Here is a 56494-nt window from a genome sequence, read left to right on the forward strand (position 1 = left end):
GCGCCCGGCCTCGACCGCCTTGACCGCCTCGCTCAGCCGCTCGACCGGGGCCATCTGGTCGCGGGCGAAGCGGACCGACAGGAACCCCCCGAGCCCGAGCACGAAGACCCCGATCAGCCCGCCGATCTTCAATTGGCGGCGCAGCATGATCCCCGGCTCGTCGCCGGGCAGGCGGACGACAGCGACGGCGGGCGCGCCGCTCCCCGCCGCCTTGATGGGAGCCAGCGCCAGCAGGCTGCCGCCATCGGCGGCAACCTGAACGGCGTCGCCCCCGGCCAGCGCCACCGTCCTGGCGGTCTCGGTGCCGAAATCGGACAGCGGGCCGCCGCCGGACTCGCCGATCACGGCGCCGCGCGCCACCACCCGGCCGTCGCGGTCGAGCAGCCATGCCGCCTCCACCGCGCGGGTCGCCAGCAGCGCGTCGATCAGCCCGTCGGCACCGGCCTTCTTCGCGATGTCGGCCAGCCGGCGGACGTCGGCGCCGACCTGGACGATGCGCGGCTTGTCCACCCCGGCGACGCCGGCGAACTTCATCAGCTTGCCGCCCTCCACCGCCGCGTCCGACACCAGCGTCGCCGGCGATCGGTTCAGCAGCCCGGTGTAGGCGCTGTGGCGCGGCCCGCCCTTGGCGTCCTGGCCGAACAGCGGGTCGGGGCCGGGCACGTTGTGCAGATAGGCGCGGCCACGGTTGTCGGTGATCCAGATCTCGTCCGGGCCGCCCTGTTCGGCGACCTGTTTCAGCCGGTCGGCGATGGCCTTGGCCGGCTGCTTGGCGGTGGTCTCGGCGAGCGCCACCAGATGGGCGGCCAGCACCGCCTCCGACAGCAGCCGCTCGCCCAGCATCGCCTCGACGTCCTGCGGGATGTCGCGCGCCTGCGACGCGGCACGGGCCAGCAAACCGGCGGCCATGCGGGCGTCGGTCTCGATGCGCGCGGAGAGGGCGCCCTGCGTGGTCCAGGCGAGCGCGGCGGTGATCGCAACCACGGCCAGAACCACCAGACCGGTGACCAGCAGGATCAAACGCTGTTGAAACGTCATGGGAAAGCGCCCGTCTTCGTGCCTGTTCCCTCCGCTTCTACCGGTGTGCCGCCCGCAAGTCCAGGCGCCGGGGCGCCGCAGCGGGGCGACGGCCGTCATGAGACCCCCTTCCCGGACACCCGCCCCAGCGTCCCGCAGGGGAGGCATACCGGAGTGACGGAACCAAAAGTTTACAGTGTAAACCATCTGTTTACGTTCGCGTGCCGCTATGCCCTCCCTCGCCCGCCCCTTTTTGGAAGGGGCGGGCCGGGACGGGGCGCCATCGGAAATGGTCCCCCGTTCCGCTCCATCCTGCCGCACACCATCGACGAAGGCCCCCCATGCCCCTCCACCGCTGGTTCTCCGACCGGAAGCTGGTCCACAAGCTCCTCATCCCGGCCCTGATTCTGCTCGCCGTCATGGGCAGCGTGGTGTGGACGGCGCGCTCGGCGATCCTCGACCTGACCGCCTCGACCAGCCGCGTCACCGAGGTGGTCGCCGACCGGCTGGCCGCGACCATCAGCATCCAGTCGGCCTTGGGCGACGCCATGGACGCCGAGGCCAACGCCATCGTCGCCGGCTCGCGCGCGGCGATCGACGTCGCCCAGGCGCTTTACAAGGCCAACATCGCCAAGGCCCTCGACGCCATCGACCAGCTCGCCGCCAAGCACGAGCAGGCCGCCGACCGCGAAAGCATCCTCGCCGTCAAGACCATCATCGGCGAGTATGAGCGGGTTTCGCAGAAGGCCATCGATCTGGCGCGCGGCTTCGACACCGACAGCGCCATGCGGGTGTCGGTCGATGTCGGCCGCCCGGTGCGCCAGAAGCTGACCGCCGCGCTGGCCGAGCGCGTCGACCAGAGCCTCGTCGAAACCAGCGAGGCCCAGGAGCACGCCGTCGCCCTGTCGGCGAGCGTGATGATGCGCCTGTCGCTCGTCGCCGGCATCGGGTTGCTGGTCGCCTTCGGCCTGTTCGGCTCGATCGTCGTGCTGTTCGTGGTGCGCCCGCTGAACCGCCTGACCGCCGAGATGACCAGCATCGCCGGCGGCGACCTCGGCGTCGCCATCCAGGGGACGGAGCGCAGGGACGAGGTCGGGCTGCTGGCCCGCGCCCTCCAGGTCTTCAAGAACAACAGCCTCGACATCCAGCGTCTCCAGGAGGAGCGCGAGGCGCAGAAGCGGCAGGCCGAGGCCGACCGGCAGGCCGCCATGCGCGCGCTGGCCGACCGCTTCGACGCCGACGTCCAGGGCATCGTCCAGGCCGTGGCCCAGGCCGCGCGCCAGCTCCAGACCAACGCCCGCGGCATGACCGGGGTCGCCGAGCGGACGACGGAGCAGGCCAGCTCGGTCGCCGCGGCGACGGAACAGGCCTCCGCCAACGTGGCGACGGTCGCCGCCGCCTCCGAGCAGCTCGGCGGCTCGATCGGCGAGATCGGCCGTCAGGTGAACGGCGCCGCCACCATCGCCCGCAACGCGGTGGCCGAGGGCGAGCGCACCAACGCGCTGGTGACGCGGCTGGTCCAGGCGGCGCAGCGGATCGGCGACGTGGTCAGCCTGATCCAGAACATCGCCAGCCAGACCAACCTGCTGGCGCTGAACGCCACCATCGAGGCGGCCCGCGCCGGCGAGGCCGGAAAAGGATTTGCCGTGGTCGCCAGCGAGGTGAAGGCGCTCGCCAACCAGACGGCCCAGGCCACCGAGGAGATCGCCAGCCAGATCGCCGAGATCCAGACGGTGACGGACGGCACGGTGACGGCGATCCACACCATCGGCCGGACCATCACCGACGTGGACGCCATCGCCGGCGCCATCGCCGCCGCGGTCGAGGAGCAGACGGCGGCCACCCACGAGATCGGCCGCAACATCCAGCAGGCGGCGCAAGGCACGCAGCATGTCTCCGGCAACATCGCCGGGGTCAGCGCCGCGGCCGGGGACGTCCGCCGGGCCGCCGCCGAGGTGCTCGACGCCGCCGACAGCCTGTCGCGCGATTCCGACCAGCTCCGCGACCAGATCCAGAGCTTCATCACCCAGGTCCGCGCCGCCTGAGGCGACGGCCGCGACGCCTGGCCTCCCCGCCCGTCCTTTCATCGGGAGCTGGTTTCGGTCCAGGCGATGAATCCGGGAGGGTCGCTTGACCGCGCTCATGCCGTCTGACGGACGAGCGCCGTCAAGCGCAAGGCATCCGCAAGCGCCGCGGGTCGGGGCGAGTGGCATTTCGCGGCGGACGCCCGCGCGCGACGCGTCGATGCCGCAGCGGAACGCGGGCGGAGTCCCTCTCGTATCGGAATAAAATACCAAACGGTAGGTTTTTCGTGCGAAGCTTCGCCGTCGCCCGTCAAGCGCCGTTTTCCGCACGGCCCTTGCCAAATTTATTCGGACCCGCGCAAGATAAATTTGTTTGTCGGCTTCATCCAACCTTCCAGGCGCGCAACGATGGCCCGTCGCCCCACCTTCTCCGATCAGGACATCATCACCGCCGGGCAGCGGCTGGTCGCCGCCGGCCGGCCGGTGAACAAGTTCGCCCTGCGCAACGAGGTGGGCGGGGGCAATCCCAACCGCCTGCTGGAGATCTGGCAGGCGCACCAGAGCGCGCGGTCAATGGAAAGCACGGCGAAAGGCGTGGCGGAGAGCATGGCGCCCCCGCACGCGGCCGCGAGGCCGCCGCGCGGAAAAGCCCCCGGAAAGGCGCCGCCGCGCAGGAACGATCCGGAGGGCACGCGGCGCGAGGTGCTGGAGGCGGCGATCTCGGAATTCACCGAGAAGGGCTACAGCGGCGCCAAGGTGGCGGCGATCGCCGCGCGCACGCGCACGACCAAGAGCATGATCTACTATTATTTCGGCGGCAAGGAGGGCCTCTACATCGCTGCGCTGGAGGCCAGCTACGCCCACAACCGCCAGTTCGAGCAGAGCCTGAGCCTGGAGGATCTGCCGCCGATGGAGGCGCTGCGCCGTCTCGTCGGCGTGACCTTCGACTACCACGACAGCCACCAGGAGCGCAGCCGGCTGGTCAGCGTCGAGAACATCCATCAGGCCCGGCACATGAAGAAGTCGGCCTCGATCGGCACCATCAACCTCAGCATCATCGACACCATCCGCACCATCCTGGAACGGGGCGAGCGCGACGGGGTGTTCCGCCCCGGCATCGAACCTGTCGACCTGCACATGCTGATCTCGTCCTTCTGCTTCTTCCGCTCCTCGAACCGCTACACCTTCTCGTTCATCTTCAAGATCGATCTGGCCGACGCCAGGATCCGCGAGCAGCACCGCCGGATGATCATCGAATCGACCCTCCGCTTCGTCCGGGCCGACGGCGCCGGCTCCCAGGCGGCCTGACCCTTCCATCGCGGACCGGCTCCGGCTGTTTATTTGTTTGTTTCTCCATCCGCCGACCATCCCTCCAAGCGGATTTATTTGTTTGTTGAGTGCCGCCAAAATCGGGCATCCTCTCACAGCCTCACCCAAATCACTGATTAATCGATATTTTCGTGCGTATGTTCGTGGCAAACCGATGGATTGGTTCGTTGGACGCACAAATTCCATTGACACTGACCGTCCGGTTGGTTTACCAATCGATCCACAGAACGGGACACCGCCGCGGCGCCGGCCCCGCCACGTTCCCCTCAGGCCGCCTCCGGGCGGCCGCGGCGAACAGGACGGGCCCAACGAACGGCCCGCCACAGGGAAACGGTGGACACAAGGGAGCGGAGGAGGCGCCTTGGACTACACACTCGACTTCAGCGTCGTGGCCGACGCGCTGCCGGAACTGCTCCAGGGGTGCCTCGCCACCATCGGGCTGGCGCTCGCCGGGATGACGCTGGCGCTGGTCATCGGCATCGGCGGGGTGGTGATGCGCGGCTCGAACCGCCGCTGGCTGCGGCTGCCGGTCATCGTCTTCGTCGAGGTGATCCGCAACACGCCCTTCCTGGTGCAGATCTTCTTCCTGTTCTTCGCCCTGCCCAACATCGGGCTGACGCTGAACCCGACCGTCACCGCGATCATCGCGCTGGGTCTGAACGGCGGCGCCTACGCCATCGAGATCATCCGCGGCGGCGTGCAGAGCATCGACAAGGGACAGATCGAGGCCGGCCTCGCGCTCGGCCTGCACAAGAGCCAGGTCTTCCGCATGATCGTGCTGAAGCCGGCGCTGCGCGCCATCTACCCGTCGCTGACCGGCCAGTTCATCATGCTGACGCTGACGTCGAGCATCTGCTCCGCCATCGCCGCCTACGAGCTGACCTCGGTCGCCCAGCGGATCGAGTCCGACAGCTTCCGCAGCTTCGAGGTCTATTTCACCATCACGCTGATGTACCTCGGCATCTCGTGGCTGATGATGACCGGCTTCTCGGTCTTCTCGCGCCGCTACTTCCACTACCCGACCCGATAGGAGCGCCGGTGATGGGCAACAGTTTCGGGTTCGGCGAGTTCACCTTCCTGATGCACGGGCTGAGCTGGACGGTCCTGCTCGCCGCCATCGCCTTCGTCGGCGGCGGGATCGGCGGGCTGGGGGTGGCGCTGGCGCGCACCTCGACCTCGCTGGTGGCGCGCCGGATCACCGCCGGCTACATCGCGGTCTTCCAGGGCACGCCGCTGCTGATGCAGCTCTTCGTCGTCTATTACGGGCTTGGGCTGCTCGGCCTCAACCTGCCGGCCTGGCTGGCGGTCGCCATCGGCTTCACGCTGCACGCCAGCGCCTTCCTCGGCGAGATCTGGCGCGGCGCCATCGAGGCGCTGCCCAAGGGGCAGACCGAGGCGGCCAAGGCGCTCGGCATGCACTACCTGCCGCGGATGCGCGACGTGATCCTGCCCCAGGCCTTCCGCATCGCGCTGCCGGCGACCGTCGGCTTCCTGGTCCAGCTCATCAAGGGCACCTCGCTGGCCGCCATCGTCGGCTTCATCGAGCTGGCGCGGGCCGGGCAGATCGTCTCCAACCAGACCTTCGCGCCGCTGCTGGTCTTCGGCGTCGTCGGGTTGGTCTACTTCGCGCTCTGCTGGCCGCTGTCGCTCTACGGCTCGCGCATCGAAAACCGGATGGCGCGGGCCACCGCCCGCTGACCGGCTCCCGAAGAAACAACCGCCGGCAGCAACCGCCGGCGGGGCTCCAAAGACACGCCATCAAAAACGGAGGAAACCCAGCATGACCGACACGCCCGTCTTCCGCCCGTCGCGCCGCAGCCTGCTCGCCACCGGACTGGCCGTGCTGGCCGCTCCGGCCGTCCTGACGATGAGCAGCCGCATGGCGGCCGCCCAGTCGCTGGCCGACATCAAGAGCAAGGGCAAGCTCGTCGTCGGCATCCAGGGCGACAACCCGCCCTGGGGCTTCCTCAACTCGCAGGGCGTGCAGGAGGGCTACGACGCCGACATCGCCAAGCTGCTCGGCAAGGAGCTGGGGCTGCCGGTGGAGTTCGTGCCGACGGCGGTCGCCAACCGCATCCCGGCGCTGGTGACCGGCCGGGTCGACGTGCTGTTCGCCACCATGGGCATGTACCCCGACCGCGCCAAGGCGATCCAGTTCTCCAAGCCCTACGCCGCCAACGACATCGTGCTGGTGGCGCCCAAGAGCACGGTCATCAAGACCAACGCCGACATGAAGAATTTCATCATCGGCGTGGCGCGGTCGAGCGCCCAGGACACCGCCGTGACCAAGGCGGCGCCGGAGGGCACCACCATCCGCCGCTTCGACGACGACGCCGCCACCATCCAGGCGATGCTGTCGGGGCAGGTGCAGGCGGTCGGCGCCAACCAGTTCTACCCGCTCCGCCTCAACAAGGCGCAGCCCGACACCTACGAGCGCAAGCTCGACTTCGTCCGCCAGTACAACGGCGCCGGCACCCGGCTGGGCCAGAAGGAATGGAACGCGACGATCAACGCCTTCATCGACAAGATCAAGGCCAACGGCGAACTGGCCAAGGTCTACCAGACCTGGATGGGCTTCGCGCCGCCGGAATTCCCGGAAACGCTGGAAGGCATCCCCTTCACCGTCGGCTGACGCGGCCCTTGCGGGCGCCCGCTCTCTTGGGCGCCCTTCCTCCCCGACATCGCAGGGACTTCCCCCGTGCAGGACATCAACGCCACGCGCCCAACCGCTCCCGGTCCGTCCCCCGCCTCCCTTCCGGCCGCCGGCGATCCGCTGATCCTGATGGAGGACGTCAACAAATGGTACGGCGCCTACCACGCGCTGCGGAACGTCAACCTCGCCGTCCGGCGCGGCGAGAAGATCGTGCTGTGCGGCCCGTCCGGCTCGGGCAAGAGCACGCTGATCCGCTGCATCAACCAGCTCGAGACCATCAAGGACGGCCGCATCACGGTGGACGGCACGCGGCTCGACGACAGCACCCGCAGCGTCGACGCGGTGCGCAGCGAGGTCGGCATGGTGTTCCAGAACTTCAACCTGTTCCCGCACATGACCGTGCTCCAGAACTGCACGCTGGCGCCGATGCGGGTGCGCGGCGTCACCGCCGCCCAGGCGGAGGCCACCGCCCGCCGCTTCCTGGAGCGGGTCCGCATCGCCGAGCACGCCCACAAATACCCGGCCCAGCTCTCCGGCGGCCAGCAGCAGCGCGTCGCCATCGCCCGCGCGCTGTGCATGGAGCCCAAGGTCATGCTGTTCGACGAGCCGACCTCGGCGCTCGACCCCGAGATGGTCAAGGAGGTGCTCGACACCATGGTCGGGCTCGCCCGCGACGGCATGACGATGGTCTGCGTCACCCACGAGATGGGCTTCGCCCGTCAGGTCGCCGACCGCGTGATCTTCATGGCCGACGGCGAGATCCTGGAGGAGGCCGAGCCGGAGACCTTCTTCCGCACCCCGCGGCACCCGCGCGCCCGCGCCTTCCTCGGCGAGATCCTGGCCCACCATTGAAACGCCGGACGACCCTGCGCCCCTCTCCTCCGGTCCCCGTCATGCCCGGCCATGACGGGAGAAGACGCAATCCCAGCACGTCCCAGTCAGAAGGATGACCTCATGAGCCGCCTCGTCTATGTCCTGAACGGTCCCAACCTGAACCTGCTCGGCAAGCGCCAGCCGCACATCTACGGCCACACGACGCTGGCCGACGTCGAGGCCGAGTGCCGCGCCCTGGCCAGCGAACTCGGGCTGGAGATCCGCTTCCACCAGAGCAACCGCGAATACGAACTCATCGACTGGATCCACGAGGCGCGCGAGACCGCCGGCGGCATCGTCATCAACCCGGCCGCCTTCACCCACACCTCGGTGGCGATCCTCGACGCGCTCAACACCTTCGACGGGCCGGTGATCGAGGTCCACATCTCCAACGTCCACAAGCGCGAGGAATTCCGCCACCACTCCTTCGTCTCGCTGCGCGCCGACGGCGTCATGGCGGGTTGCGGCACCCAGGGCTACAGCCTCGCGCTGCGCCGCGTCGGCTGGCTGATCGACGAGAAGGCACGCCAGGATGGCTGAGGCGGCGCAGGCCGGCATGGGCGGGCCGCCGGTCCGGCTGGCCGTGCTGGGGGCGGGGCTGATCGGCAAGCGCCACATCGAGCAGGTGCTGGCCCGGCCGGAATCGGAGCTGGCCGCCATCGTCGATCCTTCCCCGGCGGCCGAGGCGCTGGCCGCCGAGTTGGGCGTCCCCTGGCACCAGAGCTTCGCGGCGATGCTGCGCGCCGGGCGGCCGGACGGCGTCATCATCGCCACGCCCAACCAGATGCATGTCGGGAACGGGCTGGAGAGCGTCGCCGCCGGCATTCCGGCGCTGGTGGAGAAGCCGCTCGCCGACGACGTCGGCGGCGCCACCCGGCTGGTCGAGGCGGCGGAGGAGGCCGGCGTGCCGCTGCTGGTCGGCCACCACCGCCGCCACAACCCGCTGATCCGCGAGGCCAGGCGGGTCATCGAATCCGGCCGGCTCGGCCAGATCGTCTCGGTGCAGGGGACCTGCTGGTTCTGCAAGCCCGAGGAGTATTTCGAGGCGCCCTGGCGGCGCGAGAAGGGGGCCGGGCCGGTCTTCCTGAACCTGATCCACGACGTCGACCTGCTGCGCCACCTGTGCGGCGAGGTGGTGGAGGTCCAGGCGCTGGAATCCAACGCGCTGCGCGGCAACGCGGTGGAGGAGACCTCGGTCATCCTGCTGCGCTTCGCCAGCGGCACGCTCGGCACCGTCAACGTCTCCGACGCCATCGCCGCCCCCTGGAGCTGGGAGTTCACCAGCGGCGAGAACCCGGCCTACAGCCACACGCAGGAGACCTGCTACACCATCGGCGGCACGCGGGGCTCGTTGACGGTGCCCCAGCTCGACCTGTGGCACCATCCGACCCGGCCGAGCTGGTGGGAACCGATCGCCCGCGAACGGCTGCCGACCAGCGTCGAGGATCCGCTCGGTCTGCAAATCCGCAACCTGTGCAACGTCATCCGCGGCGTCGAGGCCCCCGTCGTGTCCGGCCGGGAGGGGCTGAACACGCTGAAGGTCGTCGCCGCCGTCAAGCAGGCCGCCGCCACCGGCCGCCGGGTCGAGCCGGCCTGCGCCTGACGCCCTTCCGTCCCTCCGCCCTTCCCCTGCCTGGGCCATGACGGGTCTGGCCAACGGATCGTTCCTCCATCCGGACCGTAACCTGCAGCCCCGCCGCCGTCGCGACGGCGCCGGCAGACCGAGGCAGGGGTTCTTTGCCCCGCATCCAGGAGCCCACCGCATGGGAGCCCACCGCATGCCCGCCGCCCCCTTCACCTTCGCCAAGTCGATCGCCACGGTCTCGCTCAGCGGCACCCTGCCGGAGAAGCTGGAGGCGGCGGCGGCCATCGGATTCGACGGGGTCGAGATCTTCGAGAACGACCTGCTGACCTTCGACGGCTCGCCGGCCGACGTGCGGCGCATCGCCGAGGGGCTGGGGCTGGAGATCACCATCTTCCAGCCCTTCCGCGACTTCGAGGCGATGCCCGACCCGATCCGCGCCCGCAACCTCGACCGCGCCGAGCGCAAGTTCGACGTCATGCAGGCTCTCGGCACCGACCTCGTGCTGGTCTGCTCCAACACGCAGGCCGCCGCCATCGACGACCCGGCGCGCGCCGCCGCCGACCTCGCCGAGATGGCCGAGCGCGCCCACAGGCGCGGCCTGCGCGTCGGCTACGAGGCGCTGGCCTGGGGCCGCCACGTCAACCGCTGGTCCCAGGCCTGGGACATCGTCCAACGCGCCGGCCACCCGGCGCTGGGTCTGATCGTCGACAGCTTCCACACCCTGTCGCTCGGCGACGACTACGCCGGCCTCGCCGATGTGCCGGGCGGGAAGATCTTCTTCGTGCAGCTCGCCGACGCGCCGAAGCTGTCGATGGACGTGCTGTCCTGGAGCCGCCATTTCCGCAACTTCCCCGGCCAGGGCCAGCTTCCCGTCACCGGCTTCCTCAAGGCGGTGCTGGACGCCGGCTACCGCGGCCCGCTGTCGCTGGAGATCTTCAACGACGAGTTCCGCGCCGCCCCCGCCCGCCTGACCGCGCTCGACGGACTGCGCTCCCTCATCCATGTCGAGGCGGAGGCCGGCCACGGCCCCGGCCTGCCGGCGCCGCCCGACTGCCAGGGCGTCGAGTTCCTCGAATTCGCCGTCGACGCCACGGCGCGCGAAAAGCTGGCGGCGCTGCTCGGCACGCTGGGCTTCCGCCACGCCGGGCGCCACCGCTCCAAGGACGTCGATCTCTACCGCCGGGGCGGCGTCAACCTCGTGCTCAACAGCGAGGAGGATTCGGCGGCGTCGGAGCATTTCCAGATGCACGGCCCCTCGGTCTGCGCCATGGCCTTCCGGGTCGACGACGCGCAGCGCGCCATCGCGCGGGCCGAGGCGCTGCGCTGCGTGCTGTGGCGCGAGCGGGTCGGCGACGGCGAGCGCCACATCCCGGCGCTGCGCGCCCCCGATGGCACGCTGATACATCTCGTGGAGGGCGACCCCGCCGGCCGCAGCATCTGGGAGGACGACTTCCATCTGCTGCCGGGCGCGGCGGTGGAGGACGATCCGGCGACGACCCTGACCGGCATCGACCATGTCGCCCAGGCCCTGCCCTTCGGGCGGATGGACAGCTTCGTGCTGTTCTACCGCGCGGTCTTCGGCTTCGTCCCGGAGACCCTGTGGGAGCTGCCCGACCCCTACGGGCTGATCCGCAGCCGGGCGCTGGTCAGCCCCGACGCCGGGGCCGGGCGCGGCGTGCGGCTGCCGCTGAACATCTCGGAGAGCCGGCGAACGGCGACCGGCCGCTTCGTCAGCGCGACCGCCGGGGCCGGCGTCCACCACGTCGCCTTCGGCACGCCCGACGCCGCCGCGCTGGTCGAGGCGCTGTCGGCGGCCGGCGCCCCCTTCCTGCCGATCCCGGCCAACTACTACGACGACCTCGCGGTCAAGCACCCGCTCGACGACGACGAGCTGGCGCTGCTGAAGCGGCGCGAGCTGCTTTACGACCGCGACGATCACGGAAGCGGGGGCGGGGGCGGCGAGTTCCGCCACGCCTACACCGACAGCTTCGCCGACCGCTTCTTCTTCGAGGTGGTCGAGCGGCGCGGCGGCTACCGCCAGTTCGGCGCGGTCAACGCCCCGGTCCGCATGGCCATCCAGGCCCAGCTCCGCGAGGGCGCCCGCCCGCAGGATTATCTCGACTAGGGGAGGCGGGCGGCCGAACCCGCAGCCCCCTCCCGGCCGGCGCCGCCCCCGACCGGACCCATGTCTTTCCCCAGTGAGGCCTCATGACCGCCGCGCCCGCCACCCCGCCCGCCAAGGCGCACCCCTCCACCCCGCCCGCCTCCGTCATCGTCGGCCTGATCGGCGCCGGCATCCAGGCGTCGCGCACCCCGGCGATGCACGAGCGGGAGGCCGACGCGCAAGGGCTGCGCTGCATCTACCGGCTGATCGACCTCGACCGGCTCGGGCTCGGCGCCGACGCCCTGCCGGAACTGCTGACCTCGGCCGAGCGCATGGGCTTCACCGGGCTGAACATCACCTTTCCCTGCAAGCAGGCGGTCATCCCGCTGCTCGACGACCTGTCGGACGACGCCCGCGCCATCGGCGCCGTCAACACGGTGGTCTTCCGGAACGGCAGGCGCATCGGCCACAACACCGACTGCTCCGGCTTCGCCGCCGGCTTCCGCGACGGGCTGCCCGACGTGCCGCGCGACCGGGTGCTGCTGCTGGGGGCCGGCGGGGCCGGTGCGGCGGTCGGCCACGCCGCACTCCAGCTCGGCGCCGGGCGCGTCACCGTCGTCGACGCCGACCCGCGCCGGGCCGAGGCCCTGGCCGGGCAGCTCGACGCCCGCTTCGGCGCCGGCCGGGCGGCGGCGGCCAGCGACCTCGCGGCGGCGATGGCGGCGGCCGACGGGCTGATCCACGCCACCCCGACCGGCATGGCGAAGTTCCCCGGCCTGCCGCTGCCGGCCGAGCAGCTCCACGGCGGGCTGTGGGTCGCCGAGATCGTCTATTTCCCGCTGGAGACCGCGCTGCTGCGCGAGGCCCGGGCACGCGGCTGCCGGACGCTGGACGGCGGCGGCATGGCGGTCTACCAGGCGGCCGACGCCTTCCGCCTCTTCACCGGCATCGAGCCCGACGCCGCGCGCATGCGCCGGCAATTCCTGTCGATGGACGCGCAGAACCAGGGCTGACGGCAGCCTCCCCTCGCCTCGCCGCCCGATCTTGTACGAAAGTCCAATTATTGCGCAGGCGGACGAAGTTTATCGTGGGCGCGCCGGGAGCCGGACCGGAAGCAGGGGGGAAGCGATGGGCGGGGCGTTCATGATCGCGGGCGGCGCACTGCGGGGGCTTGCCGCGCTGATGCTGGTCTCCATCGCCGGTCCTTCCGCCGCGGCGGCCGATCCGCCCGATCCGCCCGATCCGCTGGGATCGGTCATGTGGGAGGCGCTGCGCGACCAGTATTTCGGCGACGCGCCACTCCGCTTCGACGATCGCGTCAAGGTGAGCGCGCCGGCCGACGCCGAGGACACCCGCGCCGTCCCCATCGCCATCGACGCCAGCGCGCTGCCCGACGTGGTCGAGATCGTCGCCATCGCCGACCTCAACCCGTTTCCGCTGGTCCTGCGCTACCACCCCCACGGGGCGGCGGCGACCATCGCCACCCGCATCAAGATTCAGCAGGCGACCGCCGTCCACGGCGCCGCCCGCACCGCCGACGGGGTCTGGCACGTCTCCGGCGTGCTGGTGGACGCGGCCGGCGGGGGATGCAGCGCGCCGCCCGCCACCTACGCGCAGACGGACTGGGCCGACCATGTCGGGGAGGTGCAGGCCCGCGCCTGGCCGGCGCGCGCCGACGGCACGGCACGGCTGCGGCTGCGCGTCCGCCACCCCAACGACACCGGCCTCGTGGCGGGCATCCCCGCCTATTTCATCGAGACGCTGAGCGTCCGCGCCCATGGCGCCGCCGGTCCCGGCCCCGAGCTGGCCCGCATCGACAGCCTGGAGCCGGTGTCGGAGGATCCGGTCTTCTCGCTCGACCTCCGCCCGCCGCCGGGCAGCACGGCGCTGACCTTGAGCGGGCGCGACAACCAGGGCGGCGTCATCGCCGCGACCATCCCGCTGCCGGCGCCCGTTCCCACCGCCGCCGCCGACCGGAGCCTCGGCCAATGACGCCGCGCAGCCGCCTCCTGAAAAGCCTGCTTCTGGCCGCCGGCGTCCTGGCGGGGAGCCTCCTGTCCGGCACCGCCGGCGCCCAGGGGCCACGGATTTACGGGCTGACGCCCAAGCCGATCGCCCCCGACACCTACGTCTTCGAGGGCTCGACCGAGCATTTCACCCGCGACAACGGCGGCAACATCCTGAACGCCGCCTTCATCGTCACCGCCGACGGGGTGATCGTCATCCAGACCGGCCCGTCGCGCCGCTACGGCGAGGAAATGCGCGCCGCGATCCGCCGCGTCACCGACAAGCCGGTCCGCAAGACCTACATCAGCAACCTGCACCCGGACTATTTCCTGGGCGCCCAGGCCTTCGCCCCCGAGGCGCCCGTCGCGGCCCTGCCCGGCACCATCGCCGGCATCCGCGAGGAGGGGCCCGGCATCGCCGAGAACATGTACCGGATGATCGGCGACTGGATGCGCGGCACCGAGGTGGTGATCCCGGACGAGCCGGTGTTCGGGTCCACCGTCGTCTTCGGCGACCACCGGCTGCGGCTGATCCCGCTGCACGGCCACACCGCCGCCGACCTCGCCCTGTTCGACGAGACGACCGGCGTGCTGTTCGCCGGCGGGGTCGTCTTCTGCGGCCGCACGCCGACCACCCCGCACGCCGACGTCGCCGACTGGCTGAAGGCGCTGGACGCGGTCGAGGCGCTGGACGGCGTCCGCCTGCTGGTGCCCAACCACGGCCACATCCGCCCCGACAAGGCCTGCGTCGCCCAGACCCGCGACTGGCTGACCTGGCTCGACGCCACGTTGCGCGCGGCGGTGGAGGCCGGGCTCGACATGACCGACGCGCTGGAACTGCCGATCCCCGAGCGCTTCCACGGGCTCGGCGTGCTGCGCGCCGAATACCGCCGCTCGGTCGCGCATCTCTGGCCGCGGATCGAGCGGGAAAGCCTGCCCCGCGTCAACTGACGGGCAGGGGGTCTTCGGACAATCGCATGACGGAAAAAGCCTCTCTCCTTTGCGGGGAGGGGCTTTGGACGGTTGCCCATCGGGTTTCCCGGACCGAGAAGCGCGGGCTAATCCCTGCGGGCAGGGCTTGCGCTTTGGAAAGAAAGCTCCAGTTCTGGAATCGCAAAAACGATCGCATACCGCTTAATTCACGAACAATCAGCACCCGCATCGAAATTCCCGCCGCCAAGAAGAGGACCAGCATGCGCGCCCCCCGCTCCATCCGGCGGCCCGTCCGATCCCTCGCCCTTTCCCCCGCGACCGCCTTTCTGCTGGCCGGACTGCTGAACCTGCCCGGCAACCCGGCGCTGGCGCAGAAGACCGAGCGCGATCCCGACGGCATCTTCTCCGTCATCGTCGAGAACGACCTGTTCGCCAACGACGACCGGCACTACACGAACGGCATCCAGTTTTCCTACACCCCGGCGCAGCCCGGCCTGCCGGGCTGGGTCGACGGGCTGGCCGACGCCCTGCCGCTGTTCAACCAAGGCACCAAACGGCGGATCACCTACGCGCTCGGCCAGAAGATGTTCACCCCGCGCGAGATCGAGCCGCCGGTGCCCGATCCCGGCGACCGGCCCTACGCCGGCTTCCTCTACGTCAACGCCGGCCTCGCCTCCGAGACGGAGACCACGCTGGACCGCCTGAACCTGACGCTCGGGGTGGTCGGGCCGGCGTCGCTCGCCGACGAGACGCAGAAATTCGTGCACCGGCTGACCGACTCCCGCAAGCCGCGCGGCTGGGGCCACCAGCTCCGCAACGAGCCGGGGGTGGTGCTCAGCTACAACCGCGCCTGGCGCGGCGTCTACGCGGCCTCCCCCTTCGGGCTGGCCTTCGACGCGACGCCGGACCTCGGCGTCAGCCTCGGCAACGTCTACACCCTCGCCTCGGCCGGGCTGACCCTGCGGATCGGCGCCGACCTGCCGCAGGATTACGGCCCGCCACGCATCGCCCCGCCCTTCCAGGGCACCAGCTATTTCGAGCCGGACCGCAGCTTCGGCTGGTATCTGTTCGCCAGCGTCCAGGGCCGCGCCGTGGCCCGCGACATCTTCCTCGACGGCAACACGTTCCGCTCCAGCCCCAGCGTCGACAAGAAGCCGCTGGTCGGCGACCTGCAACTCGGCTTCGCCGTGACGGTCAGCGACGTCCGCGTCGCCTACACCCACATCTTCCGCACCAAGGAGTTCGACGGCCAGGACAAGGCCGACACCTACGGGTCGCTGTCGGTGTCCGCGCGCTTCTAGGCGCCGACGCCGGGGGCCTCCGCCGCCATCCCGCCGGGGATGGTGGGCGTCCCCAAAAGCAAGCGAGAGCGTTTCCATGGGTTTCTTCCCGACCGAGACCGCAAGCCGCGCCAGGGCGGGCGCCGCCACCCTGGCCGCGGCGCTGCTGCTGGCCGCCTGCTCCTCCTCGCAGGTCACGCGACCGGCGCGGACGGCGACGGAGCAACTCCTCATCTCGACGGCGGCCGACAAGGCGGCGGAGCGGCTGGCCCAGACCCTGTCGATCCAGGGCAGCGTCTATGTCGACGCCGCCAGCGTCGAGGGCTACGACAACAAATACGCCGTCTCGGCGATCCGCGACGCCCTGCTGCGGCGCGGCGCGCGCATCCTGTCGTCGCGCGACGGCGCCGACACGGTCGTCGAACTGCGGGTCGGCGCCCTGTCGGTGGACAGCGAAAACTCGCTGGTCGGCATCCCCAGCATCAACGTGCCGCTGCCGATGACCCAGAACGCCACGACGCCCGAAATCTCCCTGTTCAAGAAGGAGCTGACCCAGGGCGTCGCCAAGGTCGCGGCGACCGCCTACGACCGCAAGACCGGCGCCCTCGTCGCGTCGAGCGGCCCGCAATACGGCTTCTCCAACAAGGCGGAATGGGTCCTGCTCCTGCTGCTGCGCTGGGGCAGCAACGACCTGCTGCCCTCCGGCGAGCGGCCGGCGCCCGTCCCCTGGGAGACGATGGAGGCCGTGCCGCCCGACCCGTGATGCCCCGGCCCCTGAGGCCCCGGCCCGTAACGCCGCCGGCGCTCAGGCGAGCGCGCGCAGCTCGGCCAGCTTCGCGGCACCGAGCGGGATGCCCTCCGCGTCGGTGCGGGCGCGGTGGACGTGGCGGCGGTCGCCGGGCATGCGCATCTGTCCGGCCGCGCGCACGCGGTCCGTCAGGGTCAGAACCCGCTCGGCGAAACCGGCGTTTCCGCCGCGCGCCGGGTCGATGAGGATGAGGAGCTGGCCGGTGTGCGGGGTTTCGGCGCCCGGATGCGCCGACCAGTCGACCTCGAAGGAGAATTTCCCGCCGGTCAGCGCCGCCGAGAGCACCTCGATCAGGAAGGCGATGGACGAGCCCTTGTGACCGCCGAAGGGCAGCAGCGCGCCGCCGTCGAGAACCGCCCTGGGGTCGGTGGTGGGAACGCCGTCGCGGTCCACGCCGTAGCCCGGTGGCAGATCGTGCCCCTCGCGGGCGGCGATGCGCACGTCGCCGTTGGCCATGGAACTGGCCGCTTGGTCGAAGACGATGGGCTCGCCGCCGGCGCAGGGGGTGGCGAAGGCCATCGGGTTGGTGCCGTAGACCGCCGAATGGCCCCCGTGCGGCACCACGCAGGCGAAGCTGTTGACCACCGACAGCGCCACCAGCCCTTCCCGCGCGAAGGGCTCGACGTCCGGCCACAGCGCGCTGAAATGGTGGGAGTTGCGGATCGCCAGCAGGGCCATGCCGCCGGACCGCGCCATCTCCATCAGCCGTGGCCGCGCCGCCTCCAGCGCCGGCTGGGCGAAGCCGTTGGCGGCGTCGGCCCGCAGGAAGGTCGGGCCGGCCTCCTCCAGCACCGGCACGGCCCGGCCGTCCACCCAGCCGCTCGTCAACGAGCCGACATAGCCGGGGATGCGGAACACGCCGTGGCTGAAGGAACCGTCGCGCTCGCAGCCGGCGCAGTTCGCGGCGAGGATCCGCGCCACCGTCTCCGAACAGCCGTGGCGTTCGAAGATGCGCGCCAGCAGGTCCACCAGCGCGTCGTGGCGGATCAGGCTGTCGCCGGTCGGGGAGAGGTCGGTCATCGTCGGCACCATCGGCAGGTCGTGGAAAAGGGCCGGAACGTTCGGCCCGGACGAGGGCGGGCGTCAAGCCCGGATGCCGGCGGCCGGCCTGACGGTTGGGAAAGAGCGCCGGTTTGTGGCACGGCTCACAGCGGGGGATCCGGAGCGGGGTTAGTGTCCGGTCATCGAGACGGTGACAGGGCAGACGGCCAGGACGGCCAGCCACCGCCGGCCTCGCCTCCCTCCTCCCCGCCCCTTATTCCCGCCCCTTATTCCCGCCATGAAGGAAGACGCGCCATGATCCGCACCGCCCTGTTCGCCGGCTTCGCCACCGTCGCCCTGCTGTCGGCCCCGGCCTTCGCGCAGAACGTCAGCACGATCTCGAACACCGCGGCCGGCGTCGGCAACGTGGCGCTTCAGTCGGCGATGACCCGGCAGGCGACCGGCGGCAGCATCCTCGGCACCGCCAACACCGCCGACGTCAGCAACATGGCCGCCGGCGTCGGCAACGTCGCCCGCCAGGGCGTCACCGTGATGCAGGGCGGCCCCGGCCGCATCCTCGGCGCCCCGCTGGTCGGCGGCGGCTCCAACACCGCCATCGTCGGCAACACGGCGGCCGGCATCGGCAACCGCGCCTCGCAGAGCGCCCTGGTCCAGCAGTTCGGCAGCCGCTCCCCGCTGCCCGGCGGCGGCAACCTCGGCAACGTCCAGAACCTGTCGGCCGGCATCGGCAACCTCGCCGGTCAGCGCGCTCTCCTCCAACAGCGCTGAGCCTTTCCCGGCCCCTCCTCCCAAACCCCTCCCGCAGCGCCCCGGCCGGTCCTCCGGCCGGGGCGTTCCGCCGTGGAAGCGGAGCCGGCTACAACACCTGCTTGGGCAGCGACAGCAGTTCCTTGCGGATGCGGTTCAGGCTGGGGCGGTTGTCGGGGCCGAAGGCGATGGGGCGGCACAGATGCATGGCGGTGATGCCGACCCGCGCGGTCAGCAGCCCGTTGATGACGCCCTGCCCCATCCGCGTCGAGACGGCGGCGGCCAGCGAGCCGCCCAGCGCTTCCACCGCGACGTGGTGGGCGCTTTCCGCCACCCCGGCGACGGCGATGTTGGCGAGCATCCGGCGCAGCAGCCGCAGCGACCCGACATAGCCCGGCCGGGCGCCGTAGAGGGCGGCGATCTCGCGCACCAGCTTCAGGTTCCGCCACAGCACGACAGCCAAGTCGAGCACCGCCGCCGGACTCAGCGCCGTCGCCACCGCCGTGTCGCGCGCGGCCCGCAGCACCCGCTGGTAGGCGGCGCGGTCGAGCGGGGCCAGCACCTCGCGGTCGAGCAGCCGGACGATCTCGCCGTCGTCGTGGGCGTCGGTGACGTGGTCGCGGACCCCGGCCAGCGCCATCTCCAGATCCGGCCGGGCGGCGTAGAGCGCCACCAGCGAACCGGCGAAGCGCTCGGCCTCCCCCTGGCGGCTGTCGATGGTCAGGCGCTCGGCCTCGACCCGCAGCGCCTCGATGCGGCGCAGACGGCGCAGAGACAGCAGTTCGCCGACCAGCAGGGCGACGGCGGCGACCCCGGCCATGGCGACCAGCAGCGCCACCAGGATGCCGAGCGCCAGGCTGGTCGCGAAGGCGCGGCCCAGCAGGTCGGCGGTGTCGAAGCCCAGCGCCACCAGCACCAGCGCCGCCACCGCCCCGATCAGCCAGCGGCCGATCCGGCGGCGCGGCGGCGCCGGCCCGTCCGCGACCGGAAGCAGTTCCGCCGCCCGCCCGGCGATGATGGCCTCCTCCTCCGCCACCGGCACGGGCGCGGCGCGGGCGGGGTCGAGCTCCATCGGCGGAACCCAGTGAGAGGTCCGCTCGTTCATTCCAGATAATCCCCCAGCAGGAATTGCAGCGCCTGATCGACCCGGATGTGCGGCAGCCCGCGCGGGTCGCGGCCGAGATCGGCCGGCGGCCGGAAGGACAGGAAATTGTAGGGGCGCTCGCGTTCCGACGGAAAGGCGTCGGCGTCCTCCGGGATCTCGCCGGGGAACAGCACGGTCGGCCGGTCGCGCCCGACCGGCACGCCGCGCACGCAGCGGAGCTGCCGGCCCTCATGCTCGGTCGTCACGCTGTCGGTGCATTTCAGCGCTGCGATGGCCATCGTCTCGACCGCCGCCCCCTCGAAACGGATCGAGGAGCGCGCGTCGGCGACCAGCCGGTCGAGCAGCGTGCGGAGCTGCGCGTGCTGGTGGGCGGCGATGTGGTCGGCCTTGGTCGCGGCGAACAGCACGCGGTCGATCTTGCCGCCGAACAGCCAGTCGAACCAGCCGGCCCCGCCGTGGCGGAAGGGCTCCAGGCTGAGTTCCAGGGCGCGCTTCATGTCGGCCATGCCGGACGGCCCGGCGTTCAGCGCGCCCAGCACGTCGATCAGCACGATCTGGCGGTCGAGCCGCGCGAAATGCTCGCTGAAGAAACGGCGGACGACGTTGGTTTTGTAGGCCTCGTAGCGCTCCTCCATCAGCGCCCACAGGCTGCCGCGCCCGCGCGTGGCGCCCGGCAGCGGGCAGAAGGTCAGCAGCGGCGCGTCCTTCATGTCGCCCGGCTCGACGAAGCGGCCCGGCTGGATCAGGCTGAGCAGCGTGTCGGCCCGGCGGCAGGCGTGCAGATAGTCGGTGTAGAGCGCCGCCCCGCGCCGCGCCGAATCCTCCTCCGCCGGGGTGGCCGGGTCGATGGTGGCGAGCCAGCCGCGCCAGGATTGGGACAGTTCGTCGCGCGGCGGCCGGGCGGCGAGGTCGAGCGTCAGCGCGCTCCACTCCGCGAAGCTCTGGCGCAGCAGCGGCAGGTCGAGCAGCCATTCACCGGGATAGTCGACGATGTCGAGGTTGAGGGTCGCCACCGGCTGCACCGCCCGCTTCAGCGACGACCCCGGCCGGTAGCGCAGGGCAAGCCGCAGCTGGCCGATGCCGCGCGTCGGCTCCGGCCAATGGGGATCGGGGCCGGTCAGCGCCGCGAGATGCCCCTCCACGTCGAAGCGCGGCACGTCGGGGTCGGGCTGCGGGCGCAGGCGGGAGGCCTGGAAGCGGCCCGACGACACCACGTCCAGGAAGGGCAGCCGCCCGGCCTTCAGCAGATTGTCGACCAGGGTCGAGACGAACACCGTCTTGCCGGCCCGCCGCAGGCCGGTGACGCCGAGGCGGACGTTCGGCTCCAGCAGACGGGCGCCGGCATCGACGACGCCGTCGAGAACGCTGTTCAGAGGGGGGATGCGCAAGGGCGGACGCTCGGGCCAGAGGACGAATCGCCCTTATATGGGGATGGCTTCCTGGCGATCCCAGTGGCGCCGTCGGCGGGCGAAAACGCACGCAATAAGTGTTGAACGCCAATGAAATCCCCTTAAGATCGCATTAATCACACCAACCTCAATGGACAGACGACCATCATGATGCGTTTTGCCATGCTCGCAGCCCTGTGTGTCGCCGCCGGCCTGGGGCTCGCCCGGCCAGCGCTGGCCGACGACGCCACGGCCCCCGCCGCGACGCTGATCGGCAACGCCGCCGCCCTGGCGCAGAAGCTGGCGAAGACGCAATATGTCCACGAGACGAGCATGCTCGGCGCCGTCATCCGCCCCTATGGCGAGGGCCGGCTGGACATCGACGCGGACTGCTCGGGCTGGGTTTCGCACAATCTGGAACGGCTGCCGCTGCATTACGAGGCGGTGCGCGCCTACCAGCCGCAGGTCGCGGGCGAAGCCGGACGGCCCTACCCGCGCGCCACCGTCTACCGCCAGTATTTCGCCAACCTCCCGGCCGGCGCGCCCTTCCAGGAGGTGAAGACGCTGGCGGCGGTGCAGCCCGGCGACATCCTGTCCTGGTGCCTGCCCGGCCATTGCGGCGAACCCTACAGCGGCAAGCCGGCCGACGACACCGGCCACGTCATGGTGGTGATGAGCAAGCCGATCCCCAACGGCCCCGGCGGTGCCTTCCTGATGGTGCTCGACGCCTCGTCGGTCACCCATTACGGCTTCGCCACCCTGCCGCCGGCGGTGCAGGCGGCGCATCCGGAACTCCAGACGCTCTACGCCAATTACCCGACGGTGCGCGAGCAGAGCGAGCTGGTCGACGGCAAGACCCGCACCGTCACCAGCGGGGTCGGCCCCGGCTTCATCCTGTTCGGCACCAACCCGGACGGCAGCGTCGGCAGTTTCCAGTTCGGGCCGGGCGACAGCGTGAACAGCGAGAACATCCGCTTCGCGGTCGGCCGCCCACTTCCCACCCCCTTGGTCCGATAACCCCCCACCGGCTTGGCGGGATTGATCGGCCGGCCCGCAGGGGTGGCGCTACGAACCGACGTAATGCGGCATCAGCTTGGCCTGATCGCCGACATGGACGGTGCAGCGGCTGTCCTGGTTGTGAAAGAAATAGACCTTTCCGGCCTGCCGCTTCTGCTGCGGATCCTCCAGGTTGGCGCCGCCGGAAAAGGCCACCCCGTAGCGCCGGCCGGGCGTCACCGCCCAGTAGAAGCCGTCGCTGCTCTGGATGAAGGCGCCGCGCTGGCACAGGTGCGACAGGGTGCGGTCGAGCGTCGCCAAGCCGTCCAGGCCGTTGGGGAACACGTAGACCTTGCGGCTGTGGGTGTAGCGCATGCGGGGCGGCACGAACTGGCGGGGCGGGTGCACGCGGTATTCCTCGTGCCGCTGGCTGCTCGGCCAGTCGGTCGGCGGCACGTCGCCGGCCGCGACGCCGCCGGCAGCGAGGCCGCCGGCCAGAAGCGCCAGAACCACACCGCCCGGCATGAACCACGGCCGCCGCATCCCGAACTCCCTTCTGCTGCCGACAGGGCCGGCGTCAGGCGGTCGGCGCCTTGAGGAAACCGGCAACGACCGACTGAAGCTCCTTCGGCTTGACCGGCTTGGGCATATGCGCGTCGAACCCGGCATCGGAAAGCCGGCGCCTGTCGGCGTCCGAGGCCAGATTGGTCACCGCCACCACCGGCGTCGCCGCCAGATCGGCGTCGGCGCGGATCTGGCGGACCACCTCGATCCCCGACAGGTTGGGCATGACGATGTCCATCACGACCAGATCGGGCCGCAGATCGCGCATCCGCTCCAGCACGGTCCGCGCGTCGGTCGCCTCGGCGACCTCGTAGCCGCCCTCCTCCAGGCAGCGGACGAAGAGCTTGCGCATCAGCGCGTTGTCCTCCACCACCAGGATCGACGGCGCCGCTCCGCCCCTGTCCGCTCCGCCTCTGTCCATGTCCATGCCGCCGCGCCTTCGCCGTTGGAAAACCGGCATCGGTTCCGGTCCGGTGGCGTTGTCCGGGACCATCACCCGTCACGACGGAGTCTCTAGTGAAAGAAGCGGGACCGGTCAAGCCGGCCCGCCCGGCGGGGCTGCGACACGTTCCACGGCGTTTCCGCTGGCGCGGGCTTGCGGTTTCCGGCCATGGTTCTCCCAACCGCGGCACGACGCCGCGGAACCGGAAAGGGAGACCAGAGACCGTGACCGCCGCCTTCACCCTCCACGGCAACAACAACTCGCAGCCGGCCTTTCGCATCGCCCTGTTCTTCCGCCTCGCCGGCATCCCCTTCACCTACCGCCATGTCGATCTGCGCAGCGGCCAGCAGAAGACGCCCGGCTATCTGGCGATCAACCGCTTCGGCCGGGTGCCGACGCTGGTCCATGGCGACCTCGCTTTGTCGGAATCCAACGTCATCCTGCCCTATCTGGCCGAGCAGACCGGAAAGTTCGGCGGCCGCGACCCGGTCGAGAAGCTGCGTCTGGCCGAATGGCTGAGCTGGCTGGCCGACGTGCTGCTGCCGGTGCAGCGCGCCCGCGCGGTGCGCAAGTTCAACGGCGACGCCAACGCGCTGCCCTGGATCGACGCCTCGGCCGCCTCGGGACTGGCCCTGTTCGACCAGCATCTCGCCGGCCATGACTTCATCGAGGGCGGGCGCGTCACCATCGCCGACATCTTCGCCTTCCCCTGGATCGACCTGCTGGAGGAATCGGCGGTCGACGCCGCCAAATACCCCAACATCCAGGCCTGGGCCGCCCGCATGCGCGCCCTGCCGGGCTTCAAGCCGCAGTATGAGCTGATGCCGACGCAGGACGCCGACTGCTGAGGGCACGGGGGCGCTTGCCCCCTCACCCGGCGACCGGCAGCGCGACCGTCATCCGGAGACCGCCCGACGGGCGGTTCTCGGCGCGGACCCGGCCGCCGAACGCCTCGATGTTGCGGCGGACGATCCACAGGCCGATCCCGAAATGGGTGGACCCGGCCTGCTGGGCCGCCGCCTCGTCCTCCGGCATGCCGCGCCCCGGCTCGCGCTGGGAGAAGTAGCGCTCGAAGATGCGGTCCAGGTTGGCCGGATCGACGCCCGGCCCCTCGTCCTCGACCACCAGCTCGGCCCAGGCGCCGACACGGGTCAGCCGCACGCTGACGGCGCCGTCGGCGGGGGAGAAGCTGACGGCGTTCTCCACCAGATTCTCGACGATGGTCTCCAGCGTCTCCTCGCTGGCCCGCACCACCAGCCCGGCGTCGATCCGCGAGCGCATGTGGAGCTGCCGTTCGGCGAGCAGCCCGGTGTAGCCGCTGGCCATCCGCTCGACCAGCGCCGACAGGTCGACCCGGCGGCGGATCGGGGCCAGCAGGTCGGCCGCCGCCTCGTCCATCCGGCGGGCGAAGGAGACCAGCCCGTCGAGCTTGTCCACCGACTTCTCGATCATCGTCAGGGCGCGCTGGCTGCGGGCGTTGTCGGTCGGCAGGGCGCGGCGCAGCGGCTCCACCGACTGGCGGATCACCGCGATGGGCGTCTTGAAGGCGTGGGCGTTGTCCTCGGCGGCGCGGCGCAGCGAACGGGAGCTGTCGCGCAGCGTGTCGACCAGCCGGTCGAAATCCTCGGCGACCCCGGACAGCTCGGGCACCGTGTTGCGCTCGGCGAAGGACGCCTTGCCGTCGTCCCCGGCCCCCTCGCCACCGACGAGGTCGCGGGCGAGGTCGCCGAAGCGGTGCAGGTTCCGCCACACCCCGGCCAGCACGGCCAGAACCAGCAGGGCCATCGCCAGATAGACCGCCGCCGCCGCCTGGACCGCCGGGGTCCGCCAGTAGGGCCGCCCGAGCGACGAGGCGACGTAGCCCTCGGTCGCGTGGCTGGTCACCAGCGCCCAGCAGCCGAAATTCGTCTTGATCGGGGTGATGGAGGACAGCACCTCCTCGCCGCCCGAGGCGTGCGGCACCCGCATGGCGAGGGTCGAATTCCCGGCGCAGCTCGTGCCCAGCCGGTCGAGCACGCCCTGGCCGAGCAGCTGACGGCGCTCGACGTCGAGATCGGCGGTCGGCAGGCCGGGCGCGGCGGCGACGTAGTAGAAGGCTTCCGCGCCCGAGCCGGCGCGCGGCCGGACCAGCAGCTTCAGCCGCGTGCGCTCGTCGGCGAAGCGGGCGAGCGTACCGCTCAGCGCCGGCAGGGCGCTGCGGTCGATCACCGCCAGCTCCGGCTCCAGCGCGCGGGCGATGAGTTCGCCCTGGCGCTGCGCGCTGTGCAGCAGCAGCAACTGGGAGGCCTCGTCGGCCCGCTGGAACTGGTCGTAGAGCAGGACCGGGACCGCCAGGAACACGAGGGTCAGCAGGACCAGCCGGCTGGCGAGCGAACGCCACAGCCAGCGCAAACGACCGGAGGTCCGGCCATGGAGCGAACGGTCGCGAAGCGGACGGCCGGCATCGCCGGTCGCCCGCGTTCCGGCATCAATCGGCAGCAGCGCCATCGATCAGGGCATCCTCGGCGGTGGAGGCGTCGTCGTCGCGGGAATCGTCGCGCATCTGGGCCGTGCCGCCCTCGCCCTTGCCCCAGCGGTAGCCGAAGCCCGGATAATTCTCGATGCAGGCGAAACCGGCGTCGACCGCGCGGAACTTCTGGCGGATGCGCTTGATGAAGGCGCGGACGTTGGCGCGGTACCCCGACGGGCCGTAGCCGGCCATGAAGCCCTTGCCGTGCACCAGATCGTAGATCTCGCGGTAGGAGACGTCCTCCTCCGGCCGGGTCGACATCAGCTTGACGATGTTGAACTCGGTCAGCGTCAGGTCGATCCGCTTGCCCATCCAGAAGGCACGGCTGTTGTCCAGGCGCAGTTCCAGCTCGCCCAGCGTGTGGACGGTCTGCGGACCGGCGCCCTCGGCCTCCTCGGCGCCGCCCTTGATGCCGTCGAGGATCAGGCGCATGCGCTTGAGCAGGATCGACAGGCTGCGCGACTTCTCGACGAAGTCGAGCGCGCCGCCGGCCAGCGCCGCCTCCTCGTAGATCTGGTCCGACAGCACGGTCAGGAAGATCACCGGAGCGTCGATCCCGCGCGCCCGCATCTGGCGCAGCACGTCGATGCCGTCCATCTTGGGCATGCGCCAGTCGAGCAGCACGATGTCCACCGAGCCGCCGGCGGCGAAGAAATCCAGCGCCGGCTCGCCGCGGTCGAAGGTGATGACCTCGTAGCCCTCGTCGCCGAGGTTGAGGCTGAGCGATTCGCGGAACAGGTCGTCGTCGTCCACCAGCGCGATACGGGCGATCGTCGTCTCGGTCATGGCGGCCATCCCTCCCTTAGCGTCCGGCAGAACCGGCTTGAGCGAGGAGCTGGGCGAAGCATCGATGGTCTGCATCAGGGACATTGGGGCTGCTCTTCATGTCGTAGGAGAGGGCGCGGAAGTCCTGGGAGGCGGTCATATCCATGAAAAAGAAGACCTTGAGCGTGCAATCGCCCTTGGCGTACCGCCAGACCTTGGCCGGCGGCGCCTCTTCCCGCGCAACGGGGGAACCCAGGAGATGAAGGGTCTGGACTTCGTCCAGCCCGACGAGGCTGTCGGGGTCGGCGTTGGGGGTTGCGGGAGCGGGTGGGGGAACCGCGACGACCGGGATGTCGCCTGGAACCGGCGGCGGCAGCGCCGCGACCAGGGGATCGGCGGGGGCCGCCGGCGCGGCGGCCGGAACGACCGGGCGCGGCGTCGGCTTCACCTTCGGCACCGGGGTCAGCATCGCCCGGTTCGCCGACGAGGCATCGGGAAAGCCGGCGCCGGGCGCGCCGGTGGTGCCGGGGCAGCCGGCCAGCAGCAGGACCGCCAGCAGAAGGCCCGCGTGACGGGCTTGGCCGAGCCTGTCGGCTCCGGCATCGGCCGCCTTGCGGAGGACACCCGTCACGGTCATGGGGTCGGGCCTTTCGGAAGCGGAAAACGGGAGAAGGGTTGCCGTACGGTGCGTCCGCCGCCATGATGCCGCTAAATCGCCATCACCGGATCGGCTGAACTGGCCGCGTCTGATGAGCCTAAATTCAGACTATCCTGGTTAATGGCTCGTTAAAGCCACAGGCGCTACCCCCATTTTGCAAAAGCCGATCAATCTTTCCTGAATTTTCGTTTGAATTTCGTTCGATATCAGAGGCAAACGTCCGGGGAAAAACAGGATGGCCTCATCCGATCAACCGTGAAAACGGCCGATCGGACCAGCGGATCGCCGCGCGTGTGTTCGCCGCGCGCGATGTGCGTGACAAGGGAATGACGCTTCGGGGGAAGGCCCAGGGACGGAAAGGGGCAAAAAAGCGGCCCAAAAACAATCGGCGGCGGAGCCACCCGGGTATGGCTCCGCCGCCGGTCAGCCGGACGGGCAACGTGGTCTGTGAGCGTGGTCCGTACTGGGACGGCCACCGGGGCGTTGCCGCTCGAACTCCAGCCTTCAATCCGGCCGGTCGGTCAGACCGGTCGGCGTTGTGGGATCAATGCGTGTCGGGCACCATCCATCACGGATCCAAGGGTGCGCCGGTTCACGCCCTGCGTCAAGTTCGTACCGCGAACAATTTGGGCGGGGTTTCGCTGGACGGGGCACCCCGGCTGGGGTTAGCTGACGCTTGGGAGAAGACGCGCGGCGGCGCCGCGCGACCAACGGAAACAGCGACAGAAGCAGCGGCGGAAAACGCCGCGTGGGGAGCCGAACCGGTGACGAACACGACCGCCGTCCGCATGGACGCGCCGGAGACGCACAGCGTCGCCCGCCGCATCCTGACCGTTTTCCTGCCCTTCGCACTGGCCTATTTCCTGTCCTACCTGTACCGCACCGTCAACGCGGTGATCGCCGACGAGTTGACGGCGGCACTGGGCGTCACGGCGGCCGGGCTGGGTTTCCTGACCAGCGCCTATTTCATCGCCTTCGGGCTGTTCCAGCCGCCGCTCGGCCTGCTGCTCGACCGTTACGGGCCGCGCCGGGTGGAAAGCGCCCTGCTGGTGGTCGCGGCGGCCGGAGCGGCGCTGTTCGCGCTGGGCGGGGATCTGGCGACGCTGGCCGTGGGGCGGGCGTTGATCGGGCTGGGGGTGTCGGCCTGCCTGATGGCGGCGCTGACCGCCAACGTCATGTGGTGGCCGCGCGAACGGCTGCCGCTGGTCAACGGGCTGTTCCTCGCCTGCGGCGGCCTGGGCGCGGTGTTCGCCACCACGCCGGTGCGGCTGCTGCTCGACCTCACCGACTGGCGGGGGCTGTTCCTGGGAATCGCGGCGGCGACGGTGGCGGTCGCCGTGGCGCTGTTCGTCACCGTGCCGGAGCGCCGGCCGGAGGGCTCCGGACACGCCACGCTGGGGGACATGCTGCGCGGCACGGCGGCGGTGTTCCGCAGCCCGGTCTTCTGGCGGCTGGCGCCGGCCTGCGCCACGGTGCAGGGTGGCTTCCTCGCCTACATCAGCCTGTGGGCGGGGCCCTGGCTGCGCGACGTCGAGGCGATGGACCGGCTGGCGGTGGCGACCCACCTGCAACACGCGGCGGTGGCGATGGTGGCCGGCTACGCATCCTTCGGGCTGATCGCCGACGCGGCGCGGCGGTTCGGACTGACGCCGCTGACGGTGCAGACCGTCGGGGTGGGCCTCGCCGTCGCGGTGCAGGGCGCCATGGCGCTGGGTGTCGGCGGGTTGTCGCCGGCGGTGGAATGGGTGCTGTACTCCTATTTCGCCAGCGCCTCGGTGATGGGCTATTCGCTGCTGACCCAACGCTTCCCGGCGGAGCTGGCGGGGCGGGTCAGCACGGCGGTGAACCTGCTGATGTTCGTCGTCGCCTTCACCCTGCAACCGGCCATCGGCGCTTTCCTCGGCCTGTTTCCGGCGGGAGCGGGTTACGCGCCGGAGGGCCACCGCATGGCCATGCTGGCGGTGGTGGCGTTGCAGGCGGCCTGCATGGGCTGGCAGGTGGTGGGGACGCTGCGACACCGTTGACCCTGGACCGTCGCCAACGCTCGCGGGATGCTCCGGTCATCGACTGTGCATGATGACCCCCTGACCACGCTTCCCGGTGTCGATCCGGCTTTCGTGGACCCGAACAAGCTGACGGCCTGTCTGCTGTCCGGATTGCCCACGCCCGCATGGTTGCCTGCCCCCCGACTCACGGGCGCCCTGACCGCCCCGCACAGGGAAAGGGCCGCACCCTGCCGGGATGCGGCCCTTCGTCGTCGTGAAGGCAACCCTCACGCACAACCACGAGCGCGGGCCACCTTCGACGCCGTCGGCCGGCCGATGGCGTCGCTGATGAACGCCCCGGCCCCAACCAGACGATCCAGATCAACCCCGGTCTCAATGCCGAGGCCGTTCAGCATGTAGAGCACGTCCTCGCTCGCCACGTTGCCGGACGCTCCCTTGGCGTAGGGGCAGCCGCCCAGGCCGGCGACCGAGCTGTCGACCACCGCCACCCCCATCTGCAACGCCGCCAGGATGTTGGCCAGCGCCTGCCCGTAGGTGTCGTGGAAATGGACGGCGAGCTTGTCCACCGGGACCTGCTCGGCGACCGCCGCGATCATCGTCTGCGCCTTGGTCGGCGTGCCGGTGCCGATGGTGTCGCCGAGCGAGATCTCGTAGCAACCCATGGCGTAGAGCCTTGCGGCGACCTCCGCCACCGCCGCCGGCGCGATCTCCCCCTCGTAGGGGCAGCCGAGCACGCAAGAGACATAGCCGCGCACCGGCACGCCGGCCGCCTTGGCCTGCTCCATGACGGGGGCGAAGCGGTCGAGGCTCTCGGCGATCGAGCAGTTGATGTTCTTCCGGCTGAAGCTCTCCGAGGCGGCGCCGAACACCGCCACCTCGTCGGCCTTGGCCGCCAGGGCGCCCTCCAGCCCCTTCAGGTTCGGGGTCAGGGCGGCGTAGCGCACGCCGGGCTTGCGCGCGATCCCGGCCAGCACCTCGGCGCTGTCGCCCATCTGCGGCACCCATTTGGGCGAGACGAAGCTGGCCGCCTCGACGACGCCGAGACCGGCGTCGGCCAGCTTCTCGACCAGCGCGATCTTCACGGCGGTCGGCACGAGGGCCTTCTCGTTCTGGAGGCCGTCGCGCGGGCCGACCTCCACCATGCGGACGAATTTGGGCAGGATCATCGGTCAGGTCTCCGCGATGTCGAGAACGAGCAGGTCGGCGCCCTCGGACACTTGGTCGCCCGCCGCGAAATTCACGGCGGAGACGGTCCCGGCCGCCGGGGCTTTGATGGTGTGCTCCATCTTCATGGCCTCCAGCAACATCAAAGGTGCGCCGGCCTCGACAAGCTGCCCGGCCTCGACCAGCACGCGGACCACCGTGCCCGGCATCGGCGCCGTCAGACGGCCGGAGCCACCCTCCTGCTCCGCCGCGCGGGCGCTGGGATCGTCAAGCTTCAGCCGCGACACCACGCCGTCGATCAGCACCGTCAGGTCGAGCCCCTGCGCGACCACCGTCGCCCGCACCCGCCGGCCGCCCAGCCCGGCGGTCAGCACGCCGTCCTCAAAAGACACGCCGGTCGCCCGGATCGGCGCGCCGCCGTCCACCACGACCTCATAGCCGTCGGGCCGGAAATGCAGGGTCACCGCACGGGCGGCATCGCCATCGATCAGGCTGAGATCGTAGTGGCTTTCCTCGTTCAGCCGCCAGCCGTTGGCGAACAGCCAGGGCGAATGCGGGTCCGACGCCGCGCGCAGCGAGGACCGCGCCTCGGCCCGGCGGCGCAGCAGCACCGACAGGGATGCCGCGGCCAGCGCCGCGTCGGCGACCGGGGCCGGCGGCGGCAGCAGGTCGGCGCGGTGGCGCTCGATGAAGCCGGTGTCGATCTCCACCGCGCGGAAGGCCGGGTGCCCGGCGATGGCGCCGAGGAAGCCGATGTTGGTGGTGACGCCGACCACCTCGTAAGCGGCCAGCGCGACGCGCAGGCGGCGGAGCGCCGCGTCGCGGTCCTCGTCCCAGACGATCAGCTTGGCGATCATCGGATCGTAGAACATCGTCACCGCGTCGCCCTCGCGGACGCCGGTGTCGACGCGGACATGGTCGTTCTCGGCCGGCGGGCGCAGGCGGACCAACGTGCCGATGGCCGGCAGGAAGTCGCGCTGCGGATCCTCGGCGTAGAGCCGCGCCTCGAAGGCGTGCCCCTTGCGGGTCAGCTGCTCCTGGCGCAGCGGCAACTCGGCGCCCGCGGCGACGCGCAGCTGCCACTCGACCAGATCGAGGCCGGTGATCTTCTCGGTCACCGGATGCTCGACCTGGAGGCGGGTGTTCATCTCGATGAAGTAGAAGCCGCCATCCTCGTAGAGGAATTCGACCGTGCCGGCGCCGACATAGTTCACCGCCTTGGCGGCGGCGACGGCCGCCTCGCCCATGCGGCGGCGGAGATCGTCGGGCAGGTTGGGGGCCGGCGCCTCCTCGATCACCTTCTGGTGGCGGCGTTGCACCGAGCAGTCGCGCTCGAACAGATAGACACCGTTGCCGTGGGTGTCGCAGAAGACCTGAATCTCGACATGGCGCGGGCGGGAGAGATACTTCTCCAGCAGCAAGCTGTCGTCGCCGAAGGCGGCCTTGGCCTCGCGCTGGGCACCGGCCACCGCGTCGGCCAGTTCACCGGCCGAGCGCACGACGCGCATGCCCTTGCCGCCACCGCCGGCCGACGCCTTGACCAGCACCGGGTAGCCGATGCGCTCGGCCTCGGACGAGAGGGTGGCGAAATCCTGGTCCTGGCCGTGGTAGCCGGGGACCAGCGGCACGTCGGCACCGGCCATCAGCCGCTTGGATTCGGCCTTGGAGCCCATGACGCGGATCGCTTCGATCGGCGGGCCGATGAAGACAACGCCCGCCTCGGCACAGGCCGCCGCGAAGCCGGCGTTCTCCGACAGGAAGCCGTAGCCGGGATGGATCGCCTGCGCGCCCGTCCGCCTGGCGACGTCGAGGATGACGTCGCCGCGCAGGTAGCTCTCGCCGACCGGGGCCGGGCCGATGCAGACGGCCTCGTCGGCCATCTGGACGTGCATGGCCTTGGCGTCGGCCTCGGAATGGACGGCGACGGTCTTGATGCCCATCCGGCGGGCGGTGCGGATGACCCGGCAGGCGATCTCGCCCCGGTTGGCGATGAGAATCGTGTCGAACATTGCGCTGGGCATCGTGATCTCAGCTCCGCCAGGACGGGTTGCGTTTGTCGAGGAAGGCACCGACGCCCTCCTTGCCCTCGGCGCTGGCCCGCTGGCGGGCGATGCGCTCGGCGGTGTCGCGGACGACCGCGTCGGTCAGCGGACGGCGGGCGACGGCGCGGATCAGCTCCTTGGCGGCGGTGACGGCGGTGGGGGCGCTGTCGGTCAGCCCCTTGACGATGCGGGCGACCGCCTCCTCCAGCGCGTCGGATGCCACGATCTCGTGCAGCAGGCCGATGCGCTGCGCTTCCGCGGCGGAGAAGCGCTCGCCGGTCAGGAAGTAGCGCCGGCAGGCGCGCTCGCCGATGGCGCCGATGACGTAGGGGCTGATGGCGGCGGGGATGATGCCGAGCCGCACCTCGGACAGCGCGAAGGTCGCGGTCTCGACGCCGACGGCGATGTCGCAGGCCGAGACCAGCCCGACGCCGCCGCCGAAGGCCGGCCCCTGCACCACGGCGACCGTCGGCTTCGGGCATTCGTCCAGCGTGCGCAGCATGGTGGCAAGCCCCATGGCGTCGGTCACGTTCTCCTCGTAGGAGTAGCCGGCCATCTTCTTCATCCAGCCGAGGTCGGCCCCGGCGGAGAAGCTCTTGCCGACGCCGCGCAGCAGCACGACGCGGACGTCCGGATTCTCGCCGACCTGGCGGAAGGCGTCGGTCAGGCCGGATATCACCTGCTCGTTGAAGGCGTTGTGGACCTCGCCCCGGTTCATGGTGACGGTGGCGACGCCGTTGCCGGCGATGTCGATCAAGATGTCGCTCATGGGGTGCACCATCACATCCGGAAGACGCCGAAGGGGGTCTTCGGCACGGGCGCGTTGAGGGAGGCGGACAGGCCGAGGCCGAGCACCATGCGGGTGTCGGCCGGGTCGATGATGCCATCGTCCCACAGCCGGGCGCTGGCGTAATAGGGGTGGCCCTGGTGCTCGTACTGCTGGCGGATCGGCGCCTTGAAGGCTTCCTCCTCCTCCGCCGGCCAGCTCTTGCCCTGGGCCTCCAGCGCGTCGCGCTTGACCTGGGCCAGCACGCCGGCCGCCTGCTCGCCGCCCATAACCGAGATGCGGGCGTTCGGCCACATCCACAGGAAGCGCGGGCTGTAGGCGCGGCCGCACATGCCGTAGTTGCCGGCGCCGTAGCTGCCGCCGATGACCACGGTGAATTTCGGCACCTTGGCGCAGGCGACCGCCGTCACCAGCTTGGCGCCGTCCTTGGCGATGCCGCCGGCCTCGTATTTGCGGCCGACCATGAAGCCGGTGATGTTCTGGAGGAAGACCAGCGGGATGCGGCGCTGGCAGCACAGCTCGATGAAGTGCGCGCCCTTCAGCGCGGACTCGCTGAACAGGATGCCGTTGTTGGCGACGATGCCGACCGGGTAGCCGTGGATGTGGGCGAAGCCGGTCACCAGCGTCGTGCCGTAGAGCGGCTTGAACTCGTCGAAGCGCGAGCCGTCGACCACCCGCGCGATGACCTCGCGCACGTCGAAAGGCTTGCGCGCGTCGCTGGGGATGACGCCGTAGAGTTCGCGCGGGTCGAAGGCCGGTTCCTCCGGCGCGCGCAGATCCAGGTCGATGCGCTTGGTGCGGTTCAGGTTCGACACCACCGTGCGCGCCATCGCCAGCGCGTGGCCGTCGTTCATCGCGTAATGGTCGGTGACGCCCGAGGTGCGGGAATGGACGTCGGCGCCGCCGAGATCCTCGGCCGAGACGACCTCGCCGGTCGCCGCCTTCACCAGCGGCGGGCCGCCGAGGAAGATGGTGCCCTGGTTGCGGACGATGATCGCCTCGTCCGACATGGCGGGCACATAGGCGCCGCCGGCGGTGCAGCTTCCCATGACGACGGCGATCTGCGGGATGCCGTCCGCCGACATGTTGGCCTGGTTGAAGAAGATGCGGCCGAAATGGTCGCGGTCGGGGAAGACCTCGTCCTGGTTGGGCAGGTTGGCGCCGCCCGAATCCACCAGATAGATGCAGGGCAGGTTGTTGGCTTGCGCGATCTCCTGGGCGCGGAGATGCTTCTTGACCGTCAGCGGGTAGTAGGTGCCGCCCTTCACGGTGGCGTCGTTGACGACGATCATGCATTCCCGGCCGGCGACGCTGCCGATGCCGGTGATGATGCCGGCGGCCGGCACGTTGTCGTCATAGACCTCGTGCGCCGCCATCTGCGACAGTTCGAGAAAGGGCGAGCCGGGGTCGAGAAGCTGGCGGACACGCTCGCGCGGCAGCAGCTTGCCACGCGCGAGGTGCTTGTCGCGGGCCTTCGCGCCGCCGCCCTCCTGGATGGCCGCCACCTTCCGGCGCAAGTCGGCGACGAGCGCCGCCATGGCGTCGGCGTTGGTCTGGAACTCGGCGGAGCGCGCGTTGATGGCGCTCTTCAGGACGGTCATGCCGTCACCCTCCCCCTTGGTGGTCTTTCTTGAAACCGGGTTACTGGACCAGAGCGCGGCTGATGACCAACCGCTGGATGTCGCTGGTGCCCTCGTAGATCTGGCAGACGCGGACGTCGCGGTAGATGCGCTCCACCGGGAAGTCGTTCAAGTAGCCGTAGCCGCCATGGATCTGGATGGCGTCGGAGCAGACCTTCTCGGCCATCTCGGACGCGAACAGCTTGGCCATCGCCGCCTCCTTCATGCAGGGCACTCCGGCGTCGCGCAGGGAGGCGGCGTGCAGCACGAGCTGGCGGGCCGCCTCGACGCGGGTCGCCATGTCGGCCAACCGGAAGGCGACCGCCTGATGCTGGACGATCGGCACGCCCATGCTCTGGCGCTCCTGGGCGTAGCGCACCGCGTGGTCGAGCGCCGCCCGCGCCATGCCGACCGACTGCGAGGCGATGCCGATGCGCCCGCCTTCCAGGTTGGCCAGCGCCACCTTGTAACCGCCGCCCTCGGCGCCCAGCATCAGGTCGGCGGGGATGCGGCAGTCCTCGAAGACGATCTGGCAGGTGTCGGAGCAGTGCTGGCCGAGCTTCTCCTCGGTGCGGGCCACCTGATAGCCGGGGGTGTCGGTCGGCACGATGAAGGCGGTCAGTCCCTTCTTGCCGGCCGCCGGGTCGGTGACGGCGAAGACGATGGCGACGTCGGCGTTGGCGCCCGAGGTGATGAACTGCTTGGTGCCGTTGAGGACCCAGTGGTTGCCGTCGCGCCGGGCGCGGGTCTTGATGGCGGACGCGTCGGAACCGGCCTGCGGCTCGGTCAGGCAGAAGGCGCCGAGCTTTTCGCCGCGCGCCATGGGTTTCAGGAAGCGCTCCTTCTGCTCGGCGTCGCCGAACTTCAGGATGGGCATGCAGCCGACCGAATTGTGCACGCTCATGATGGTGGAGACGGCGCCATCGCCGGCGGCGATCTCCTCGATGGCGAGCGCGTAGGCGACATGGTCGGAGGCGGCGCCGTCGAACGCCTCCGGCACCAGCATGCCCATCAGACCGAGTTCGCCCATCGCGGCGAGCTCCGCCTTGGGGAAGGCGCCGCTGCGGTCACGCTCGGCGGCGGTGGGCGCGAGACGGTCCTGCGCGAAGGCGCGGGCCATGTCGCGGACCATGGTCTGTTCTTCGGTCAGGTGCATGGGGTGTCCTCTTCCCTTCCTTCTTGGTCCCCTCTCCCCCCCGGGGAGAGGGTTAGGGTGAGGGGGTTGCGCTGCGACGAGCGTCCGGCAGACGGTTCCCCCTCACCCCGCCCCTCTCCCTGGGGGGGAGAAGGGGAAGAAGGACAGGGGGAGAGGGAGGTGTCAGCCCACCCGCTCGACCGCGATGGCCGTGGCCTCGCCGCCGCCGATGCACAGGCTCGCGACGCCGCGCTTCAGGTCGTACTTCTCCAGCGCGGCCAGCAGCGTCACGAGGATGCGGGCACCCGAGGCGCCGATCGGGTGGCCGAGCGCGCAGGCGCCGCCATGCACGTTGACCTTGTCGTGCGGCAGGTCGAGGTCGCGCATCGCCGCCATGGTGACGACCGCGAAGGCTTCGTTGATCTCGAACAGATCGACACTGCCGGCGCTCCAGCCGGTCTTCTCGAACAGGGTGCGCATGGCGCCGACCGGGGCGGTGGTGAACAGCGCCGGGGCCTGGGCGTGGTTGGCGTGGCCCTTGATCTCGGCGATCACCCGCAGGCCGCGCTTGTCGGCCTCGCTGCGGGTGGTGACGATCAGCGCGGCGCCGCCGTCCGAGATCGACGAGGCGTTGGCCGCCGTCACCGTGCCGTCCTTGGCGAAGGCCGGCTTCAGCGTCGGGATCTTGGCCGGGTCGGCCTTCAGTGGCTGCTCGTCCTTGTCGACGATGGTGTCGCCCTTGCGGCCCTTGACCGTCACCGGGACGATCTCGGACGCGAAGGAGCCGTTCTCCGTCGCCTTGCGGGCGCGGTTCAGGCTCTCGATGGCGAAGGCGTCCTGCGCCTCGCGGGTGAAGCTGTAGGAGCCGGCGCACTCCTCGGCGAAGGTGCCCATCAGGCGGCCCTTGTCGTAGGCGTCCTCCAGACCGTCGAAGAACATGTGGTCGAGCACCTTGCCATGCCCCATGCGGTAGCCGCCGCGCGCGCGGTCGAGCAGATAGGGGGCGTTCGACATGCTCTCCATGCCGCCGGCCACCACCACCCTGGCCGAGCCGGCCTTGATGACGTCGTGGGCGAACATCACCGCCCGCATGCCCGAGCCGCAGACCTTGGAGATGGTCGTGCAGCCGGCCGCCTTGGGCAGCCCGGCGCCGAGCGACGCCTGGCGCGCCGGGGCCTGACCGACGCCGGCCGACAGCACGCAGCCCATGAACACCTCGTCCACCGAATCGGCCGGCAGGCCGGAGCGCTCCAGCGCTGCCTTGATGGCGGCGGCACCCAGCTGCGGGCCGGTCAGACCTTGCAGGTCGCCCTGGAAGCCGCCCATCGGCGTGCGGGCGGCGGCGGCGATGACGATGCTGTCGGTGCTCATGATGCTCGGTTCCTCTTCCCTCGGATGGGTTCTTCAGCCCTGACGGCGCGTGGCGCTCACGCGGTTTCCTTGAACAGCTCGCGCCCGATCAGCATGCGCCGGATCTCGCTGGTGCCGGCGCCGATCTCGTAGAGCTTGGCGTCGCGCAGCAGGCGGCCGGTCGGGTATTCGTTGATGTAGCCGTTGCCGCCCAGGGTTTGAATGGCCTCCAGCGCCATCCAGGTCGCCTTTTCGGCCGAGTAGAGGATGGCGGCGGCGGCGTCCTTGCGGGTGGTCTCGCCGCGGTCGCAGGCTTTGGCCACCGTGTACACATACGCCTTGGCGGCGTTCATGATGGTGTACATGTCGGCCAGCTTGCCCTGCATCAGCTGGAACTCGCCGATCGGCTGGCCGAACTGCTTGCGGTCGTGCAGGTAGGGAATCACGATGTCCATGCAGGCCTGCATGATGCCGAGCGGCCCGCCCGACAGCACCGCGCGCTCGTAGTCGAGCCCCGACATCAGCACGTTCACGCCGCGCCCGACGCCGCCCAGGATGTTCTCCTCCGGCACCTCGCAATCCTCGAACACCAGCTCGCCGGTGTTGGAGCCACGCATGCCGAGCTTGTCGAGCTTCTGCGCCACCGAGAAGCCCTTGAAGCCCTTCTCGACCAGGAAGGCGGTGATGCCACGCGGGCCGGCGGCCAGATCGGTCTTGGCGTAGATCACCAGCGTGTCGGCGTCCGGCCCGTTGGTGATCCACATCTTGGTGCCGTTCAGCACATAGCGGTCGCCCTTCTTCTCGGCGCGCAGCTTCATCGACACCACGTCCGAGCCGGCGTTCGGCTCCGACATCGCCAGCGCGCCGATGTGCTCGCCGGAGATCAGCTTGGGCAGGTAGCGGCGCTTCTGCTCCTCGGTGCCGTTCTTGCGGATCTGGTTCACGCAGAGGTTCGAGTGCGCGCCGTAGCTGAGCCCCACCGAGGCGGACGCGCGGGAGACCTCCTCCATCGCGACGACATGCTCCAGATAGCCCATGGCGGCGCCGCCGTATTCCTCCTCCACGGTCACGCCGAGGATGCCGAGGTCGCCCATCTTGCGCCACAGATGGTTGGGGAACTCGTTGGAACGGTCGATCTCGGCGGCCAGCGGGGCGATCTCGGCGGCGGCGAAGTTGCGCACCGAATCGCGCAGCATGTCGGCGGACTCGCCGAGGTCGAAATTCAGGCTGGGATACTGGTTGGACAGCATGGGCGTTTCGCTCCCCTCGGCAATCATCCGCTTGTTGACCATACGTTACCGTATGGCAAAACCTATGGCAAGAGGCGGCGGGGTTGCGCCCGCCGCATTCCTGTCCCTCGCGCTTGGTTCAGGCGCGCGTGTCGTCGATCACCTTGCCGTCGTTCGGCAGGGCTCCGGGGCCGACGAACTCGACCAGCCCCTTCAGCTTGGTGACGGTGGCGAGGCTGTCGCGGATCGCGGCGGCCAACCCCTCCCCGCTCTCCTCCGCCTCGCAGCGCAGCAGCATGGTGTCGCTGGCGTCCTGGCGGCCGACCACCAGCCGGGCACGCGCCACCTGCGGGTGGCGGCGCAGCACCTCGGCCACCTGGCTGGGGTGGACGAACATGCCCTTGACCTTGGTGGTCTGGTCGGCGCGGCCCATCCAGCCCTTGAGGCGCATGTTGGTGCGCCCGCAGGGGCTGGCGCCCGGCAGCACCGCCGACAAATCGCCGGTGGCGAAGCGGATCAGCGGGTAGGCCGGGTTGAAGATGGTGACGACGACCTCGCCGACCTCGCCGTCGGGCACCGGGTCGCCGGTGCCGGGGCGGACGATCTCGATGATGGCGTTCTCGTCGACCACCAGCCCGGCGCGGGCCGGGGTTTCGTAGGCGACGATGCCGAGGTCGGCCGTGCCGTAGCACTGGTACACGTCCACCCCGCGCGCCTCGTAGAAGGCGCGGGCGTCGGGCAGGTAGGGCCCGCCCGACACGCTGGCGATTCGGATCGAGGAGGCGTCGAGCCCAAGCGCGTCGGCCTTCTCCAGGATGATCTTCAGGAAGTCGGGCGTGCCGATGTAGCCGCGCGGCTTCAGATGGGCGACGACCTGGGCCTGCGTCTCGGTGTTTCCGGTGCCGGCCGGGATGACGGCGCAGCCGATGGCGTGCGCGCCCGTCTCGAACATCGAGCCGGCGGGGGTCAGGTGGTAGGCGAAGCAGTTGTGCGCCAGATCGCCGGCGCGGAAGCCGGCGGCGTAGAGCGCGCGGGCGCTGCGCCAGGGATCCTTGCCGTGCGGCTCCGGATCGTGGATCGGACCGGGCGAGGCGAAGACGCGGGCGAGCCGGCCGATCTCCACCGCCGCCAGCCCGCCGAAGGGCGGCGCCGCCTGTTGCAGCGCGATCAGATCCGCCTTGCGCGTCACCGGCAGGGTCGCCAGCGCCGCGCGGTCGCGGATGGCGTCGGCGTCGATGTCGGCGAACAGATGGCGGAAATGCGGGGCGGCGGCCTTGGCGTGAGCGATGTGGGCGGGCAGCGCCGCGAACAGCTCGGCCTCGCGCTGGTCGGAAGAACGGGTTTCGAGCGCGTCGTAGAAGTCGGTCATGGTCGTTCGTCCGGTGGGGCGTCCGTTGAGGGGGCGGCGCTTCGACACTCAAATCCAGCGCTTGCGCCGCTTGAAGCTCTTGAGGTTCTTGAAGCTCTTGCGCTCCTCGTTGCCGCCGCCGAGGTAGAATTCCTTCACGTCCTCGTTGTTGCGCAGCTCCTCGGCGGTTCCGTCGAGCACGACCTTGCCGTTCTCCATGATGTAGCCGCGCGTCGCGGCCTGGAGCGCCATGCGGGCGTTCTGCTCGACCAGCAGGATGGTGACACCCAGATCCTTGTTGATCTGCTGGATGATGCCGAACACCTCCTTCACCATCAGCGGCGACAGGCCCATGCTCGGCTCGTCCATCAGGATCAGCTTCGGCCGGGCCATCATCGCGCGGCCGATGGCGAGCATCTGCTGCTCGCCGCCCGAAAGGTAGCCGGCGAGCCCGGTGCGTTCCTTCAGACGGGGGAAATACTGGAAGACCATGTCGAGGTCGTCCTTCACGCCGTTGTCGCGGCGGGTGAAGGCGCCCAGGCGCAGATTCTCCAGACAGGTCATGTCGGCGATGATGCGCCGGCCTTCCATCACCTGGAAAATGCCCTTGCGGACAATCTTGTCGGGGTCGATGCCGTTGATGCGCTCGCCGGCAAACGTGATGTCGCCGCGCGTGACCTCGCCGTCCTCGGTCTTCAGCAGGCCGGAGATCGCCTTCAGCGTCGTCGACTTGCCGGCGCCGTTGGCGCCCAGCAGGGCCACGATCTCGCCCTCCGGCACCTCCAGGCTGAGGCCGCGGAGCACGAGGATGACGTCGTTGTAGACGACCTCGATGTTGTTGACGGACAGCATCAGCTTCTTGGCGGCCGTGACGGGCGGCGCGACCGGAGCGGCGGCGGTGGCGGGATTCAGCATGCGGCACCTGACGGGGAAGAGGCGGGGACCGCCCCCTCCGCCGGAACCGGCGAAGGGGGCGCCTTTCTCAAGCGGCTTACCAGCCGAGCCATTCCGGCTTGCGCGGGACGTCGACGGTGGTGATCTTCTCCAGCTTGATCGAGCCGTTCTTCACCAGCTCGTCGACGCTGGCGCCGGTGTCGGGCTTGACCGAGGCGCGGTAGATGTTGACCGCCGTCATGCCGCGGTGATCGGTGTCGGTCCAGGTCGAGGGGATGCAGACGCCCTCCAGCCCGGCCGGCACCCAGTCCTTCTTCTGGTACATCGCCTTGCGGATGTTCGGGCCGCTCAGGCCGCCGTTCTTGGACGCCCAGTCCAGCGCCTCCTTCATGTAGAAGGCGGTGCAGACGCCGGCCATGTAGTGCACCGGGCGGTAGGCGGTGCCCGCCGCGTCGGACATCTTGGAGATGTCCTTCATCAGCGCCATGCCCGGCGCTTCGCCGGTCCAGGTCACCGCCGTGCGCATCGGGAACACCACGCCGTCGGCGGCGGCGCCGGCGGCCTTGGCGGCGTTCTCGTCCATGCCCCAAACGTTGCCCATGAACTGCACCTTGGCGCCGACCGTCTGGCAGGCCTTCAGCACCGAGATGTTGGAGCCGGCGGTGTTGCCGAGATAGGCGTAGTTGGCGCCGGCCTCCTTCAGCGTCAGGCACTGGGCGGTGTAGTCGCCCGGCGTCAGCGCGAACTGGACCGCCGGCAGCACGTCGAAGCCGAGTTCCTTGGCGAGCTGCTCGCCGGCGTCCTTGGGCGCGTTCGGGTAGGGATGGTTGGCGCCCATATGGACGTATTTCGGCTTGCCCGAACCGCCCTTCTTCTTCCAGTCCTCGGCCGCCCAGGTCAGCATGCCGCGCAGGCTGTCGGAGTAGGACGGGCCGTAGAAGAAGTTGTAGGGGGCCGGCTTGGAGCCGTGCGAGCCCTTGCCGGTCGGGTCGGTCAGGTGGCCGGAATAGGAGCCGGAATAGGCCGGGATCTCGTCCTTGCCGACGAAGGCGGTCAGCGCCTCGGTGTCGGCGGTGCCCCAGCCCTGGAGGGCGACGATCTTGTCGCTGCCCGACGACCATTTCTTGTACTGGCTGATGGCGCGCGGCGCCTGGTAGCCGTAATCGACGGAGTCGACGGCCATCTTGGTGCCGTTGATGCCGCCCTTGGAATTGATGTAGGCGAGCGCGTCCGACACGCCCTGGGCGTAGGGCACGCCGACGTCCGAGGTGCCGCCCGACTGGTCGGCGAGGTGGCCGATCGGAATGTCGGCCTGCGCGGTGGCGACGCTGCCCAGCAGGACGGCGGCGGAGGCGAACAGCGCGGTCTTCAGCGAACCGGTTTGGAACGTCATGCTGCGTTTACTCCCTATTCGATTCTGTTTGTTGGGGATGCCGGGTGAACCTTGCATGTCCCCGCTTCCGTCATCCCCGCGAAGGCGGGGATCCAGGCTTTGCCAAAGCGATCCGTTCGGCTGGGTCTGGATTCCCGCCTTCGCGGGAATGACGGACGCGGGGTGACCGTCGAGAGCGTGGGACATCAGTGCGAGAAGGGGTAGAGCTTCCAGTAGGCCTTGATCTGCTTCCAGCGGTGGGCGAGGCCATCGGGCTCGAACACCAGGAAGAGGATGATGACGATTCCGACCGACATCTCGCGCAGGAAGGCGATGTTCTCGCGCAGGTTCAGCGCGACGTCGATGGCGGTGCCGCTGACCATCTTGCTGAGCGCCTGCATCAGCTCGGGCAGCAGCACCATGAAGGCGGTGCCCATCAGCGTGCCCATGATCGAGCCCAGGCCGCCGATGATGATCATGCCGAGGAACTGGATCGAGAACAGGATGGTGAAGTTCTCGACCGAGACGAACTGGAGGTAATGGGCGTAGAGCGCGCCGCCGATGCCGGCGTAGAAGGCCGAGATGCCGAAGGACATCGTGCGGTACTTGGTGAGGTTGATGCCCATGATCTCGGCGGAGAGATAATGGTCGCGCACCGCCACCAGGGCGCGGCCGTCGCGGGTCCGCATCAGGTTGGTGCCGAGAATGTACATCACCACCATCGCCACCAGCACGACGTAGAAGTAGCGCTCGTCGGTGTCGAAGGCGAAGCCGAAGACGGTCAGCGGCTCGGCGATGGTGCCGGCGCTGCCGCCGGTGAACCAGTCGGCTCGCCCGAAGAAGTCCTGGAGGATGTACTGCGCCGCCAGCGTCGCGATGGCGAGGTACAGGCCCTTCAGCCTTGCGGCCGGCACGCCGAAGATCAGCCCGACGCCGGTGGTCAGCACGCCGGCCAGCGGGATGGCCAGCGCCACCGGGACGCCCCAGCGGTTGTTCAGCCAGGCCGACGCGAAGGCGCCGAAGCCGAAGAAGGCGGAATGGCCGATCGAGATCTGGCCGGTGAAGCCGACCAGGATGTTGAGGCCGAGCGCCGCGATGCCGAGATAGCCGATCTGGATCAGCAGGCTCAGCCAGTAGCGGTCCATGAAGGCCGGGCAGGCCAGCAGCAGGACGACGCCGAGGATCGCGAAGTTGCGGCTGGTCCTGGTCGGGAAGATGGTGGTGTCGGTCCCGTAGGACGTCTTGAAATCGCCGCTCGGAATGATGCTGACGTTCGCCATTTTGGCCTCACACGCGCTCGATGTCTTTGGTGCCGAACAGGCCGTACGGCTTGATCATCAGGATGGCGATCAGGACGTAGAAGGGGGCGATCTCGTACATGTTGCCCCAGTTCAGCCATTGGCTGTCCAGATAGTGGGCGACATTCTCCAGCACGCCGACGATCAGGCCGCCGACGACGGCGCCGATGACGCTGTCGAGCCCGCCGAGGATCACCGCCGGGAAGACCTTGATGCCGAAGAAGGAGAGCGCCGAGGACACGCCGTTGACGACGCCGACGGTGACGCCCGCCACCGCCGAGACCATGGCGGAGATGGCCCAGCTCATCGCGAACATCTGGCGCACCGAGATGCCGAGCGACTGCGCCACCTGCTGGTCGAAGGCGGTCGCCCGCATCGCCAGCCCCAGCCGCGAGTATTTGAAGAACCAGCCGAAGCCGGCCATGATCAGGATCGAGATGCCGAGCGAGACGACGTAGACCGTCTGCACCTGGAGCCCGAAGATGTCCATGGTGGCGTGGGCGAAGATCGGCGGGAAGGGCTTGGCGAAGACACCGAACATCCACTTCATCGCCGCCTGGAAGACGATCGACAGGCCGATGGTGACCATGATGACCGAGATGATCGGCTCGCCGATCATCGGCCGCAGCACGACGACCTGGAGGACGATGCCGAAGACCAGCATGAAGACGAGCGTGATCGGGAAGCCGATCCAGAAGGGAAGCTGCCAGGAGGTCAGCAGCCACCAGCAGGTCCAGGCGCCGATCAGCAGGAACTCGCCCTGCGCGAAGTTGACGATGCGGCTGGCCTTGTAGATCAGCACGAACGACATGGCGACCACGCCGTACAGCGCGCCGACGATCAGGCCGTTGACGAGAAGCTGGAACAGAAGGGTCATGGCGTGGCCTCGCCGAGGTGGGTCTTGTGTACCCCTCTCCCCCCAATCGCAAGCGCAGCTTGCGATGCCGACAGGCGAAGCGAAGCTTCGCCGAAAGGTGGGGAGAGGGTTAGGGTGAGGGGGATCGGTGGCGAGAAGCGTCCGGCAGGCGGATCCCCCTCACCCATCCTCTCCCCGGGGGGGAGAGGGGTTTTTCCTGTCTGCATGAGCCGCGTCACGCCGCGACCGGCTGGGGCTTGGCCGCCTTGCCCGGCACGAGGTCGATGACGGTCAGCGTGGTGCGGATGCGCTGCTTGGTGCCGTCCTGGAAGGAGATCATCGTGTCGACGTCGATCTTCGGCTGGCCGGCGTACATCGCCTCGATGATCGTCCCGTACTTCTCGCCGATGACGCTGCGGCGCACCTTGCGGGTGCGGGTCAGCTCGCCGTCGTCGGCGTCCAGCTCCTTGTAGAGCAGCAGGAACTTGGCGATGCGCTGGGCCTCGGGCAGCGTGGCGTTCACCCGCTCGACCTCGGTGCGCAGCAGCTCGTAGACCTCGGGCCGCGAGGACAAATCGGCGTAGGTCGTGAAGGCGATCCGGTTCTTCTCCGCCCATTTGGACAGGATCGACAGCCGGATGCAGATCATCGCCGACAGGTAATCGCGCTTGTCGCCCAGGATCACCGCCTCGGCCACGTACGGCGAGAACTTCAGCTTGTTCTCGATGTATTGCGGGCTGAAGCGGTCTCCCCCAGCGGTGGTCGCGATGTCCTTGATGCGGTCGATGATGACCAGATGGCCCTTCTTGTCGAAATAGCCGGCGTCGCCGGTGTGCATCCAGCCGTCGCGCATGTCGGCGACGGTCGCCGTCTCGTTCTTGTAATAGCCGGCGAACATGTTGGGGTGGGTGGTGACGATCTCGCCGACGCCGTTGTGGTCGGGGTCGATCACCTTCACCTGCACGCCATCGTCGAAGGGCACGCCGACCGTGTCGAAATCCACGTCGCCGGCGCGGTGGACGGTGTAGGCGCCCATCGTCTCGGTCTGGCCGTAGATCTGGCGCAGCGGCACGCCGAGCGCCTGGAAGAACTTGAAGGTGTCCGGCCCCAGCGCCGCACCGCCGGTGGCGGCCGACTTCAGGTTGGTGAAGCCCAGACGGTCGCGCAGCGCCTTGAACAGGATGCGGTCGGCGACGGCCGAGCGCTCCCCCTTGGCCAGCGCCTCCAGCCCCAGCTTCATGCCCAGCTCGAACATCTTCTGCTTGAAAGGCGAGGCGTCCATCATGCGGGCGCGCACGTCGGCGGCGATGGCCTCCCACAGGCGCGGCGCGAACAGCACGAAGCTCGGCCCGATCTCGCGGAAGTCGTGCATCATCGTCTCGGCTTCCTCGACGAAGTTCACGCGCATGCGCGACACCATGCCCATGCCGACCGCGTAGACCTGCTCCATGATCCAGGACATCGGCAGGACCGAGACGTATTCGTCCTCCGGCCCCTTGGGGTCGACCGATAGGTAGCTGGCGACGTGGCGGATCAGGCTGCCCGCCGGCAGCATCGCCATCTTCGGGTTCGACGTGGTGCCGGACGTGGTGCAGAGGATCGCCACCTCGTCGCCCTTGGTCGCGGCGACCATCGTCTCGTAGAGGTTCGGCTGCTGCGCGTGCAGCGCCTCGCCCATCGCCACCAGCTCGGTCGCCGGCAGCAGGCGCGGGTCGGTGTATTTGCGCATGCCGCGCGGGTCGGAATAGATGATGTGCTTGAGCGTCGGCAGCCGTTCGGCGAGGTTCAGCAGCTTGTCGACCTGCTCCTCGTCCTCGGCGAAGACGACCTTCACGTCGGCGTAGGTGATGAGGTAGGCGACCTCCTCGTCGAGCGCGTCGCGGTAGATGCCCAGGCTGTAGCCGCGCAGCGCGTGGGTCGCCACCTCGCCCATCACCCAGTCCGGCCGGTTGTCGCCGAGCAGCCCGACCACCTCGCCCGGCACGACGCCGAGCTTGGTCAGGCCGAGCGCGAAGGCGCGCACGCGGGCGTGGACGTCGGACCAGGTGAAGGTCCGCCAGATGCCGAAATCCTTCTCGCGCATGGCGATCTCGCTGCCATGGTCGCGGGCGTGCAAGGTCACCAGCTTGGGCAGCGTGTCGTGGATTTTCAGGTCGGGCAGCGACATGGGAGCGTTTCCGGCCATCACGCGACCTCCTTGCGGACGCTGTTGGCGGCCGGGGCCGCCTCTTCCTCGTCGTCCTCGCCCAGATAGGCGCGGCGGACGCGCGGGTTGGCCAGCACTTCCTCGGGCTTGCCCTCGGCGATCTTCTTGCCGAACTCCAGCACCATCACCCGGTGCGAGATGTCCATGACCACGCCCATGTCGTGCTCGATCATGACCACGGTCATGCCGAACTCCTCGTTGAGGTCGACGATGTAGCGGGCCATGTCCTCCTTCTCTTCCAGGTTCATGCCGGCCATCGGCTCGTCGAGCAGGATCAGGTCGGGCTTCAGCGCGATGGCGCGGGCCAGCTCGACCCGCTTGCGCAGCCCGTAGGACAGCGTCCCGGCGGTGGCCTTGCGGACATGCTGGATTTCGAGGAAATCGATGATCTCCTCCACCTCGCGGCGGTGCGCCAGCTCTTCCTTGCGGGCGCCGGTCAGCCAGTAGAGCGAGCCGGTCAGGAAGTTGTTCTTCAGCAGGTGGTGGCGGCCGACCATGATGTTGTCGAGCACGGTCATGTGCCCGAACAGCGCCAGATTCTGGAAGGTGCGGCCGATGCCCAGCGAGGCGCGGTGGTTCGGGGTCATCCCCGTCACGTCGCGGCCCTTGAAATAGACCTTGCCGTCGGTCGGCTTGTAGCGGCCGGAGATGCAGTTGACCATCGAGGTCTTGCCCGCACCGTTCGGTCCGATGATGGAAAACAACTCACCCTTGCGGATGCCGAAGCTGACGTCGGTCAGGGCCTGCACGCCACCGAAGCGCAGATTGACGCCCCTGGCCTCGAAAATGGTCTCCGCCTGGGCGGAGCTTTCCATGTTCCCGGGGGCCGGCTGGGCAGAGCCACGGTGCGTTGCGACGGGCGCGCCGGACATTTCCTCCTCCGTTGCTGTTGGTTCGGCTGTTCTCGAACGCCTGCGCCGGCTCTTGTTCGGCCGGTTGGGTCCATATTGTGGACCTCTCTTGGGGCAACACGGGCACTATATACCGTGATCCGTTCTGTTATCAACACTGACATTCCGCCGACGCATGTTTTTTCAGGGGACAAGGCGTCGGTCAGTCCATATTATGGACCTTCATGATGACCGACACCGAAAGCCCGACCCCCGCCGCATCCGGCGGCACCCAGAGCATCGAACGCGCCATCGCCCTCCTGCGCGGCGTCGCCGCGTCCGGCGAGGACGGCGCGCGGCTGGCCGATCTGATGACGGGGGCGAGGTTGTCGAAAGGCACGGCGCACCGTCTGCTGATCGCGCTGGCCCGCGAAGGGCTGGTCGAGCAGGATGGGCGCAGCCGCCGCTACCATCTCGGACCCGATCTGGTGGAGCTGGGCGATCTGGCCGCCGCGCGGCACCGCCCGCCGCCCCTGCCCGTCCCCGCCGCCGCAGCCGCCGAGTTGACTCCCGCCCCGCCGCAGCCGGAGATCGCGGTGCGCGCCTCGGCCTTCCTGCGGGCGGAATACCGGGGCGACTCGATCCCGCTGGCGACCCTGCTGTGCGACCGCCATGTCCGCGCCGCCGACGGGGCGCGGGCCGCCCTGCTGCACGAGAGCGTCGCCGGCCAGACCACCGAACTCAGCTTCGCCCGCCTCGCCCGCGATTCGGCGCGCTTCGCCACGGTGCTGGCCGGCATGGGGGTCGGCCCCGGCGACCGCGTTGCGGTGCTGCTGCCCAAGGGGCCGGAGCTGCTGATCGCGGCGCTGGCGATCTGGCGGCTCGGCGGCGTCTACATGCCGCTGTTCGCCACCTACACCGCCTCGGCGGTCGCCTACCGGCTGGCCGACAGCGACGCCCGCGCCATCGTCACCAACGGTTTCCTGCGCCGCAAGGTGCCGCGCGACAACGCGCGGCCCGTCGCGGCGGTCGAGGGCGACGAGGCGTTCGGCCCCGAAATCACCCCCTTCTGGTCGTCCCTGCACGCCGCCGAGCCGCGGACCGGGGTCGCCGGCTACCGCGAGGGCGACGCCTTCGCCCTGATCTACACCTCCGAATCGGAGCCGACGCCGCTCGGCGTGCCGCTGCCGGTCAAGGCGCTGTCGGGCATCGAGCAGTACATGCGCGTCGGCCTCGACCTGCGCGACGACGACATTTACTGGAACATGGCCGATCCCGGCTGGGCCTACGGAGTCTATTACGGGCTGGTCGGGCCGCTGCTGCTCGGGCGGACGACGATCTTCTGCGACGGCCCCTACGACGTGCGCCAGGGCTACCGGATGCTGACCAAGTTCGGCGTCACCAACCTGACCGCCGCGCCGTCGCAGATCCGCGCGTGGCACGGCGCCGACCCCGGCGTGACCCAGCAGTTCGCCCTGCGCATCCTGTCGGTGGTGGGCGAGCCGCTGCCGGCCGACCTGATCGCCTGGGCCAACCGCACGGTGAAGGTGCCGCTGCTCGACCAGTACGGCCAGCGCGAGACCGGCATCTTCATCGTCAACCGCTACGACCCCGACGATTCCAGCCGCCCCGGCGACGGGTCGCTCGGGCGGCCGATGCCGGGCTACCGCGTCGTCGTGCTCGACAAGGACGGCGCCGAGGCGCCGGTCGGCGGCGCCGGAGAGATCGCCATCGACGTCGACCGGTCGCCGCTCTTCTGGTTCGAGGATTACGCCAACGACCCGGAGCGCACCGCCCGGCGCTTCCGCCACGGCCGGCGCTATTACCTGACCGGCGACTGGGCCTTTCTTGACGGCGACGGCAACATCCACTATCGCGGGCGGGCTTCCGACGCCATCCTGATGCAGGAAGGGGAGTAGGCGCGTGGCGGGACGAGGAATCGGCGGGTGAGCGGCACGATGGAAGCAAGAACGAAGAACCGCGACTCCTGGCTGGCCGCCGCCTTCTCGGCGCTGGCCGAGGGCGGGGTCGAGAAGGTGCGGGTCGAGCTGCTGGCGAAGACGCTGAAGGTCACCAAGGGCAGCTTCTACTGGCATTTCCGCGACCGCACCGACCTAATGAACGCCCTGCTGGACAGCTGGAAGCAGGGCCGCATCGCCGCGATCAAGGAACAGACCCGGCTGGACGGCCGCGAGCCGACCCGCCAGCTCCACGACCTGCTGGCGCTCTACGGCGGCAACAACCCGCGCGGCATGGCGATCGAGCTGGCGGTGCGCGACTGGGCCCGCCGCGCCCCGGAGGCGGAGGGCGTCGTCGCCGAGGTCGACCGCGAGCGGCTGCGCTGCGTCGGCGACCTGTTCGCGGCGCTGGGCCTGCCGCCCGACCAGGCCTTCGCCCGCGCCTACCTGTTCTACGCCTTCGCCTTCGGCCAGGGGCTGCTGGCCCGCCAATCGGCGGCCGAGCGGGCCGAAACGGTGCAGGCGATCTGCGGCGCGGTGCTGGTGCCGGTGCCGGGCGGCCCGGCGGGCTGAGGGAGGCCGCTTCTCTCTTCCACCACGTCATGCCCGTGCTTGGCACGGGCATCCACGGGCAAGCCTCAAGGTTCCGCGTGGATGACCGGGGCAAGCCCGGTCATGATGAAAAGGACGGAGGGAGCGTCGATTTTCACGCCCGGTAGGCCAGCCGCAGGCTGCCCCAGGCGCGGCCGCGCACCATGATCGGGGCGTCGACCTCCTTCAGCCGCAGCGTCTGCCCGCCGCCCAGGTCGCGGCGGTAGGCCTGCAACAGGAAAGGCCGGTTGTTGCGCGCGGCGGCGAGGCCGGTCCGGTCGCTGAAGATCCGGCGGTTGCGCGCGTGGCCGGCGTTCCAGTCGGCCTCGCCCGGCCGCTGCGCCTCGGAATAGCGGGCGTTGTGGGTCGGCAGGTAGCCGGCGCTGTTGACCGCCGCGCAGAACTCGATGCGCGGGCTGGAGGACAGCACCGGCTCCTGGATCGCCGGGAACAGCCGGTCGGTCAGCTCGGTGAAGGGAGCCATGTGCTGCTCCGGCAGGCTGCCGGGGATCGGCGTCAGGTCGGGCGAGAACAGCGCCTCCTCGCTGATGGCGCCCTTGGCGAGGCTCGCCTCCAGCGCGTCCGCCAGCGCCGCGGCCGTCCGCTGGGCGGTCTCGATGAAGGGCTTGTCGCCCTCGATCAGCCGGCGGTAGACCGCCTCCAGCGCCACGGCCTGGGCGGCGGGCAGGACGTCCAGCGCCAGATGCAGCCCGAGGTCGCTGGTGCCGGCGACGATGGCCGGCAGGTCGCCGACGTCGCGCAGCGCGATCGTCACCCGCGTCTGCTCGGCCAGCGCCGGCAGCCCCCTGGGATCCAGCATCAGCCCGTCGAGCGACAGGTCGAGCATGGTCGCCGGGAAGCGGCCGGCGGTGGCGGCCAGCGTCACCGCCTCCTCGCAGGGGATGCGGTCGGAGGTGCGGCGGTCGCCGGCCACCGACTGGCGCAGCGCGATGACCAGCCGCTGCTTCAGGTTGGACACCGCCGTCTGCGTGTCGGCCATGCGGCGGCTGACGTCGCCGGCGACGGCGGTGATCTCGTCGGTCTGGTCGCGGATGCGCAGCACGCTGCCCGACACCTGCGAGGCGCCGTCGGCCGAGTTGGTGGCGCTGCGCCCGATCTCGCCGTTGGCGGCGGACTGCTCCTCCACCGCGGCCGCGGCCGCGGCGGCGGCCTGGTCGATCTCCTCGATCACCCCGATCACCGTCTGGATGGCCGACACGCTGCCTTCCACCGCCTCCTTCAGCTCGTCGATCTGGCGGGCGATGTCGCCGGTCGCCCGCGCGGTCTGCCCCGCCAGATTCTTCACCTCGCCGGCGACGACCGCGAAGCCCTTCCCCGCCTCCCCGGCGCGGGCCGCCTCGATGGTGGCGTTCAATGCCAGCAGGTTGGTCTGGCCGGCGATGGCGTTGATCAGGTTGGCGACCTTGGCGATCTCCTCGGTCGCCACCTCCATCCGGCCGATCGCCGAGGCGGAGAAGCGCGCGCTGTCGACCGCGCGCCGCGCCACCTCGCTGGAGCGCGCCGCCTGGCGGGCGATCTCGTGGCCAGCCGAATTCAGCTCCTCGGTCGCGGCGGCGACGGAGGAGGCGTTGGCGCTCGCCTGCTCGGCGGCGGCGGACACCACCACCGTGTTCTCACGCACCACGCCGAGGGAGTCGGTGAGATGCCGGAGGCCGTCGCCGGCGCGCCGGCCGGCCTGTTCGACGCCGATCCAGGTGGCGTCGAGATCGTCCTCGATGGCCTTGCAGGTTTCCAGCAGGGTCTGGCGGGTCAGCTCCTTCTGGCGGGCCTCCAGTTCCTGCTTCTCGTACAGGCCGTAGGCGAGCTTGGCCTTCATGGCGCGCAGTTCGGACGCCACCCGCCGGAACTCGGCGACGCGGACCGGGTCCATCGGCGCGGTGAGGTTGCCGGCGGCGATGCCGGCGTAGGTCGTCTCCAGGGTCGCCAGCGGGCGGCGCACCATGCGCAGGATCAACCAGCCGGACAGCGCCGCCAGCACGCAGCTCAGCAGGGCGGCGGCGATCATCTCCGCCACGCGGGTCCGGTATTCGGACGCGGCGGATTCATACGCCTCCTTCGCCACGCGGACCTGAAGCTCCAGCAGCGCGCCGGCGGTTTCCTGCAACTGGGCGAACAGCGGCTTCACCTGGCCGCGCATGTGGGTTTCCAGCGCCAGCGAGTTGCCCTCCCGCGCCAGCGTCACCGCCGGTTGGATGGCGTCGCGGCCGTAGGCGGCGCTCAGCGTCCGGTAGCGGTCGGCGAGCGCCGTCTCCTGCGCGGTCAGGCGGGCCGCCAGATAGCCGGTCAGCAGCCGCTGCATCACGCCGAGGTTGTCGTCGATCGCCCGTGCCTGCCTGGCCACGTCGGCGGCGGACACGCCGTCGCGCACCTCGATGACGAGGTCGGTCAGGATCTGCTGGTTGGCGCGGGCGTGGTTCAGGATCTCGCCGATCTGGTAGGCGGGAACCGTGCGGTCCTCGTACACCGTGCGCAGCGAGGCGTTGGAATCGGACATGCCGGCCAGCCCCAGCCAGCCGGCCAGCAGCACCGCCAGGATCAGCAGGCCGAACACCGCCGTCAGCCGCGCGGCGATGCTGTCGCGCACCGCCAGCAGCGCCCGCACCGGCGCCTTGCGGTGGACCAGCTCGCCCCCGGCCAGCGCCACCCCGGCGGTGCCGGCGCGCATCCGCGCGTAGAGGGATCCGGCCGCCGCGACCTCCTCGCGCGACGGTTTGGAGCGGATCGAGATGTAGCCCGTCACCACCCCGCCCTCGACCACCGGCGTGACGTTGGCCCGCACCCAGTAGAAATCGCCGGACCTGGTGCGGTTCTTCACCAGCCCTTCCCAGGGCTTCCCGCCCTTGATGGTCTCCCACAGGTCGGCGAAGGCCTCCTTTGGCATGTCTGGGTGGCGGACGAGGTTGTGGGGAGCGCCGATCAGCTCATGCTCGGGAAAACCGCTGATCTCGGCGAACGCCTTGTTGACGAAGGTGATGCGCCCGCCCGGATCGGTGCGGGACACCAGCGGCACGCCGTCCGCCATCAGCACTTCTTTGTCGGTGATCGGTGTGTTCACACGCATGGCACCATTCCGCTCCAGCCATTTCCCCACGGCCGGCGGCGGCCCGCCGGTCGCCCGGCCCACTGCAAACGGCGTACCGTGCGGCCGGCGCCTGAAAGGAAAAGCACCGCAAGGCCTTGACGGAAAAAGGAGACATGCGCGACAGGATCGCTCGTCTCACTTTGCGTCCGGGAACGGCAGTTCCTCGCAAAATGAGAAGCCTTCAGGTCCTTGTCAATTTTGTTGCTGGCGCAGCAGGCCGTCGAGCGGGATGGCGGTGACGCTCTTCACCTCCTCCATCACCGCGTAGGTGTGGGTTTCGCGCACGCCGCGCGCGGTGGACAGCAGTTCGCCCAGGAACAGCCGGTACTCGTTCATGTCGCGGACGCGGGCCTTGACCAGATAGTCGAAGCCGCCGGCCACCATGTGGCACTCCATGATCTGCGGCATGCGCAGGACCGTGCCCTTGAAGTCGTCGAAATTGTCCGGGGTGGTGCGGTCCAGCACGACCTCGACGAAGACCAGCATGCCGGAATCGAGCCGGTGCGGGTCGAGCAGCGCGACGTAGCGCTGGATCACCCCGTCGTTCTGCAAGCGCTTCACGCGCTCCAGGCAGGCGGCCGGGCTGAGGTTGATGCGGCGGGCCAGCTCGACGTTGCTGAGGCGCCCGTCCTCCTGCAACTCGCGCAGGATCTTCAGGTCGGTGGCATCGAGGCTGCGGTCCATGGTCGGCGTCAAACTTTCTTCGGACGATACCCTGATCAAATCTTATAAATTCAGTTTCATCATGGGTGAAGCGGATTATGTCCGGAAACGCGCGAAAGCCGGCTCAGGAAGCCGCCGGCAGGGCGTCGCGCTCCGCCGCCTCGCGGTCGGCGTAGCGGCGGGCCAGCACGGCGCAGACCATGAGCTGGATCTGGTGGAAGATCATCACCGGCAGCAGCACGAGGCCGGCGGTGGCCGGCGCGAACAGCACGCCGGCCATCGGCACGCCGCTGACCAGCGACTTCTTCGAGCCGCAGAAGACGATGGCCGTCTCGTCGGCGGTCGAGAAGCCGAGGCGGCGGCTGAGCAGCGTCGTGCCGACCAGGAACAGCGCCAGGATCGCGCAATCGACCAGCACGACCATCGCCAGCGCCTCCGGCGGCACCTGGGTCCAGAGGCCGCCGACCACCGCCTCGCTGAAGGCGATGTAGACGACCAGCAGGATCGAGCCGCGGTCGGTCACCTTCAGCAGGCCCTTGTGCCGCGCCGCCCAGGCGCCGACCCAGCGGCGCAGAAGCTGCCCGGCGACGAAGGGCAGCAGAAGCTGGACGACGATGGTCTGGATCGCGTCCAGCGAGAAACCGCCGCCCTGCGCCTTGAGGAACAGCGCGACCAGCAGCGGGGTCATCAGGATGCCGGCGATGTTGGACAGGGTGGCGCTGCACACCGCCGCCGCGACGTTGCCCCGCGCCATCGAGGTGAAGGCGATGGAGGACTGCACCGTCGAGGGCAGCAGGCAGAGGAACTGCACCCCGATGGCGAGCGCCGGCGGCAGCAGCCGTTCCGGCATCGTCTCCACCACCAGCCAGCCGATCAGCGGGAAGGCCAGGAAGGTCAGGGAGACGATCAGCAGATGCAGCCGCCAGTGCGAGAGGCCAGCCGTCACCTCCTCGCGCGGAAGCCGGGCGCCGTGCAGGAAGAACAGCAGCGCGATGGCGGCCTCGGCAACCCAGTGAACCCCGTCGGCGGCGGCACCCTGGAGCGGCAGGAGACTCGCGAGCCCGACCGTCGCCAGCAGGGCCAGCGTGAAACCATCGAGGTTCGGGCGGGGCACGCGGATCATCGTATGGAACTCCGGAATACAGCGATCCCCAGCGATGTAACGCGCCACGCCGCGTCTGGGAAGGGTGCAGCGCACAATCCAGGTGCGGTTGCGGGCGCATGGCTGCCTTGACGAGGGGCCCGGCCCCCGCGGGGCGCCCAACGGGTTCCGTCAATTGTCTGCCAGGCAAAAAACATTGATGGCGAATGATTGCCGCCCATGACAGTTTTCACGCGCAAGATCGGCGGCCTGCCGGAAAGCCAACGGGCGCGGGGCAGGGACCACCGGCGAGAAACCATCCGGAGGAGGGCAACAGCATGAAGGTCTACGGTTATTTCCGGTCATCGGCGGCGTACCGGCTGCGGATCGCGCTCAACCTCAAGGGGCTGGCGGCCGAGGAGCAGGTCTTCGTCCATCTCCGCAGGAAGGAGCAGAGCGCCCCCGACTATCTCGCCGTCAACCCGATGGGGCTGGTGCCGGCGCTGGAGGAGAACGGGCAGATTCTCACCCAGTCGCTCGCCATCATCGAGTATCTCGACGAGACCCGTCCCGAACCGGCGCTGCTGCCGCGCGACCCGCTCGACCGCGCCTGGGTGCGCTCGATCGCGCTCGCCATCGCCTGCGACATCCACCCGATCAACAACCTGCGCGTCCTCAACCACCTGCGCGACCGGCTGGGCCAGGACGAGGAGTCCCGCAACGCCTGGTACGCCCACTGGGTGGCCGAGGGCTTCGCCGGGGTCGAGGCGATGCTGGCCCGCGACCCGCGCACCGGAACCTTCTGCTACGGCGAGACACCGACGCTCGCCGACGTCTGCCTCGTCCCGCAGCTGTTCAACGCCGAGCGGCTGAACTGCCCGCTCGACGCCTACCCGACGATCCGCCGCATCGCCGCCGCCGCCCGCGCCCTCCCCGCCTTCCAGGCGGCGGAGCCCGGCCGCCAGCCGGACGCCGAATGAGCCGCCCTTTCCGCTGAGGCTCGCTGGGAGCCACCGGCCTGACGGAAAGCCCTGAAGAGCCCCCTCTCCCGCAAGGAGAGAGGGGCTTTGGTCAAGCCACGGAGGCGACCGGCCAGCGGTGGACGAAGCCGGCCTCACGCTCCAGCCGCAGGCCGAGCCGGACCAGCCGGCGCTCCTCGCCCGGACGCGCGATGAGCTGGATGCCGAAGGGCAGCCCGTCCGCCTCCCCCAACGACGGGGCCACCGGCAGGGTCAGCACCGGGAATCCGATCAGCGTCACGATGGCGGTGACGCCCAGATAGTCGAGGATGGTCTCGACCGGCCGCCCGTCGATCGCCGTCACCTCGCCGTCGGCGTTCGGCCAGGGCAGCACGCCGCAGGCCGGCGCCGCCAGCACGTCGATGTCGCGGAACAGCGCGACGAAGCGCCGGTACAGCGCCGTGCGCGCCGCCTGCGCCTCGAGATAGGCGTCGGCGGTGATGCCGGCGCCGGCCTCGATGTTCCAGCGCACGGTGTCGGTCAGCCGCTCGCCATGCCGGGCCAGCAGCGGGCCGAAGGCGTGGCGGGTCTGGGCGGCGCGCAGCGTGCGGAAGGTCGCCATGGCGTCGCCGCACTCGGGATGGCGCCGCGCCACCGGCCCGGCCGCCCGCTCCAGCCGCCCGACCGCCAGGTCGAAGCGCGCGCGCACCGCCTCCGACACGGTGGCCGCGCCGAAATCCGCCGTGGCGCCCAGCCGCGACTCCGACCCGTCGTCGCGGTCGCCGAACAGCGAGGTCGGGTCGTTCAGATCGGCGCCGGCCATGGCGCCCAGCAGCAACGCGCAGTCGGCCGTGTCGCGCGCCAGCACGCCGTGCGTCGCCAGCGTGTCCCAACCCAGCCCACGCCCCGGCGCCGGAATCAGCCCCGGCGTCGGCCGGATCGAGGCGATGCCGCAGAAGCTGGCCGGCACCCGCACCGAGCCGCCGAAATCGGTGCCGTGCGCCAGCGGCGCCATGCCGGTCGCCACCGCCACCGCCGAGCCGCCGCTCGACCCGCCCGAGGTCAGCACCGGGTCGAAGGGGTTGCGCGTCGGCCCGGCCAGCCGGTTTTGACAGACGGCGCCGAAGCCGAACTCCGGCGTGTTGGTCTTGCCGATGACGATGCCGCCGGCCGCCTCGATCCGCGCCACGGCGACGTCGTTCGCCGCCGGCACAT

49 protein-coding genes (2 of these 49 only partly in view) are annotated in these 56494 nt (G+C 70.0%); 21 read left to right on the forward strand and 28 right to left on the reverse strand.

Annotation, left to right across the window (positions count from 1 at the left end):
• Positions 1-1038: the 5' portion of a PP2C family protein-serine/threonine phosphatase gene (locus J2847_RS21720; protein WP_209780925.1), read on the reverse strand. 939 nt of this gene lie to the left of the window's left edge; only the first 1038 of its 1977 coding nucleotides appear in the window; its start codon is at positions 1036-1038; the stop codon falls past the left edge of the window.
• Between the two features lie 320 nt (positions 1039-1358).
• Here J2847_RS21720 and J2847_RS21725 point away from each other — a divergent pair, with 320 nt between their 5' ends.
• The 12 genes from J2847_RS21725 (at position 1359) to J2847_RS21780 (ending at position 14542) form a co-directional block, all read left to right on the forward strand.
• Positions 1359-3062: a methyl-accepting chemotaxis protein gene (locus tag J2847_RS21725; RefSeq protein ID WP_209780926.1), complete on the forward strand. Its 1704-nt coding sequence runs from the start codon at positions 1359-1361 to the stop codon at positions 3060-3062.
• A 387-nt stretch (positions 3063-3449) separates the two neighbouring features.
• Positions 3450-4349 (forward strand): TetR family transcriptional regulator, encoded by a 900-nt coding sequence (locus J2847_RS21730; RefSeq protein WP_209780927.1) that lies wholly within the window; start codon positions 3450-3452, stop codon positions 4347-4349.
• Positions 4350-4731: 382 nt separating this feature from the next.
• Positions 4732-5400 carry an amino acid ABC transporter permease gene (locus J2847_RS21735; RefSeq protein ID WP_209780928.1) on the forward strand — a complete coding sequence of 223 codons (669 nt, stop codon included), beginning with the start codon at positions 4732-4734 and terminating at the stop codon, positions 5398-5400.
• A gap of 11 nt (positions 5401-5411) precedes the next feature.
• On the forward strand, positions 5412-6068 hold the full coding sequence (locus J2847_RS21740; protein WP_085554546.1) for an amino acid ABC transporter permease: 657 nt from the start codon (positions 5412-5414) through the stop codon (positions 6066-6068).
• An 82-nt stretch (positions 6069-6150) separates the two neighbouring features.
• Positions 6151-7002, forward strand: a complete 852-nt coding sequence (locus J2847_RS21745; RefSeq protein ID WP_209780929.1) for a transporter substrate-binding domain-containing protein — start codon at positions 6151-6153, stop codon at positions 7000-7002.
• A 150-nt stretch (positions 7003-7152) separates the two neighbouring features.
• Entirely contained in the window at positions 7153-7875 is a 723-nt protein-coding gene (locus tag J2847_RS21750; RefSeq protein WP_085554705.1) for an amino acid ABC transporter ATP-binding protein, read from the forward strand.
• Positions 7876-7977: 102 nt separating this feature from the next.
• A complete protein-coding gene (gene aroQ / locus J2847_RS21755; protein WP_209780930.1) occupies positions 7978-8436 on the forward strand; it encodes a type II 3-dehydroquinate dehydratase in 459 nt (152 codons plus the stop codon).
• Positions 8429-9499, forward strand: coding sequence for a Gfo/Idh/MocA family protein (locus J2847_RS21760; RefSeq protein WP_233474688.1), 1071 nt, complete (start codon positions 8429-8431; stop codon positions 9497-9499). Before aroQ ends, J2847_RS21760 begins: the two co-directional genes overlap by 8 nt.
• A gap of 160 nt (positions 9500-9659) precedes the next feature.
• Positions 9660-11606 (forward strand): bifunctional sugar phosphate isomerase/epimerase/4-hydroxyphenylpyruvate dioxygenase family protein, encoded by a 1947-nt coding sequence (locus tag J2847_RS21765; protein ID WP_233474689.1) that lies wholly within the window; start codon positions 9660-9662, stop codon positions 11604-11606.
• A gap of 83 nt (positions 11607-11689) precedes the next feature.
• Entirely contained in the window at positions 11690-12598 is a 909-nt protein-coding gene (locus J2847_RS21770; protein ID WP_209780931.1) for a shikimate dehydrogenase, read from the forward strand.
• A gap of 115 nt (positions 12599-12713) precedes the next feature.
• Positions 12714-13577 carry a quinoprotein dehydrogenase-associated SoxYZ-like carrier gene (locus J2847_RS21775; protein WP_233474690.1) on the forward strand — a complete coding sequence of 288 codons (864 nt, stop codon included), beginning with the start codon at positions 12714-12716 and terminating at the stop codon, positions 13575-13577.
• Positions 13574-14542 (forward strand): quinoprotein relay system zinc metallohydrolase 1, encoded by a 969-nt coding sequence (locus J2847_RS21780; protein ID WP_209780932.1) that lies wholly within the window; start codon positions 13574-13576, stop codon positions 14540-14542. The genes J2847_RS21775 and J2847_RS21780 overlap by 4 nt, the downstream gene beginning before the upstream one ends.
• On the opposite strand, the gene J2847_RS21785 is transcribed toward J2847_RS21780, so the two are convergent.
• Positions 14535-14786, reverse strand: coding sequence for a hypothetical protein (locus tag J2847_RS21785; protein ID WP_209780933.1), 252 nt, complete (start codon positions 14784-14786; stop codon positions 14535-14537). The two genes, J2847_RS21780 and J2847_RS21785, sit on opposite strands and share 8 nt — an antisense overlap.
• Between J2847_RS21785 and J2847_RS21790 the strand changes: the two genes are divergently transcribed.
• Both J2847_RS21790 and J2847_RS21795 read left to right on the forward strand, forming a co-directional pair.
• Positions 14785-15825: a lipid A deacylase LpxR family protein gene (locus J2847_RS21790; protein ID WP_209780934.1), complete on the forward strand. Its 1041-nt coding sequence runs from the start codon at positions 14785-14787 to the stop codon at positions 15823-15825. The genes J2847_RS21785 and J2847_RS21790 overlap by 2 nt on opposite strands.
• A 76-nt stretch (positions 15826-15901) precedes the next feature.
• On the forward strand, positions 15902-16567 hold the full coding sequence (locus J2847_RS21795) for a DUF6655 family protein (RefSeq protein ID WP_209780935.1): 666 nt from the start codon (positions 15902-15904) through the stop codon (positions 16565-16567).
• Between the two features lie 42 nt (positions 16568-16609).
• Here the strand turns inward: J2847_RS21795 and J2847_RS21800 are convergent, their stop codons facing one another.
• Positions 16610-17632, reverse strand: coding sequence for an Ldh family oxidoreductase (locus J2847_RS21800; RefSeq protein WP_233474691.1), 1023 nt, complete (start codon positions 17630-17632; stop codon positions 16610-16612).
• A 276-nt stretch (positions 17633-17908) separates the two neighbouring features.
• Here J2847_RS21800 and J2847_RS21805 point away from each other — a divergent pair, with 276 nt between their 5' ends.
• On the forward strand, positions 17909-18382 hold the full coding sequence (locus tag J2847_RS21805; RefSeq protein ID WP_209780937.1) for a hypothetical protein: 474 nt from the start codon (positions 17909-17911) through the stop codon (positions 18380-18382).
• A gap of 88 nt (positions 18383-18470) precedes the next feature.
• Here the strand turns inward: J2847_RS21805 and J2847_RS21810 are convergent, their stop codons facing one another.
• Positions 18471-19466, reverse strand: a complete 996-nt coding sequence (locus tag J2847_RS21810; RefSeq protein ID WP_209780938.1) for a TIGR01620 family protein — start codon at positions 19464-19466, stop codon at positions 18471-18473.
• Positions 19463-20854, reverse strand: a complete 1392-nt coding sequence (locus J2847_RS21815; protein WP_209780939.1) for a YcjX family GTP-binding protein — start codon at positions 20852-20854, stop codon at positions 19463-19465. Before J2847_RS21815 ends, J2847_RS21810 begins: the two co-directional genes overlap by 4 nt.
• Before the next feature lie 183 nt (positions 20855-21037).
• Here J2847_RS21815 and J2847_RS21820 point away from each other — a divergent pair, with 183 nt between their 5' ends.
• On the forward strand, positions 21038-21871 hold the full coding sequence (locus J2847_RS21820) for a hypothetical protein (protein ID WP_209780940.1): 834 nt from the start codon (positions 21038-21040) through the stop codon (positions 21869-21871).
• A gap of 48 nt (positions 21872-21919) precedes the next feature.
• Here the strand turns inward: J2847_RS21820 and J2847_RS21825 are convergent, their stop codons facing one another.
• Together J2847_RS21825 and J2847_RS21830 are read right to left on the reverse strand one after the other, a co-directional pair.
• A complete protein-coding gene (locus J2847_RS21825) occupies positions 21920-22393 on the reverse strand; it encodes a hypothetical protein (RefSeq protein ID WP_209780941.1) in 474 nt (157 codons plus the stop codon).
• Between the two features lie 34 nt (positions 22394-22427).
• Entirely contained in the window at positions 22428-22841 is a 414-nt protein-coding gene (locus J2847_RS21830) for a response regulator (RefSeq protein WP_233474692.1), read from the reverse strand.
• 239 nt (positions 22842-23080) lie between these two features.
• Here J2847_RS21830 and J2847_RS21835 point away from each other — a divergent pair, with 239 nt between their 5' ends.
• On the forward strand, positions 23081-23704 hold the full coding sequence (locus J2847_RS21835) for a glutathione S-transferase family protein (RefSeq protein ID WP_209780942.1): 624 nt from the start codon (positions 23081-23083) through the stop codon (positions 23702-23704).
• Positions 23705-23726: 22 nt separating this feature from the next.
• On the opposite strand, the gene J2847_RS21840 is transcribed toward J2847_RS21835, so the two are convergent.
• The 3 genes from J2847_RS21840 to J2847_RS21850 are packed head-to-tail and all read right to left on the reverse strand — an operon-like array spanning position 23727 to position 26767.
• The gene (locus tag J2847_RS21840; protein ID WP_209780943.1) at positions 23727-25343 is read right to left on the reverse strand and encodes a sensor histidine kinase; all 1617 of its coding nucleotides are present in this window, start codon (positions 25341-25343) and stop codon (positions 23727-23729) included.
• Complete coding sequence (locus J2847_RS21845) at positions 25324-26151, reverse strand: response regulator transcription factor (RefSeq protein WP_233474693.1); 828 nt, start codon at positions 26149-26151, stop codon at positions 25324-25326. The genes J2847_RS21840 and J2847_RS21845 overlap by 20 nt, the downstream gene beginning before the upstream one ends.
• Before the next feature lie 16 nt (positions 26152-26167).
• Positions 26168-26767: a hypothetical protein gene (locus tag J2847_RS21850; protein ID WP_085554701.1), complete on the reverse strand. Its 600-nt coding sequence runs from the start codon at positions 26765-26767 to the stop codon at positions 26168-26170.
• A gap of 785 nt (positions 26768-27552) precedes the next feature.
• Here J2847_RS21850 and J2847_RS21855 point away from each other — a divergent pair.
• Positions 27553-28812 (forward strand): MFS transporter, encoded by a 1260-nt coding sequence (locus J2847_RS21855; RefSeq protein WP_209780945.1) that lies wholly within the window; start codon positions 27553-27555, stop codon positions 28810-28812.
• Between the two features lie 248 nt (positions 28813-29060).
• Here the strand turns inward: J2847_RS21855 and J2847_RS21860 are convergent, their stop codons facing one another.
• The 14 genes from J2847_RS21860 to J2847_RS21925 all read right to left on the reverse strand — a co-directional run bounded on the left by J2847_RS21860 (position 29061) and on the right by J2847_RS21925 (position 46909).
• Positions 29061-29960: a hydroxymethylglutaryl-CoA lyase gene (locus tag J2847_RS21860; RefSeq protein WP_209780946.1), complete on the reverse strand. Its 900-nt coding sequence runs from the start codon at positions 29958-29960 to the stop codon at positions 29061-29063.
• Between the two features lie 3 nt (positions 29961-29963).
• Positions 29964-31967, reverse strand: coding sequence for an acetyl-CoA carboxylase biotin carboxylase subunit (locus tag J2847_RS21865; RefSeq protein ID WP_209780991.1), 2004 nt, complete (start codon positions 31965-31967; stop codon positions 29964-29966).
• 19 nt (positions 31968-31986) lie between these two features.
• On the reverse strand, positions 31987-32769 hold the full coding sequence (locus J2847_RS21870) for an enoyl-CoA hydratase/isomerase family protein (protein WP_209780947.1): 783 nt from the start codon (positions 32767-32769) through the stop codon (positions 31987-31989).
• A gap of 11 nt (positions 32770-32780) precedes the next feature.
• Complete coding sequence (locus J2847_RS21875) at positions 32781-34388, reverse strand: carboxyl transferase domain-containing protein (protein WP_209780948.1); 1608 nt, start codon at positions 34386-34388, stop codon at positions 32781-32783.
• Between the two features lie 40 nt (positions 34389-34428).
• Entirely contained in the window at positions 34429-35562 is a 1134-nt protein-coding gene (locus J2847_RS21880) for an acyl-CoA dehydrogenase family protein (RefSeq protein WP_209780949.1), read from the reverse strand.
• Positions 35563-35724: 162 nt separating this feature from the next.
• Positions 35725-36912 carry an acetyl-CoA C-acyltransferase gene (locus J2847_RS21885; protein ID WP_209780950.1) on the reverse strand — a complete coding sequence of 396 codons (1188 nt, stop codon included), beginning with the start codon at positions 36910-36912 and terminating at the stop codon, positions 35725-35727.
• Positions 36913-36968: 56 nt separating this feature from the next.
• Entirely contained in the window at positions 36969-38141 is a 1173-nt protein-coding gene (locus J2847_RS21890; protein ID WP_209780951.1) for an isovaleryl-CoA dehydrogenase, read from the reverse strand.
• 118 nt (positions 38142-38259) lie between these two features.
• Entirely contained in the window at positions 38260-39489 is a 1230-nt protein-coding gene (locus J2847_RS21895; RefSeq protein ID WP_209780952.1) for a phenylacetate--CoA ligase family protein, read from the reverse strand.
• Between the two features lie 48 nt (positions 39490-39537).
• Positions 39538-40383, reverse strand: coding sequence for an ABC transporter ATP-binding protein (locus tag J2847_RS21900; RefSeq protein WP_233474694.1), 846 nt, complete (start codon positions 40381-40383; stop codon positions 39538-39540).
• A gap of 76 nt (positions 40384-40459) precedes the next feature.
• Positions 40460-41755 (reverse strand): ABC transporter substrate-binding protein, encoded by a 1296-nt coding sequence (locus J2847_RS21905; protein ID WP_209780953.1) that lies wholly within the window; start codon positions 41753-41755, stop codon positions 40460-40462.
• A 185-nt stretch (positions 41756-41940) separates the two neighbouring features.
• Positions 41941-43014 (reverse strand): branched-chain amino acid ABC transporter permease, encoded by a 1074-nt coding sequence (locus tag J2847_RS21910; RefSeq protein WP_209780954.1) that lies wholly within the window; start codon positions 43012-43014, stop codon positions 41941-41943.
• 7 nt (positions 43015-43021) lie between these two features.
• On the reverse strand, positions 43022-43909 hold the full coding sequence (locus J2847_RS21915) for a branched-chain amino acid ABC transporter permease (protein ID WP_085554520.1): 888 nt from the start codon (positions 43907-43909) through the stop codon (positions 43022-43024).
• Between the two features lie 214 nt (positions 43910-44123).
• Positions 44124-46073 (reverse strand): long-chain fatty acid--CoA ligase, encoded by a 1950-nt coding sequence (locus J2847_RS21920; protein ID WP_233474695.1) that lies wholly within the window; start codon positions 46071-46073, stop codon positions 44124-44126.
• The gene (locus J2847_RS21925) at positions 46073-46909 is read right to left on the reverse strand and encodes an ABC transporter ATP-binding protein (protein WP_209780955.1); all 837 of its coding nucleotides are present in this window, start codon (positions 46907-46909) and stop codon (positions 46073-46075) included. The genes J2847_RS21920 and J2847_RS21925 overlap by 1 nt, the downstream gene beginning before the upstream one ends.
• A 260-nt stretch (positions 46910-47169) precedes the next feature.
• Between J2847_RS21925 and J2847_RS21930 the strand changes: the two genes are divergently transcribed.
• Together J2847_RS21930 and J2847_RS21935 are read left to right on the forward strand one after the other, a co-directional pair.
• Positions 47170-48843, forward strand: coding sequence for an AMP-binding protein (locus tag J2847_RS21930; protein WP_209780956.1), 1674 nt, complete (start codon positions 47170-47172; stop codon positions 48841-48843).
• A 39-nt stretch (positions 48844-48882) separates the two neighbouring features.
• The gene (locus J2847_RS21935) at positions 48883-49455 is read left to right on the forward strand and encodes a TetR/AcrR family transcriptional regulator (protein ID WP_209780957.1); all 573 of its coding nucleotides are present in this window, start codon (positions 48883-48885) and stop codon (positions 49453-49455) included.
• A 133-nt stretch (positions 49456-49588) separates the two neighbouring features.
• Here J2847_RS21935 and J2847_RS21940 read toward each other — a convergent pair whose 3' ends face one another.
• The 3 genes from J2847_RS21940 to J2847_RS21950 all read right to left on the reverse strand — a co-directional run bounded on the left by J2847_RS21940 (position 49589) and on the right by J2847_RS21950 (position 54362).
• Positions 49589-52555: a methyl-accepting chemotaxis protein gene (locus J2847_RS21940; RefSeq protein ID WP_209780958.1), complete on the reverse strand. Its 2967-nt coding sequence runs from the start codon at positions 52553-52555 to the stop codon at positions 49589-49591.
• 213 nt (positions 52556-52768) lie between these two features.
• Positions 52769-53260: a winged helix-turn-helix transcriptional regulator gene (locus tag J2847_RS21945; RefSeq protein ID WP_085554514.1), complete on the reverse strand. Its 492-nt coding sequence runs from the start codon at positions 53258-53260 to the stop codon at positions 52769-52771.
• A 103-nt stretch (positions 53261-53363) separates the two neighbouring features.
• Positions 53364-54362, reverse strand: coding sequence for a bile acid:sodium symporter family protein (locus tag J2847_RS21950; RefSeq protein ID WP_209780959.1), 999 nt, complete (start codon positions 54360-54362; stop codon positions 53364-53366).
• A gap of 296 nt (positions 54363-54658) precedes the next feature.
• Between J2847_RS21950 and maiA the strand changes: the two genes are divergently transcribed.
• Positions 54659-55300 (forward strand): maleylacetoacetate isomerase, encoded by a 642-nt coding sequence (gene maiA / locus J2847_RS21955; protein ID WP_209780960.1) that lies wholly within the window; start codon positions 54659-54661, stop codon positions 55298-55300.
• A gap of 91 nt (positions 55301-55391) precedes the next feature.
• Here the strand turns inward: maiA and J2847_RS21960 are convergent, their stop codons facing one another.
• Positions 55392-56494 carry the 3' portion of an amidase gene (locus tag J2847_RS21960; RefSeq protein ID WP_209780961.1) on the reverse strand. The gene runs 313 nt beyond the window's last position, so only the last 1103 of its 1416 coding nucleotides appear in the window; its start codon lies off the right edge, out of view — the gene reads right to left on this strand; it ends in the stop codon at positions 55392-55394.

The organism is Azospirillum agricola (assembly GCF_017876095.1).
Classification (GTDB): domain Bacteria; phylum Pseudomonadota; class Alphaproteobacteria; order Azospirillales; family Azospirillaceae; genus Azospirillum; species Azospirillum agricola.

What these genes read in the sequence shown, in the direction of transcription:
- J2847_RS21725 (WP_209780926.1), top strand. Translation starts at nt 1,359, where the DNA reads ATGCCCCTCCACCGCTGGTTCTCCGACCGGAAGCTGGTCCACAAGCTC.
- J2847_RS21730 (WP_209780927.1), top strand. Translation starts at nt 3,450, where the DNA reads ATGGCCCGTCGCCCCACCTTCTCCGATCAGGACATCATCACCGCCGGG.
- J2847_RS21740 (WP_085554546.1), top strand. Translation starts at nt 5,412, where the DNA reads ATGGGCAACAGTTTCGGGTTCGGCGAGTTCACCTTCCTGATGCACGGG.
- J2847_RS21745 (WP_209780929.1), top strand. Translation starts at nt 6,151, where the DNA reads ATGACCGACACGCCCGTCTTCCGCCCGTCGCGCCGCAGCCTGCTCGCC.
- J2847_RS21750 (WP_085554705.1), top strand. Translation starts at nt 7,153, where the DNA reads ATGGAGGACGTCAACAAATGGTACGGCGCCTACCACGCGCTGCGGAAC.
- aroQ (WP_209780930.1), top strand. Translation starts at nt 7,978, where the DNA reads ATGAGCCGCCTCGTCTATGTCCTGAACGGTCCCAACCTGAACCTGCTC.
- J2847_RS21760 (WP_233474688.1), top strand. Translation starts at nt 8,429, where the DNA reads ATGGCTGAGGCGGCGCAGGCCGGCATGGGCGGGCCGCCGGTCCGGCTG.
- J2847_RS21765 (WP_233474689.1), top strand. Translation starts at nt 9,660, where the DNA reads ATGGGAGCCCACCGCATGCCCGCCGCCCCCTTCACCTTCGCCAAGTCG.
- J2847_RS21770 (WP_209780931.1), top strand. Translation starts at nt 11,690, where the DNA reads ATGACCGCCGCGCCCGCCACCCCGCCCGCCAAGGCGCACCCCTCCACC.
- J2847_RS21775 (WP_233474690.1), top strand. Translation starts at nt 12,714, where the DNA reads ATGGGCGGGGCGTTCATGATCGCGGGCGGCGCACTGCGGGGGCTTGCC.
- J2847_RS21780 (WP_209780932.1), top strand. Translation starts at nt 13,574, where the DNA reads ATGACGCCGCGCAGCCGCCTCCTGAAAAGCCTGCTTCTGGCCGCCGGC.
- J2847_RS21790 (WP_209780934.1), top strand. Translation starts at nt 14,785, where the DNA reads ATGCGCGCCCCCCGCTCCATCCGGCGGCCCGTCCGATCCCTCGCCCTT.
- J2847_RS21785 (WP_209780933.1), bottom strand. Translation starts at nt 14,786, where the DNA reads ATGCTGGTCCTCTTCTTGGCGGCGGGAATTTCGATGCGGGTGCTGATT.
- J2847_RS21795 (WP_209780935.1), top strand. Translation starts at nt 15,902, where the DNA reads ATGGGTTTCTTCCCGACCGAGACCGCAAGCCGCGCCAGGGCGGGCGCC.
- J2847_RS21800 (WP_233474691.1), bottom strand. Translation starts at nt 17,632, where the DNA reads ATGACCGACCTCTCCCCGACCGGCGACAGCCTGATCCGCCACGACGCG.
- J2847_RS21805 (WP_209780937.1), top strand. Translation starts at nt 17,909, where the DNA reads ATGATCCGCACCGCCCTGTTCGCCGGCTTCGCCACCGTCGCCCTGCTG.
- J2847_RS21810 (WP_209780938.1), bottom strand. Translation starts at nt 19,466, where the DNA reads ATGAACGAGCGGACCTCTCACTGGGTTCCGCCGATGGAGCTCGACCCC.
- J2847_RS21820 (WP_209780940.1), top strand. Translation starts at nt 21,038, where the DNA reads ATGCTCGCAGCCCTGTGTGTCGCCGCCGGCCTGGGGCTCGCCCGGCCA.
- J2847_RS21825 (WP_209780941.1), bottom strand. Translation starts at nt 22,393, where the DNA reads ATGCGGCGGCCGTGGTTCATGCCGGGCGGTGTGGTTCTGGCGCTTCTG.
- J2847_RS21830 (WP_233474692.1), bottom strand. Translation starts at nt 22,841, where the DNA reads ATGGACATGGACAGAGGCGGAGCGGACAGGGGCGGAGCGGCGCCGTCG.
- J2847_RS21840 (WP_209780943.1), bottom strand. Translation starts at nt 25,343, where the DNA reads ATGGCGCTGCTGCCGATTGATGCCGGAACGCGGGCGACCGGCGATGCC.
- J2847_RS21845 (WP_233474693.1), bottom strand. Translation starts at nt 26,151, where the DNA reads ATGACCGAGACGACGATCGCCCGTATCGCGCTGGTGGACGACGACGAC.
- J2847_RS21850 (WP_085554701.1), bottom strand. Translation starts at nt 26,767, where the DNA reads ATGACCGTGACGGGTGTCCTCCGCAAGGCGGCCGATGCCGGAGCCGAC.
- J2847_RS21860 (WP_209780946.1), bottom strand. Translation starts at nt 29,960, where the DNA reads ATGATCCTGCCCAAATTCGTCCGCATGGTGGAGGTCGGCCCGCGCGAC.
- J2847_RS21865 (WP_209780991.1), bottom strand. Translation starts at nt 31,967, where the DNA reads ATGTTCGACACGATTCTCATCGCCAACCGGGGCGAGATCGCCTGCCGG.
- J2847_RS21870 (WP_209780947.1), bottom strand. Translation starts at nt 32,769, where the DNA reads ATGAGCGACATCTTGATCGACATCGCCGGCAACGGCGTCGCCACCGTC.
- J2847_RS21875 (WP_209780948.1), bottom strand. Translation starts at nt 34,388, where the DNA reads ATGACCGTCCTGAAGAGCGCCATCAACGCGCGCTCCGCCGAGTTCCAG.
- J2847_RS21880 (WP_209780949.1), bottom strand. Translation starts at nt 35,562, where the DNA reads ATGCACCTGACCGAAGAACAGACCATGGTCCGCGACATGGCCCGCGCC.
- J2847_RS21885 (WP_209780950.1), bottom strand. Translation starts at nt 36,912, where the DNA reads ATGAGCACCGACAGCATCGTCATCGCCGCCGCCGCCCGCACGCCGATG.
- J2847_RS21890 (WP_209780951.1), bottom strand. Translation starts at nt 38,141, where the DNA reads ATGCTGTCCAACCAGTATCCCAGCCTGAATTTCGACCTCGGCGAGTCC.
- J2847_RS21895 (WP_209780952.1), bottom strand. Translation starts at nt 39,489, where the DNA reads ATGACCGACTTCTACGACGCGCTCGAAACCCGTTCTTCCGACCAGCGC.
- J2847_RS21900 (WP_233474694.1), bottom strand. Translation starts at nt 40,383, where the DNA reads ATGCTGAATCCCGCCACCGCCGCCGCTCCGGTCGCGCCGCCCGTCACG.
- J2847_RS21905 (WP_209780953.1), bottom strand. Translation starts at nt 41,755, where the DNA reads ATGACGTTCCAAACCGGTTCGCTGAAGACCGCGCTGTTCGCCTCCGCC.
- J2847_RS21910 (WP_209780954.1), bottom strand. Translation starts at nt 43,014, where the DNA reads ATGGCGAACGTCAGCATCATTCCGAGCGGCGATTTCAAGACGTCCTAC.
- J2847_RS21915 (WP_085554520.1), bottom strand. Translation starts at nt 43,909, where the DNA reads ATGACCCTTCTGTTCCAGCTTCTCGTCAACGGCCTGATCGTCGGCGCG.
- J2847_RS21920 (WP_233474695.1), bottom strand. Translation starts at nt 46,073, where the DNA reads ATGGCCGGAAACGCTCCCATGTCGCTGCCCGACCTGAAAATCCACGAC.
- J2847_RS21925 (WP_209780955.1), bottom strand. Translation starts at nt 46,909, where the DNA reads ATGGAAAGCTCCGCCCAGGCGGAGACCATTTTCGAGGCCAGGGGCGTC.
- J2847_RS21930 (WP_209780956.1), top strand. Translation starts at nt 47,170, where the DNA reads ATGATGACCGACACCGAAAGCCCGACCCCCGCCGCATCCGGCGGCACC.
- J2847_RS21935 (WP_209780957.1), top strand. Translation starts at nt 48,883, where the DNA reads ATGGAAGCAAGAACGAAGAACCGCGACTCCTGGCTGGCCGCCGCCTTC.
- J2847_RS21940 (WP_209780958.1), bottom strand. Translation starts at nt 52,555, where the DNA reads ATGCGTGTGAACACACCGATCACCGACAAAGAAGTGCTGATGGCGGAC.
- J2847_RS21945 (WP_085554514.1), bottom strand. Translation starts at nt 53,260, where the DNA reads ATGGACCGCAGCCTCGATGCCACCGACCTGAAGATCCTGCGCGAGTTG.
- J2847_RS21950 (WP_209780959.1), bottom strand. Translation starts at nt 54,362, where the DNA reads ATGATCCGCGTGCCCCGCCCGAACCTCGATGGTTTCACGCTGGCCCTG.
- maiA (WP_209780960.1), top strand. Translation starts at nt 54,659, where the DNA reads ATGAAGGTCTACGGTTATTTCCGGTCATCGGCGGCGTACCGGCTGCGG.